The organism is Acinetobacter sp. ANC 5414, from assembly GCF_013004295.1.
GTDB lineage: Bacteria > Pseudomonadota > Gammaproteobacteria > Pseudomonadales > Moraxellaceae > Acinetobacter.
In genome coordinates this window covers 1-55844 of record NZ_JABERM010000007.1, presented here as the reverse complement: position 1 = coordinate 55844, position 55844 = coordinate 1, and the positions used below count along the sequence as shown (strand labels likewise).

The 55844-nt window shown below is 40.9% G+C and carries 52 protein-coding genes, 1 tRNA gene and 2 pseudogenes; 26 read left to right on the top strand and 29 right to left on the bottom strand.

Going from position 1 to position 55844, the window contains the following annotated elements; all coding sequences use genetic code 11:
• Positions 1-191 precede the first annotated feature (191 nt).
• On the bottom strand, positions 192-1565 hold the full coding sequence (locus HLH18_RS04645) for a dihydrolipoyl dehydrogenase (RefSeq protein WP_171545940.1): 1374 nt from the start codon (positions 1563-1565) through the stop codon (positions 192-194).
• 150 nt (positions 1566-1715) lie between these two features.
• On the opposite strand from HLH18_RS04645, the gene HLH18_RS04640 reads away from it, so the two are divergent.
• Complete coding sequence (locus tag HLH18_RS04640; RefSeq protein WP_171545939.1) at positions 1716-3701, top strand: Ig-like domain-containing protein; 1986 nt, start codon at positions 1716-1718, stop codon at positions 3699-3701.
• A 156-nt stretch (positions 3702-3857) separates the two neighbouring features.
• Here HLH18_RS04640 and HLH18_RS16245 read toward each other — a convergent pair whose 3' ends face one another.
• Both HLH18_RS16245 and HLH18_RS04630 read right to left on the bottom strand, forming a co-directional pair.
• Complete coding sequence (locus HLH18_RS16245; protein ID WP_350642398.1) at positions 3858-4037, bottom strand: hypothetical protein; 180 nt, start codon at positions 4035-4037, stop codon at positions 3858-3860.
• A gap of 242 nt (positions 4038-4279) precedes the next feature.
• Positions 4280-4615 (bottom strand): protein tyrosine phosphatase family protein, encoded by a 336-nt coding sequence (locus HLH18_RS04630; protein ID WP_171545938.1) that lies wholly within the window; start codon positions 4613-4615, stop codon positions 4280-4282.
• A gap of 124 nt (positions 4616-4739) precedes the next feature.
• Between HLH18_RS04630 and HLH18_RS04625 the strand changes: the two genes are divergently transcribed.
• The 3 genes from HLH18_RS04625 to HLH18_RS04615 are packed head-to-tail and all read left to right on the top strand — an operon-like array spanning position 4740 to position 6498.
• Positions 4740-5636 carry an alpha/beta hydrolase gene (locus HLH18_RS04625; protein ID WP_171545937.1) on the top strand — a complete coding sequence of 299 codons (897 nt, stop codon included), beginning with the start codon at positions 4740-4742 and terminating at the stop codon, positions 5634-5636.
• Entirely contained in the window at positions 5637-6074 is a 438-nt protein-coding gene (gene trxC / locus HLH18_RS04620; RefSeq protein ID WP_171545936.1) for a thioredoxin TrxC, read from the top strand.
• Between the two features lies 1 nt (position 6075).
• On the top strand, positions 6076-6498 hold the full coding sequence (locus tag HLH18_RS04615; RefSeq protein ID WP_067723055.1) for an acyl-CoA thioesterase: 423 nt from the start codon (positions 6076-6078) through the stop codon (positions 6496-6498).
• A gap of 154 nt (positions 6499-6652) precedes the next feature.
• Here HLH18_RS04615 and HLH18_RS04610 read toward each other — a convergent pair whose 3' ends face one another.
• Together HLH18_RS04610 and HLH18_RS04605 are read right to left on the bottom strand one after the other, a co-directional pair.
• The gene (locus HLH18_RS04610) at positions 6653-7153 is read right to left on the bottom strand and encodes a DUF4442 domain-containing protein (protein WP_171545935.1); all 501 of its coding nucleotides are present in this window, start codon (positions 7151-7153) and stop codon (positions 6653-6655) included.
• Positions 7154-7182: 29 nt separating this feature from the next.
• Complete coding sequence (locus HLH18_RS04605; RefSeq protein WP_067723050.1) at positions 7183-7671, bottom strand: YajQ family cyclic di-GMP-binding protein; 489 nt, start codon at positions 7669-7671, stop codon at positions 7183-7185.
• Positions 7672-7762: 91 nt separating this feature from the next.
• On the opposite strand from HLH18_RS04605, the gene HLH18_RS04600 reads away from it, so the two are divergent.
• Positions 7763-8077: a rhodanese-like domain-containing protein gene (locus tag HLH18_RS04600; protein ID WP_131288707.1), complete on the top strand. Its 315-nt coding sequence runs from the start codon at positions 7763-7765 to the stop codon at positions 8075-8077.
• A 94-nt stretch (positions 8078-8171) separates the two neighbouring features.
• Here HLH18_RS04600 and mnmC read toward each other — a convergent pair whose 3' ends face one another.
• Genes mnmC through HLH18_RS04580 form a run of 4 tightly spaced genes read right to left on the bottom strand, consistent with a single transcriptional unit; the run spans position 8172 to position 11607 of the window.
• On the bottom strand, positions 8172-10091 hold the full coding sequence (gene mnmC / locus HLH18_RS04595) for a bifunctional tRNA (5-methylaminomethyl-2-thiouridine)(34)-methyltransferase MnmC2/FAD-dependent 5-carboxymethylaminomethyl-2-thiouridine(34) oxidoreductase MnmC1 (RefSeq protein ID WP_171545934.1): 1920 nt from the start codon (positions 10089-10091) through the stop codon (positions 8172-8174).
• 40 nt (positions 10092-10131) lie between these two features.
• Positions 10132-10659, bottom strand: coding sequence for an SH3 domain-containing protein (locus HLH18_RS04590; protein ID WP_171545933.1), 528 nt, complete (start codon positions 10657-10659; stop codon positions 10132-10134).
• A 4-nt stretch (positions 10660-10663) separates the two neighbouring features.
• Complete coding sequence (locus tag HLH18_RS04585; RefSeq protein ID WP_171540761.1) at positions 10664-10966, bottom strand: YciI family protein; 303 nt, start codon at positions 10964-10966, stop codon at positions 10664-10666.
• A 26-nt stretch (positions 10967-10992) separates the two neighbouring features.
• Positions 10993-11607 carry an inner membrane-spanning protein YciB gene (locus HLH18_RS04580; RefSeq protein ID WP_171545932.1) on the bottom strand — a complete coding sequence of 205 codons (615 nt, stop codon included), beginning with the start codon at positions 11605-11607 and terminating at the stop codon, positions 10993-10995.
• 45 nt (positions 11608-11652) lie between these two features.
• Here HLH18_RS04580 and HLH18_RS04575 point away from each other — a divergent pair, with 45 nt between their 5' ends.
• Entirely contained in the window at positions 11653-12504 is an 852-nt protein-coding gene (locus tag HLH18_RS04575) for a PHP domain-containing protein (RefSeq protein WP_171545931.1), read from the top strand.
• A 111-nt stretch (positions 12505-12615) separates the two neighbouring features.
• Here HLH18_RS04575 and HLH18_RS04570 read toward each other — a convergent pair whose 3' ends face one another.
• Positions 12616-13527 carry a bestrophin family protein gene (locus tag HLH18_RS04570; RefSeq protein WP_131288697.1) on the bottom strand — a complete coding sequence of 304 codons (912 nt, stop codon included), beginning with the start codon at positions 13525-13527 and terminating at the stop codon, positions 12616-12618.
• Positions 13528-13598: 71 nt separating this feature from the next.
• The gene (gene radC, locus HLH18_RS04565) at positions 13599-14291 is read right to left on the bottom strand and encodes a RadC family protein (protein ID WP_171545930.1); all 693 of its coding nucleotides are present in this window, start codon (positions 14289-14291) and stop codon (positions 13599-13601) included.
• Positions 14292-14404: 113 nt separating this feature from the next.
• Here radC and coaBC point away from each other — a divergent pair, with 113 nt between their 5' ends.
• On the top strand, positions 14405-15670 hold the full coding sequence (coaBC, locus tag HLH18_RS04560) for a bifunctional phosphopantothenoylcysteine decarboxylase/phosphopantothenate--cysteine ligase CoaBC (RefSeq protein ID WP_171545929.1): 1266 nt from the start codon (positions 14405-14407) through the stop codon (positions 15668-15670).
• Positions 15671-15827: 157 nt separating this feature from the next.
• Entirely contained in the window at positions 15828-16205 is a 378-nt protein-coding gene (locus HLH18_RS04555; RefSeq protein ID WP_171545928.1) for a cytochrome b562, read from the top strand.
• Positions 16206-16413: 208 nt separating this feature from the next.
• On the opposite strand, the gene dusA is transcribed toward HLH18_RS04555, so the two are convergent.
• On the bottom strand, positions 16414-17433 hold the full coding sequence (dusA, locus tag HLH18_RS04550) for a tRNA dihydrouridine(20/20a) synthase DusA (RefSeq protein WP_171545927.1): 1020 nt from the start codon (positions 17431-17433) through the stop codon (positions 16414-16416).
• A 208-nt stretch (positions 17434-17641) separates the two neighbouring features.
• Here dusA and HLH18_RS04545 point away from each other — a divergent pair, with 208 nt between their 5' ends.
• Positions 17642-18286: a hypothetical protein gene (locus tag HLH18_RS04545; protein WP_171545926.1), complete on the top strand. Its 645-nt coding sequence runs from the start codon at positions 17642-17644 to the stop codon at positions 18284-18286.
• Between the two features lie 53 nt (positions 18287-18339).
• Here the strand turns inward: HLH18_RS04545 and HLH18_RS04540 are convergent, their stop codons facing one another.
• Complete coding sequence (locus HLH18_RS04540) at positions 18340-19533, bottom strand: MFS transporter (protein ID WP_171545925.1); 1194 nt, start codon at positions 19531-19533, stop codon at positions 18340-18342.
• A 228-nt stretch (positions 19534-19761) separates the two neighbouring features.
• The gene (locus tag HLH18_RS04535; RefSeq protein ID WP_171545924.1) at positions 19762-20688 is read right to left on the bottom strand and encodes a DMT family transporter; all 927 of its coding nucleotides are present in this window, start codon (positions 20686-20688) and stop codon (positions 19762-19764) included.
• Positions 20689-21672: 984 nt separating this feature from the next.
• Between HLH18_RS04535 and HLH18_RS04530 the strand changes: the two genes are divergently transcribed.
• From HLH18_RS04530 to HLH18_RS04515, 4 genes and pseudogenes are all read left to right on the top strand, one after another.
• Positions 21673-22800 carry a Re/Si-specific NAD(P)(+) transhydrogenase subunit alpha gene (locus HLH18_RS04530; RefSeq protein ID WP_171545923.1) on the top strand — a complete coding sequence of 376 codons (1128 nt, stop codon included), beginning with the start codon at positions 21673-21675 and terminating at the stop codon, positions 22798-22800.
• Positions 22801-22811: 11 nt separating this feature from the next.
• Positions 22812-23138: a proton-translocating transhydrogenase family protein gene (locus HLH18_RS04525; protein ID WP_171545922.1), complete on the top strand. Its 327-nt coding sequence runs from the start codon at positions 22812-22814 to the stop codon at positions 23136-23138.
• Positions 23139-24593, top strand: a complete 1455-nt coding sequence (locus HLH18_RS04520) for an NAD(P)(+) transhydrogenase (Re/Si-specific) subunit beta (RefSeq protein WP_171545921.1) — start codon at positions 23139-23141, stop codon at positions 24591-24593. It begins immediately after the preceding gene.
• Between the two features lie 239 nt (positions 24594-24832).
• Positions 24833-25063: pseudogene (locus HLH18_RS04515) on the top strand (ammonium transporter); the annotation flags it as partial.
• 79 nt (positions 25064-25142) lie between these two features.
• Here the strand turns inward: HLH18_RS04515 and rsfS are convergent.
• The 5 genes from rsfS to HLH18_RS04490 all read right to left on the bottom strand — a co-directional run bounded on the left by rsfS (position 25143) and on the right by HLH18_RS04490 (position 31080).
• On the bottom strand, positions 25143-25541 hold the full coding sequence (rsfS, locus tag HLH18_RS04510; protein ID WP_131288669.1) for a ribosome silencing factor: 399 nt from the start codon (positions 25539-25541) through the stop codon (positions 25143-25145).
• Between the two features lie 77 nt (positions 25542-25618).
• Positions 25619-26413, bottom strand: a complete 795-nt coding sequence (locus HLH18_RS04505) for a hydroxypyruvate isomerase family protein (RefSeq protein ID WP_171545920.1) — start codon at positions 26411-26413, stop codon at positions 25619-25621.
• A gap of 34 nt (positions 26414-26447) precedes the next feature.
• Complete coding sequence (locus tag HLH18_RS04500; RefSeq protein ID WP_171545919.1) at positions 26448-27314, bottom strand: NAD(P)-dependent oxidoreductase; 867 nt, start codon at positions 27312-27314, stop codon at positions 26448-26450.
• Positions 27315-27350: 36 nt separating this feature from the next.
• Entirely contained in the window at positions 27351-28139 is a 789-nt protein-coding gene (locus HLH18_RS04495; protein WP_171545918.1) for a crotonase/enoyl-CoA hydratase family protein, read from the bottom strand.
• 130 nt (positions 28140-28269) lie between these two features.
• A complete protein-coding gene (locus HLH18_RS04490) occupies positions 28270-31080 on the bottom strand; it encodes a GacS-like sensor histidine kinase (RefSeq protein ID WP_171545917.1) in 2811 nt (936 codons plus the stop codon).
• A 153-nt stretch (positions 31081-31233) separates the two neighbouring features.
• Between HLH18_RS04490 and cysM the strand changes: the two genes are divergently transcribed.
• The 4 genes from cysM to HLH18_RS04470 are packed head-to-tail and all read left to right on the top strand — an operon-like array spanning position 31234 to position 36733.
• Positions 31234-32154 (top strand): cysteine synthase CysM, encoded by a 921-nt coding sequence (gene cysM / locus HLH18_RS04485; RefSeq protein WP_171545916.1) that lies wholly within the window; start codon positions 31234-31236, stop codon positions 32152-32154.
• Between the two features lie 23 nt (positions 32155-32177).
• Complete coding sequence (locus HLH18_RS04480) at positions 32178-32999, top strand: 3'-5' exonuclease (protein ID WP_171545915.1); 822 nt, start codon at positions 32178-32180, stop codon at positions 32997-32999.
• Positions 33000-33005: 6 nt separating this feature from the next.
• Positions 33006-34397: a 23S rRNA (uracil(1939)-C(5))-methyltransferase RlmD gene (gene rlmD / locus HLH18_RS04475; protein WP_171545914.1), complete on the top strand. Its 1392-nt coding sequence runs from the start codon at positions 33006-33008 to the stop codon at positions 34395-34397.
• Between the two features lie 29 nt (positions 34398-34426).
• Positions 34427-36733, top strand: a complete 2307-nt coding sequence (locus HLH18_RS04470) for a RelA/SpoT family protein (protein WP_171545913.1) — start codon at positions 34427-34429, stop codon at positions 36731-36733.
• A gap of 100 nt (positions 36734-36833) precedes the next feature.
• Here HLH18_RS04470 and secF read toward each other — a convergent pair whose 3' ends face one another.
• From secF to queA, 9 genes are all read right to left on the bottom strand, one after another.
• Positions 36834-37805 (bottom strand): protein translocase subunit SecF, encoded by a 972-nt coding sequence (gene secF / locus HLH18_RS04465; RefSeq protein WP_171545912.1) that lies wholly within the window; start codon positions 37803-37805, stop codon positions 36834-36836.
• A gap of 8 nt (positions 37806-37813) precedes the next feature.
• A complete protein-coding gene (gene secD / locus HLH18_RS04460; protein ID WP_171545911.1) occupies positions 37814-39715 on the bottom strand; it encodes a protein translocase subunit SecD in 1902 nt (633 codons plus the stop codon).
• A 50-nt stretch (positions 39716-39765) separates the two neighbouring features.
• Positions 39766-40095, bottom strand: coding sequence for a preprotein translocase subunit YajC (yajC, locus tag HLH18_RS04455; protein ID WP_131288646.1), 330 nt, complete (start codon positions 40093-40095; stop codon positions 39766-39768).
• A gap of 102 nt (positions 40096-40197) precedes the next feature.
• Positions 40198-41328 carry a tRNA guanosine(34) transglycosylase Tgt gene (gene tgt, locus HLH18_RS04450; RefSeq protein WP_131288644.1) on the bottom strand — a complete coding sequence of 377 codons (1131 nt, stop codon included), beginning with the start codon at positions 41326-41328 and terminating at the stop codon, positions 40198-40200.
• Between the two features lie 142 nt (positions 41329-41470).
• Positions 41471-41671: a hypothetical protein gene (locus HLH18_RS16240; RefSeq protein ID WP_350642382.1), complete on the bottom strand. Its 201-nt coding sequence runs from the start codon at positions 41669-41671 to the stop codon at positions 41471-41473.
• 30 nt (positions 41672-41701) lie between these two features.
• Complete coding sequence (locus HLH18_RS04445; RefSeq protein ID WP_350642380.1) at positions 41702-42340, bottom strand: DUF4303 domain-containing protein; 639 nt, start codon at positions 42338-42340, stop codon at positions 41702-41704.
• A 104-nt stretch (positions 42341-42444) separates the two neighbouring features.
• Positions 42445-43011, bottom strand: coding sequence for a LemA family protein (locus tag HLH18_RS04440; RefSeq protein WP_171545910.1), 567 nt, complete (start codon positions 43009-43011; stop codon positions 42445-42447).
• A gap of 28 nt (positions 43012-43039) precedes the next feature.
• Positions 43040-44068, bottom strand: a complete 1029-nt coding sequence (locus HLH18_RS04435; protein WP_171545909.1) for a hypothetical protein — start codon at positions 44066-44068, stop codon at positions 43040-43042.
• 26 nt (positions 44069-44094) lie between these two features.
• Positions 44095-45132 (bottom strand): tRNA preQ1(34) S-adenosylmethionine ribosyltransferase-isomerase QueA, encoded by a 1038-nt coding sequence (gene queA, locus HLH18_RS04430; RefSeq protein ID WP_171545908.1) that lies wholly within the window; start codon positions 45130-45132, stop codon positions 44095-44097.
• A 194-nt stretch (positions 45133-45326) separates the two neighbouring features.
• On the opposite strand from queA, the gene HLH18_RS04425 reads away from it, so the two are divergent.
• The 9 genes from HLH18_RS04425 to HLH18_RS04385 all read left to right on the top strand — a co-directional run bounded on the left by HLH18_RS04425 (position 45327) and on the right by HLH18_RS04385 (position 55369).
• Positions 45327-45413 (top strand) — tRNA-Leu (locus tag HLH18_RS04425).
• 235 nt (positions 45414-45648) lie between these two features.
• On the top strand, positions 45649-46920 hold the full coding sequence (locus HLH18_RS04420) for a sensor histidine kinase (RefSeq protein ID WP_171545907.1): 1272 nt from the start codon (positions 45649-45651) through the stop codon (positions 46918-46920).
• An 82-nt stretch (positions 46921-47002) separates the two neighbouring features.
• Complete coding sequence (gene glnE / locus HLH18_RS04415) at positions 47003-49747, top strand: bifunctional [glutamate--ammonia ligase]-adenylyl-L-tyrosine phosphorylase/[glutamate--ammonia-ligase] adenylyltransferase (RefSeq protein ID WP_171545906.1); 2745 nt, start codon at positions 47003-47005, stop codon at positions 49745-49747.
• A gap of 34 nt (positions 49748-49781) precedes the next feature.
• Positions 49782-50708 carry a branched-chain amino acid transaminase gene (locus HLH18_RS04410; protein ID WP_131271176.1) on the top strand — a complete coding sequence of 309 codons (927 nt, stop codon included), beginning with the start codon at positions 49782-49784 and terminating at the stop codon, positions 50706-50708.
• Between the two features lie 90 nt (positions 50709-50798).
• Positions 50799-51686: an ELM1/GtrOC1 family putative glycosyltransferase gene (locus HLH18_RS04405; protein ID WP_171545905.1), complete on the top strand. Its 888-nt coding sequence runs from the start codon at positions 50799-50801 to the stop codon at positions 51684-51686.
• A 16-nt stretch (positions 51687-51702) separates the two neighbouring features.
• Complete coding sequence (locus HLH18_RS04400; protein WP_171545904.1) at positions 51703-52509, top strand: polysaccharide deacetylase family protein; 807 nt, start codon at positions 51703-51705, stop codon at positions 52507-52509.
• Positions 52510-52533: 24 nt separating this feature from the next.
• Positions 52534-53508 (top strand): glycosyltransferase family 4 protein, encoded by a 975-nt coding sequence (locus tag HLH18_RS04395; RefSeq protein ID WP_171545903.1) that lies wholly within the window; start codon positions 52534-52536, stop codon positions 53506-53508.
• Positions 53509-53681: 173 nt separating this feature from the next.
• A complete protein-coding gene (locus HLH18_RS04390; protein ID WP_171545902.1) occupies positions 53682-54350 on the top strand; it encodes an SGNH/GDSL hydrolase family protein in 669 nt (222 codons plus the stop codon).
• Positions 54347-55369: an ELM1/GtrOC1 family putative glycosyltransferase gene (locus tag HLH18_RS04385; RefSeq protein ID WP_171545901.1), complete on the top strand. Its 1023-nt coding sequence runs from the start codon at positions 54347-54349 to the stop codon at positions 55367-55369. Before HLH18_RS04390 ends, HLH18_RS04385 begins: the two co-directional genes overlap by 4 nt.
• A gap of 44 nt (positions 55370-55413) precedes the next feature.
• On the opposite strand, the pseudogene HLH18_RS04380 reads toward HLH18_RS04385, so the two are convergent.
• A pseudogene (locus tag HLH18_RS04380) lies at positions 55414-55790 on the bottom strand (transposase); the annotation flags it as partial.
• Between the last annotated feature and the right edge of the window lie 54 nt (positions 55791-55844).

Sequence of the window (55844 nt, the reverse complement as noted above, 5' to 3'; positions counted from 1 at the left end):
AGAAGTGAAACCTCTTTGCGCTGATGGTAGTGTGGGGTTACCCATGTGAGAGTAAGTCATCGCCAGCTCATTCATTCTAAAATCCCCCTGACTCGTAGAGCAGGGGGATTTTTTTATGTGCGGAAGAAGTGAAAGCAAAAATAAAGTTCCCGCAAGCAGCTAAAAAATGAAAGAAGCGTGAATCCTAATTTTTATTTCAGCTGTCGTCGTGCATGTTTAAACGCAGTTCTTAACCCTTCTTCCAAAGTGGGATGATAAAAAGGTTTATCTAAGATTTCATCAATTGTTAAATCTTCTGCGATGATCCAAGATAATAAATGCGCCATATGTTCAGCAGACTCAACAAAAAGTTCACTTCCTAAAAATTTTCGTGTTGCTTTATCAATATAAACTTCAATAGCCCCTTTATTTTTACCCAAAACTATTGCTCGGCCTTGTTTTTCGTATGAAACGAGTCCAGTGATAAATTTAACCTTAGATTGAGTAAGCTGTCTGAAACTCTGTCCCACAATCGCCATTTCAGGTTGACTAAAAACAATCCCCAGTGGAGAGAGAGTTTTGATATTGTTAAGTTTAGGAAAGTTTAAACAATTATGAACTATGGTTCGCCCTTCGTGAGCAGCTTCATGCTGAATTGGCGAGTTGGTATGGGCATCGCCAATAATGAAGATTGGATAATCATCTAATTGTTTAGTTTTTTCATCTACAGGAAGTTTTTTTAGATCACTAAATTCAGAATTGATATTCTCTAGATTTAAACTACTTAAATAACTGTTACGTCCTGTCGCCATCAATAAATAATCTGCAGTGATACTGTTTAGAGTTCCATTTTCTGTGTAATTGATTTTAACTTTATTGCGAAATTTTCTAACTTGTTCTGGGAGTACTTCAAACTTGATATTTAATTCTTCACTTAAAATATTTTGAGCAATCTTTTGTAGTTCTGGACTAGTAAGAGAGCCAACTTTACGACTACGTGCAAAAACAGTCGTTTTAACCCCTAAACGTTGCATGGCTTGCGCGAGTTCAATGGCTATAACCCCACTGCCTATCACTGCTAATGATTTAGGCAGGGTTTCTAGTTCAAAGATTTGATCAGATGTGATGAGCTTATCACCAAGTTCCTCTTTCCAATCACTATTAATAGTGGGGGTAGATCCAACAGCGATAATAAAACTTTTAGCTTGGTAGTGTTGTTGATTAACTTGAACCGTTTTTGAATCGATGAAATGGGCTTTTCCAGAGATTTTATGGGTATTATCCCAGCTATTAACTTCTTTGAGTGTTGCATTGGTAAAATGATCACGTAGCTCTCTTACATGTCGCATTACTTGAGAAGTGCCTATTTTAGCTGAAACCCTTAATGCAACTTCTTGAGCATGTTGAATTTCATACATTCTGTTGGCGGTTGAGATGAGTACTTTACTTGGCATACATCCAACACGAGCACATGTGGTATCCCAAGGGCCATTATTAATAATAAGAATGTTTTGGGTGTGCTTTATTGCTTCTTTATATGCAGATATTCCTGCAGTACCCGCACCGATGATAATGATGTCGTACATTGTGAAATAACTCTCATTTTTATATTTTTAAGGCTAACACACTTAAACATTTATCATGCTTTTGTTTACATAAACTACTATCTATGATTACATATCGAGCAATATTAATTAATAACAAGCTCTAAAATTTTGAGGGTTCCGGGGATATTCATGAGTAAAAATATTAGTTTAAAATTATCTACAGTTGCTTTGGCTGTTTTACTTGCAAGTTGTGGTGGCGGTGGTAGTGAAGGTTATTTTAATAAGCAAGGTTCTAGTTCAGGTAATGCTTTGAACCCTAGCACGGGCGAAGAAGTAAAATCTGTTAATATTAGTACTATTCAATTGATTGATCAAAATGGTAACTTAACTCAGGCAATCGCAGCAGAAGGTGTGATCGCTAAAGTAAAAGTAACAGATCAGTCAGGTAAAGGAATTAGTGGTGCATTGGTTACATTTACAGTGACTGGTGGTGTTGTTTTAGGTAGTACCAATGGTGCTGTTTTAACCAATACCAACGGTGAAGCGAGTATCTCTGTTAAACCTGAAAATATAAATACCAATGGTGCTTATCAAATTTCTGCAATTGCAGATTTTGATGGTGCTAAAGCATCAACAAAAGCACTTAATTTCTCACTTCAAGCAACCAATATTATTTTAGTCGATATGACTGCAGCTAGTACTCAATTAGAGTCTGGCGGCTCAACAAATATCACGTTAAAAACGCAAGATGCAAATACAAAAGTTAATCAGAATAATGTCAATGTAGAATTCACTGCAACATGTGGTAAATTTGAACCAGCTACTGTTATATCGTCTAACCAAGGTGATATTACTACAGCCTATAGAGCTATAGATGCAGCTGGTAAATTGTGTGAAGGTAAGCAAACGATTACTGCTATTGGTTCCAATATCCCAGCGAAAATAATCGAGGTGGATATAGCTGCAATTGAAGCAAACTCTTTAGTTTATACCTCTGATGCAGTAAATTTGGGGATTAAAAGCAGTGGTTCTGCATCATCAGGTCAAATTGAATTTACACTTTATGCAAATGGTATTCCAGCTGCAAATAAAGATGTGAATATTGAGCTATTACGAGGCCCTAAGGACCTAAGTTTTTATGAGTTGGGTAATCGTACTGTACAAAAGATTGCAAGTGATCCAGATGGCAAAGTACGTGTAAACTTATATCCAGGAAATATACCAGGTCCAGTTGAGATTAAAGCTACTTTGGTAGCCAATAGTAATGTATCAGCTTTATCTAAAAATGTAGCAATTTCCACAGGACGTGTAACTCAGAATGGTTTAAGTTTATCGGTATCTAAGAACTCACTACAAAATGTAATTGATGGTGATAGTGCTACTGTTATAGCATTAATGGCAGATCGTAATGGTAATAAAGTTCCAGATGGAACTGTCATTAGCTTTGTTGCAGAAGGCGGAAGTATTACGCCTAATTGTTCCTCTAAAGATGGCCAGTGTTCAGTTACTTTGATTACTCAGAATCCTCGTCCTTTAGATAACCGTGTGACTGTATTAGCTTATGTAGAGGGCGATAAATCCTTCCTTGATAAAGATGGTGATAATATTTATACGATTGGGATAGATACATTAATTAGCAATATTGGTGATTTTTTCCGTGATGATAATGAAGATAATCTTTATAGTGCTAACTTAGGTGAATATTTGTATAAGCGTGGTGCAAGTGGAGCAACATGTGCGGCTTCCGGAATTAAACAGCCGAATATTGTAGCAACATGTGATAATAATTTAGATGGAGTGATCCGGCAGCAGCTTTTATTTGCATTTGCTGAAAATACACCAACTTTTACCAATGTGAATGCAAGTGGAAGTTTATTATCTTTTAATATGTATGGTAATAGTGCTCAAGGTGTACCAATGCCAACAGGTACAACAGTGAGTGTCACTCCTGAGGATAATACAAAAAATAACGATTTATCTTGTACCGCAGAGTTATCAGTAGGAAGTTCGCCTGTCGCAAATGTATTTAATCTTTTGACGCCAAGCACATTTAAAAATAGTAATCAAACTTATTATGGCTATCGTCTAAAAGAATGTGCGGTAGGAGATACGTTGAAAGTTTCTGTTTCTTCGCCAGATAGTAAAGTATCAACGATATATGTATCTTATCAATAGAAATTGTATTTATAGAAAAAACAGCGCTTCGGCGCTGTTTTTTTATTGGATTAAATATTTTAAATCGAAGCCCCCACACTTACCCCAACCGTAGGTCGAACATTCATCGAGCTACATCCAATAACGACACATGAAATAAGGAGTAGAAAAATTATTTTATTCATTGAGCAATCCCAGTTTTTTTGCTTCATCAAATAATAAAGAAGAGCGTGGTGTGCCACTTCGACATATCATTAAAATTGGTTTTGGAAGCTCATTATAATATTTTGAAAATTCAATCATGTCTATTTTAGAAACTTTACCGATTGATACTCTGTTGATAAATAAAACTAACATGAGCGTGTTCGTTAATATTGCGCAATTGATTGACGGAAACCAAATTGTCTTGTTCCTAATCCGAACGATTCACAATGACCGATCTAAAACCTTAACGTATCAAAGTTTCAAATTTGTTTGCCATCATTTGACCTGTAACACTTACAGAAGAATTTAAACTACTGATTTAATCCGTAGTTTCAGCAAATATCTGTGTATTGCAGGTCAAACTTAAACTAAATAAAGCACTATAAACAACGTGCTTAATCATCCAGTAAATCCATTTGTTTTGCGATTTGATATAAATTATTTGAGCGATTACCTGTACGACAAAACATCAATACTGGTTTCGGAAGTTCATTGAAGTGATTGGCAAATGTACGTACATCGACTTCAGTAATTTGACCCGCAACGACAGGCTGGAAAACGTAATCTAAACCCGCATTACGCGCAGCTTCTTCAATTTGTGCACTTGTAGGTTGTTCTGAACCACCTTCCATATCCGGACGGTTGTTGATAATCGATTTAAAACCTTTCTCGGCAACTTGTGCTACCTGTTCCGGGGTGATTTGACCTGCAAAGCCGACATTTTCACTCATTTCGTCACTCCATAATTCGTTAAATAGATTTATGCTTTATGATAGCATTAAGCTGAAACTGGAGCTTAATCTGTTGAAATTTTTATAAGCGATTACAACCATAAAATAACGCAATGGAGCGCGTATGCATTCCTATACAGTTGAACCACTTTATGTAAATAGTGGGAAAGAGGTCATTGCTGCAGATTTTTACCGTCCCAAAACTGAACATAAGCCTGCTGTCATTATTATGGCGCATGGTTTGGCAGCCTTACGTCAATTTAAACTGGTTCAGTATGCCAAGCGTTTTGCTCAAGCGGGCTATGCAGTGGTATTGTTTGATTATCGTTATTGGGGTGGGAGCACAGGCCGCCCACGTGAATTGGTATCGATTCAATCTCAATTAGAAGATTGGCGAACCATGATTGCGCATATTCTAGAGCGAAAATCAGTAGACACGCGACGGATCGTACTTTGGGGAACCTCTTTAAGTGGAGGGTATGTCTTAAATTTGGCTGCAGAATTAAAAAATATTCAAGCCATAATCGCACAAATTCCCTTTGTTGATGGGACAGAAAGTGCCAAGCTTTACCCTTTACAACAACTACCGAAAGCATTAAAAATATCAAGTCAGGACTATATGGGTGCAAAAGTGGGCATGTCCCCAAAAACCTTACCTGTCGTAGACCGAAAGGGTTTATGTTTTATGCCGACAGCCGATAGTTATGACGGATATTTATCCATTGTCAATCCAGATTATTTCTGGAGTGGAGAGATTCCAGCGCGGGTCTTTTTTAATTTAATTCGTTATCGTCCTATTCAGGATGTGCGTAAAATTAGTGTTCCAGTTTTATTTATTGCTTCCAAACAAGATAGCCTGATTCCCCTTGAGTCGAGTCGTGAAACAGCAACCAATATTGCACCTTATGTACAATACCATGAGTGGGATATGCAACATTTTGATATTTATCATGGTCAATGGTTTGAAAAAGCCATAACTACCCAATTAGAATTTTTACATCAACATATTGGAGTGAGCTAAATGATTATTGTATGTTCTGCGTGTGGCGCTAGAAACCGAGTACCTGAAGATAAACTAGAGGCAAATCCAAACTGTGGTCAGTGTCAACATGCGCTTATTCCTCTGGCTCCAATTGAATTGAATGAGCACAATTTTAGTAATTTTGTCACCCACAGTGATTTGCCTGTACTGATTGATTTATGGGCGGAATGGTGTGGTCCTTGCAAGATGATGGCTCCTCATTTTGAACAGGTGGCAAAACAAAATCCAAGAGTGATTTTTGCGAAAATTAATACTGAACAATCACCCCGACTCAGTGGTGCTTTTAATGTACGAAGTATTCCCACATTAGTTTTGATGAATAAAGCCAACGAAATTGCTAGAATAAGTGGTGCTTTACGATCTACAGAGCTGCAACAGTGGCTAGATCAACAATTGAATGCCAAAACTGGGAGCTAATGTGTCAGATACTTATGTAAAACCTGAAGGAACCCTTTCCCTTCAAACCATTGCGATGCCAGCAGATACCAACTGGAGTGGTGATGTCTTTGGTGGGTGGATTGTTTCACAAATGGATTTGGCAGGTGCAATTCACGCAGAGCGTTTCAGTAAAGGGCGCTGTGCAACCATTTCGATTAATCAGATGACTTTTCTTGTTCCGGTAAAAGTCGGTGATGTGATTAGTTGCTATACCAAGATTTTAAAAGTGGGTAATACCTCAATTCAAATGCAAATTGAAGTGTGGGACAGCCATGATGATTCACGTGAACCAATCCGTGTGACCGAAGGGGTATTTACTTTTGTTGCGGTAGACGTGAAAGGTGGAAAGCGTCAAATTCCCGATGATGTAAAACAAAAATATTTAGCATCGCAACCCGCGTAAGAATCATATAAAAAAGCCCAACAATGATTGGGCTTTTTTATATTTTGAATTTTTTAAAACAGCATCTGGTTTATTTTGAACTAAGCAATATTCTTTACATAAGTAAAAATTCGTCACTTGATTTAGCTTTAGGCAACGAAAATTAAAAATTAAATTATCTTTTTAATTGTGACTTGGATACCCAAGCCCAGAGCATTTCGCATTGAATTGGCTCTTCACCTGATTCATCTGTAACATGAACTGAAACTAAGGTTTCACCTTTTTCAGTACTTTGCATTAATTTTTGCTGATCATCGGTGAGTGCTGCAGTGGCAGTCATGGCACCTTTAGTTGGGCGTTTAAAATCGATTTTTAAACTTTTGATGAGCATAATACAGGAGTCAGGAACATTCATCCCGGTGACAAAACCAGTGGCTGTTTCAGCAATCAGTGCCATGGCACAGGCATGTACCTGACCAATATGGTTCTGCACTGCACGATGGTTTTCGATTTTCACCACCACTTTGGCGTGGCTTACTTCGAGATAGCGAATATTGGCACTACCCACCATCGGCACGACCCGACCAAACGCTTTGCTCCACAGGGTACTGCGAAGACCTTTCGGGAGTTTAGAGGTGGCTTTAACCAGTTTTGATAAGCGATTGGTCGGTATCATGAAGTTCCTCGACTTACTGCATTAGTAGATTAGTCTTTAAAGTTATTAAACTGCAAAGGCACACCAAATTGTTGTTCTTTTAAGAACGCCATAATTTGTTGCAAAGTATCGCGCTTCTTGTCAGTTACACGAATTTTGTCACCTTGAATAGAAGATTGCGCTTTAATGCCGCTTTCTTTAATGGCTTTATTAATTTTTTTTGCAGTATCAGAGTCAAGACCATCTTTAAGCTTAATCACTTGAATGACATTTTTACCTGAAGCGGTCATTTTTTGTGGATCAAGGGCTTGAATATCCACTTTACGTTTAAAGAAATGATTTTCCAGCATGCTATATACCTGTTCGCATTGGAAATCACTTTCAGTCGTAATCTTGATTTCTTTATTTTTTTCGCTCAATTCAATAGAAACGTCTTGGCCACGGAAGTCAAAACGGGTCGCAATTTCTTTTTGCGTGTTTTGAACAGCATGATTTACTTCAAAAATTTCTAATTCAGATACAATATCGAAAGAAGGCATGGTTTAGACCTTTACAAAGGGAAAGAATATCTGAGATGCTAGGGATGTTTTCTTCATTTGCCAAGTGTTGTTTACATCAAAGGAGTGCGCAATGATCCGTAAACAAGAAATTACAACATTTGAGTTCCCAGAAAATGCGGTTATCTGGGATGTTCGTGATACAAAAGCCTTTGCTGAAGGTCATGTAAAAGGTGCTGTAAATCAGCCCATCGATGACTTGAGTGCAGACAGCTTAACTCAAGTGGAGTCGGATCAGACCATTTACATTTTATGTGGTGGTGGTAGTAAAGCACCACGTGCTGCTGAAAAGTTAGATAGCTTCGATAGCTCACGTGAGTATGTTGTATTGATGGGTGGCACTCGTGCTGCACGCGATGCAGGATTCCCTTTAGAACAGGGCGCTTAAGAAAAAAGCACCGTAAGGTGCTTTTTTAATGGCTAAAAAATGAATTCCGCTCAATCCCTCTTGGTATAAAGGGGATTTTTTATTTTGCTGGTTTTTAGAGCGAGCTTGGGACTGGCTTTTGATAGTAAGGCTTTTTCGGTTTTACTTTTTTAATAAAACGTCGCGGATTAAGTTTATTCACCCAATATGAAGTCAGCGGGCAGGCTTCCCCTAAAACTTGAGCAGCCAAGACTTCACTACATAACGGTGCAAATAAAAAGCCTTTAGAGCCTAAAGCGGTAAAGGTGTAGATTTCCGCATCGGGTTGAATTTTCCCAAGCAAGGGGAAATAGTCCGGGCTTTGTGTCCGTACAGAAGCACGACCTTGCCAGGTTTCAACAGGTGGCAAAGATTGCGCATAATTTGGAAAGACACTGTGGATCAATGAATAGTTGTGCACATGATCTTCTAGCAGCACTTCATCATCATCCCGATGTGGATAAAAAGAAGCCCCTAAAATCAGATGCTGCTCATCCAACTGCATGCAATACCCCCCGTAGCTATAAGCCTGTTCAGGTTGCAACAGCTGATTTGCATTATTCACCCAACTGACTTGCCCGCGATTCGGTTTAAGTTTGGGGAATTGTTCCGCAAAGTTTTTGCTATTTAGTGCCGCGCAAACAATTACGTGATCGAACTCTCCTAAACATTGTTGCTTGCTGTCGATCACTTGAATGTTAGATTCAGTCTTTAATGCAACGATTTCCGCTTGCTGAAACTGAATAGCAGGATGTTCTAGAATTTGATCGCGTAATTGATGCGGTGAAACCGTACCCGCTTGTAATAATTTTAAGCTCGGAAATCCGGTTTCAAGATCACTTTGATTTACTTTTTCCGCAAATACCCCGTGTGGATATTGTCCTGCGAGTTCAAGTAAATCATCGTCCTCTTTAAGCGCCAATTGGTTCACCTGAACCGGACGAAAAGCTTTAAATTTTTGATAATGTGGAATGGCATATTGCCATGCCAACGTGACCAGATGCTCAGCACTTTGCTCAATACGCCCTAATCTGGGATTGAGTAATGCCAGTGGATTGCCAGAAGCTCCCGCAAGAGGCGCTGATTGGTCGTAAATCATGACTTGATGACCACGCCCGGCAAAGGCATAAGCACAACTTAAGCCAGCTATTCCTGCACCTATAATCGCAATTTTACGTTGTTTAAATGCAGAAGCTGAATTGATTAATTCGGATTGTTCTATTTCTGCAGTTTTTGATTTAAGAACCTGTTGATCTTTAGTTTCAGGAGGGTTCAAGATTGCTGTGAGCATCTGACGTTTATGCTTAAAACCGGGTGGAAGAGAAATGGTAATTCCATGCTCACTTAAACCACGTTTTAAAATACCCGCAACACTAAAAGAGGCAAAGGTCGTTCCATAGTCAGACAGTCGGACAATATGGCTTAAAACATGGTCTTGCCAGAGATCGGGATTGCAAGCAGGTGAGAAGCCATCTAAAAACCATGCATCTACGGCTTTGGTTTTGGCAATGACCGGCAAGACCTCATTGGCATCACCGAGCCATAAATCGATGGAAAAACGATCTTCAGGGAAGTTCAGTCGGTGACAACCGGCAATTGGTAGTGGATATTGCTCAATCAGCTGTTGGGCTAAAGGTTGCAGTTCTGGCCAGACCTTGAGTGCGCGAATAAAATCAGCTTTGCTGAGTGGAAATTTTTCCACGCTGATCAAGTGTAGATGACTTCGGTTATTCGGGCGCAGTTGTTGCCACATTTGCCATAACGCTAAAGCATTTAAAGCTGTACCAAAACCGGTTTCGCCGACACAAAAATATTCAAAATCTTGCAGCTTTGACAAACGTGTTGCGAGGTCATTACCATTCAAAAAGACATGTCGGGTTTCGAGTAAACCATTGTCTCTAGAAAAATAGATGTCTCCAAATTGTTTGGAGACTGGAATATCAATCCCATCCACACATTGCCAATCCAGATCAGCAGTTTGAATTGCACTAGACAAAACCTAAGCAACCTTTAAAACAAAAATAGATACAGATGTTTTACCACTGACGACGACGTTTGGTATAGACATAACTTGCAACCAAGAACCCAAGCAAGACACCGACTGCAATGGTTGCAGCGCCGTATAAAAACATTTGTGCACTACGTTCACTTTGTAAAACCTGTACTTGAACGCCTAGGCTGTCATTTTTCAATTGCAGCTCTTGGTTTTGTGATAACGCATCCAGATTGGCTTTTTCCAATTGCTGTAAACGGGTGGCTTGATCTTTCACTAAAGCTTTAACTTTGGCATCTTGCAAGGCTTTATTTTTCGCAATTTGTTCTGCTGTTAAAGGTTTTGCATCTTGTGGTAGACCATTGGCATCAACGTTACCAGCAGCAGGAACAGTGCCGGGTTTATTTGCAGGCAAAGTCTGTGGCTTTTGGGGTTGTGGCGGTGGTGTTGCAGTCGTTGCTTGAGCAGCAGTCGCTACAGTAGGAGCGGGAGCAACAGGAGCGGTTTCTACCGCCCATGCAGTTGAACAGATAAGAGATAAACCCAATAAGCTTGAAACAACAACGCGCATGATTTTATCCTTGAGGGAAAGCTTTATTAAAAGGTTTCACATCAATATGACCGTATACGCCTTCTTTTAAGAAAGGCTCTTCTTGTAACCATGCGTCAAGCGCTTCACGCGATTCAAAGTCAACAATAATGGTACTGCCATAGAAACCCGCTTGTGGATTGCCAGGATCTTTAGGCATGGCACCAGCAACAATTAAGCGACCTTGATCATTTAATTTTTGTAGACGTTCAAGATGTTGTGGGCGTGTAGCAAGACGTTTTTCTACTGTACCTTCGTTATCTGTACAGCTTACGACGAATAAAGGCATATTCTTTCTCGATCTGTTGACCTAAATTATTCTTCAGGCGACTTAAAATATTTGCGCAAGACAATAAACTGAATAATGATAAAGGAAAACATCACAATCATGTCACCAAATGCAGTGAATTCACCCCAATATTTTCCACCTAAAAATAAAAAAGCGAAGAAAATATGCAGGCAAGACATGAATATGAACATTGCAGCCCATGCGAAGTTTAAATTTTTCCAGCCTTTTGCCGTTAAATTGAAAATTGGACCAAATAAACGCTGAATCAGCGGTTTCTTATCTTTCATAAAATAAGGTGAAAGTAAGAATGCACCTGCGAAGATAAGATTTAAAAGAACCGCTTTCAAACGAATATAAAAATCATCGCTGAGCATTAAGGTGACGCCACCAAAAATCACCGTCATAAACAACACAATCCATTGTTGTTTGTCTAAACGGAATTTTTGTATAACAAACAAAGCCCCATATACCACAAGCATGGAAATAATCAGGCCTGAGGTTGCAACCAAAATATTATTGTTATCTATACCGCCTGCAGAACCAATCAATTGAAGCAGAGGATGCTCAGTATTTTTGGGATCAACGGTTTTATATAAATAAAAGAAAATAATGAGTGGCACAAAGTCTAAAAGTGCTTTCATGTTAGAGTATCTAAATCTGATCAAATAAATGACGTAGTATAAGTGATGCAAGGCGTAGATTTACATACACACAGTAATATTTCTGATGGATCTTTATCTCCGGAACAACTTGTGCATGCAGCCATTGAAAAAGGTATTCATACCCTTGCGCTGACTGATCACGATACTATGGATGGCTTAAAAATAGCTGAAAAAGCTGCCTTGGATTTCCCATTGAAGATTATTTCAGGTGTAGAAATTTCCAGTCAATGGTCACGTCCCACCACTAAAAAAAGTTATGGGGTGCATATCGTTGCCTTAAATATGCAAAATCCAGAGCCCTTGCAGATTTTACTGGAACAACAAAAACAAATTCGCGCCATTCGTGCCAAACAGATTTGTGATTTGCTGATTCCGCTGATTGGTCAGGATATTTATGCAGAGGTGATTGCTAAAGTGGATGGCATTGCAGACCGTATTACCCGCACCCATATTGCCAAAACTTTAGTCGAAAAAAAGATTGTGAACCGCCCGCAACAGGCTTTTGATAAATATATAAAAGAAGGTAAAAAAGCCTATGTGAAATTTGATGGGCTAGGTTTAGAAGAAACCATTCAGGTGATTCATGCAAGCCAAGGCTATGCTGTGTTGGCACATCCGACCAAATATGATTTGTCCGCCACCAATATTCGTTATTTGATTGAGATCTTTGCCAAATTCGGTGGAGATGCTGTTGAACTTCCTCCCGCGATTGAACCTGCGTCGACACGGCAGATGGTGGACCGGATGATTGAGGAATTTGATTTAAAAGTTTCTGTGGGCAGTGATTTTCATGGCGATCATATGCCATGGATTCGATTGGGGAATATTCCGCGCCTTAAAGAAGGGCAAGTCGGGATTTGGGAGAGTTTTGTTTAGTAATTCCCTCATCCCAATCTTCTCCCTGAGCCATATATATGGCGCAAGAGAAGGAGTTCCCTCTCCTTATAGGAGATGAGAAGCACAGCTTCGTAAAGGAGAGGTAATAAATTAAAGCAAATTATGATCCTGTGCCTGAATCGGCGGCGGTGTCGGTTTACCTAAAGTTCCCAACAGTTCAATTTCAATGGTGCGCACCATTGAATCTAAAGGCAAGTCATTACTTTGTGTACCAAAAGGTTCTTCAATTTCCGAACTTAAGGCATCTAAGCCTAAAAAAGTATACGCTAAAATACCGACCATTAAGGGCGTAGCCAAACCTAGGGTCGAACCCAAGCTAAACGGCAACATAAAACAGAAGAAATATACGGTGCGATTCAGCAAAACCGAATAAGCAAAGGGCAAAGGCGTGGTCGCAATACGGTCGCAACCGGTTTGAACCAGACTCAGTTCAGCGACATGCTGATTCATCTGCATATAAATAATATCGGAAATTTCACCATCTTTAAGGGCTTGCATCAATTCCCATTGAATTAAGCTTAAAGTGTATTGTGGTGCATTGGCCTGCTGATAAAGCTGGGTTAAAGCCTGCTGGCTCATGCCACTGGTTTCAACCAATGTCATTTGATTTGCAGTTTGATGACGTAAACGATCACGCAAAACATTGGCAAACACAATCACGTGCTGAATCACACGTTCACGGCGGCCTTGGCTGAGCATACGACAGTCGCGGTCAAAGTGCCGGGCATTAGCAATCAGCATGCCCCAAAGTTTACGTGCTTCCCACCAGCGATCATAACAGGCCGTATTTTTAAAACCCAGAAAAATGGACAGCACTACACCAATGAGGGTAAAGCCCACTAAAGGAAGTTCCGGGAAATGAAAATAACCAATATAAGATAATCCACCAATCACGGCGGAAATGAGCATGACCACACCTAAAGGAGGCAAAACCTTGGGCAGAATGGTTCCGCGCCAGGAAAATAGCAGCTTGAATACACTAGGTTGATCACGAACAATCATGTTATTAGTATCGTCAACATTTTTATGAATCTTCAATGTTGGCAGGGCTTTTGTCAATATTTGTTACATTTTTATTGGGGCTGAATAAGCCCATGTTCAGCAAAAGAATAACTCCCTTCCGGGGAAATAATACAATGGTCAATCAGGCAGATTTCTAATAAATCACAGGCCGTTGAAATATGTTGGGTTAATTCGATATCGGTTTGCGAAGGAAGGGCTAGACCAAAGGGATGATTATGCGCAATTACGATGCTACTCGCATGTTGATTAATTGCATGGCGCAGCAATTGATTAATCGAAATTTCACACGAATTGAGTGAGCCGTAGAACATTTTTTTAAAGCTTATTTTTCTTAAATGGACATCTAGGCAAAGCACGGCAAAAACTTCTTGAGTTTCACCCAGTAATTCAAACTTTAAAAAATCTAAAAGTGTTTTTGAGTTACTTAATTCAATTTTTTCCTGTTTTAAATGTTGCGAGATATAACGCCGTCCCAATTCTTTTACTGCCATCAGCTGTGCATATTTGGTTTCGCCAATGCCATGAAACTGGCTTAAATCCTGAAGGGTGGTATCAAAAATAGGATTGAGTCCGCCGAAATGCTGTAACAGTATTCGTGACAGTTCAACAGCGGAATGTTGTCTGGAACCGGAACGTAAAAAGATCGCAAGCAGTTCTGCATCTGACAAACTGCTTGCACCTTGTTGAATCAGTCTTTCGCGTGGACGTTCTTGTTCTGGCCAATTTTTAATCGATGAATTCATTGTTTTTAGACTTTTTTATTATTAGTGAGAGTAATTAGACCTAAGTGCTGACTTGGGCATGACTTTATTTAATGATATTGTGAGCGCCACTGCAACACAAAGGTAGCCTGTTTGTGAGCTTCGATTTGAGTGTGATTCCAAATAAAAACATTGTTTTAGCTGTAACTGGCGGTATCGCGGCCTATAAAAGTGCCATTTTAGTTCGTCGCTTAAAAGATGCGGGCTTTAATGTCCGTGTGGTGATGACGCAAGGTGCACAAGCATTTATTACACCGCTAACCTTTCAGGCCTTGTCGGGAAATCCGGTACATACTGAATTACTCAATCCTGAAGCCGAAGCGGGCATGGGGCATATTGAACTGGCACGCTGGGCAGATTTATTGCTGGTTGCGCCGGCAAGTTGCGATACTTTAGCGAAATTTGCTGCCGGTTTGGCCGATGACCTATTAAGTACTTTATATTTGGCAACCAAGTCACCGGTTTGGGTGGCTCCGGCGATGAATCAGCAAATGTGGGCTGCCAAAGCTACGCAGCGTAATTTAAATACCCTGGTTGAAGATGGTGTACATGTGATTATGCCGGATGCCGGTTCACAAGCCTGTGGCGATGTCGGTTTGGGACGTATGCCTGAGCCAGAAGATTTAACACGACAAGTGACTCAGTATTTCCACAAAGCACAACGTGCCATTGCCGAAAAATTTGGCATGCTGGCCGGTAAGCATGTGGTGGTTACTGCCGGACCTACTCGTGAAGCGATTGATCCAGTCCGTTATATTTCCAACCATAGTACCGGGAAGATGGGCTTTTCCTTGGCTGCTGCTTGTTATGCAGCAGGTGCGAAAGTGACATTGATTGCCGGACCTGTCAGTTTGGATACACCGAATGGTGTACGCCGTATTAATGTTTCCTCTGCTGTACAAATGTTGGATATCAGCATGCAAATGCTGGATGAAGGTTGCGATATTTTTATTGCGACAGCAGCGGTCGCAGATTACCGAGTGGCTGAAGTTGCCGAGCACAAAATTAAAAAATCCGGTGATGAGCTGAACGTTTCTTTAATTAAAAATCCGGATATTGTCGCGACCATTGCCCAACAACAAAAACGCCCATTTATGGTGGGATTTGCTGCTGAAACCCGCAATGTCGAAGAATATGCAGCCGGTAAATTGGTGGCGAAAAAACTGGATATGATTGCCTGTAATGATGTATCACGGCCTGATATTGGTTTTGCCTCTGATGAAAATGCCATGATTGTGTTCTTTGCCGAACAGTATCAAATGCAAAAGCGTGATCTGGAAAAAGCTTCAAAACAGGAAATTGCACAGCAGCTGGTGGAAGCAATTCATGATGCCTTGCACAATGAAATAGAACCGGTTTAAAGAAGCTGAAGTTATTGATTAAAATGCAACGAATCCGTTGCATTTTTTATGGAATTTACACTAGGTTTAATGTTTAAAATGTAAATATTCAGAACAATTAAATCGCATCAACAATAATAACCACAGTTTTTAAATGCAACTTTCAAAGGACATCTACATGATCAAAAAAACTTTAGCCACAGTGATGCTTTCTGTCACTTTGTCGTTCAGTAGCCTGAGTTTTGCCGGCAAGCTTGAACAGAATATGGATACGCTTGCTGAAAATTTTAAAGTGTTTAACAAGGCAGATAATCAGACTGATGCCCTAAAAGCGCTGGATCATATGAAAGCTGCAGCTTTAGATGCAAAACAAGTGAAATTAAAAAACCATGATGCAAATGCACTGAGCTCAGATGCTTTATATGACCAATTGCTGGCAGAGATTGATAAAACCAGAATATTGGTTCAGGCGGGTCAATTAGATCAAGCTAAAGTGGAAGGCAAAAAAATTGCTGCGGTTAAAGATCAGGGGCATGCAGTTTATAATCATCACTGATTTTATGCATATTCATTATTCAGAGAAATGAGTGCTGAAAACGTAGCTTAAGCTGAAAGTTTTCCTGTTTTTTTAGTGGCTGTCATAGATGCTGTGCAAAGCTTTCTTCATGTAGCAATATATAACGACAGCAGAAAAATCAAGATTCAAAAAAATGCCAGCCCATTTATGAATGGTCTGGCATTGCTGATCATTAGAAAGCTTACAATTAATTTGCAGCCAGATCACTCTGATTTTCTTTCAAATAATCCTCAGTGCGTTGCATCGCTTCCTGAATATTGATTAACGCCGTTTCCACATCTTTTAAAGTTTTGGCATTGCCGCCACTTAAAGCCTGACGCCATTTACGCGCACCCGGCAGGTTTTGGAACAAACCTAAAATATGACGGGTAATAATCGAAAGCGGAGCACCTTCTTCCATACGTTTAGCAATATACGGCATCATTTGCGCCATAATATCAAAACGATCTGGAGCTTCCAGACTCCATAATTGCCCAAGTTCAGCCAATAAATATGGATTATGATAAGCCTCACGCCCAATCATCACACCATCGACATGTTTTAAATGCGCTTGGGTTTCAGCCAGAGTTTTAACGCCACCGTTAATTTCAATCAGCAGGTTGGGACGTTCCTGTTTTAAACGGTAAACATCTTCATAACGTAAAGGCGGAACATCGCGGTTTTCTTTAGGCGATAAGCCTTGAAGCAGGGCAATACGTGCATGCACAATAAAGTTGTCACAACCGGTTTTGGCAACAGTGTCGACAAAATGCAGCATTTCTTCATACGACTGCATGTCATCAATACCGATTCGGTGTTTCACCGTGACAGGAATGTCTACCGCATTACGCATTTCAGCAATACATTCCGCAACCAGATCAGGTTCTGCCATCAAACATGCGCCAATTTTATTGTTTTGTACGCGGTCGCTTGGGCAGCCAACATTCAGGTTAACTTCATCGTAACCCCAGTCTTGAGCCATCTTGGTACAGGTCGCTAAATCCTTTGGATTTGAACCGCCAAGCTGTAACACGATTGGGTGTTCTTCATTGTTATAGTCCAAATGACGTTCCGCACCACCAAACAGAATGGCACCAGTCGTCACCATTTCGGTGTACATAATGATATTTGGGTTAAACAGGCGGGCAAAAAAACGATAGTCACGCGTGGTCCAATCCATCATCGGCGCGACCGAAATACGAGGCTGTAAAGATTGGAGAGCAGTCATGGCGTAAACCTGAAATGATGAAAAACCGAAGCGCGGATTATACGGGGTTTGATAAAAAATCGACAGTAGCTTGCTGCGATGATTGCCTTTACATGGTGATGATTGTCTTTACATAAAGCCTGAAAATCAACTATGCAGTCAGCTTAGAATTTGTATGTAATGTAATTTTTTAGTATTTTGGAGATATGACCACAACAGGGAAAATAATATGTTGGTTCTAGAAGAAATATATAGAAGTAGAAAAAATGAATATTCCACGTCCTTTAATTTACGTATCCAGCGCAGTTTAAGCTGGTTTAAAAAAGCTCTAGTACTTCATGATGATCTTGATATGCAGTTTATTATGGAGTGGGTGGCATTTAATGCATTGTATGCGCGGGAGCAAGCTGCCAATCAGGAACAGCAAACCTTAAGACTGTTTCTCAGCTCGATGTACCATAAAGATGCTGATCAAAAAATATTTCGTATCCTTTGGGAAAAAAAACAGCCAACCATTCGATTACTCCTGAGTAACCCCTATCTGGATCAAAGTTTTTGGGATTGGCGTAATCAGAAAATCAGTGAGGAAACATGGCGCTCAGCCTTTGACACGGAACAACAACAGCTCCAGAAAATCCTGCAAAACCATGATTCAGTCAGTTTGTTAGTATCCTTGTTTAGCCGCTTAGCGACCTTGCATCAACAGTTAAGTCAAGGCGGAGCGACCTACAATAGCGCCATTAACCGGAAACAATTAGCGAATGCCTGTAGTGTTTTATCTGTATTGGTGCCGAGCTTTATCCAAATTTTATTGGAAAATGTCGAAAATATAGAGTTCAGTAAACCCTTTTATCCCGTAGCGCAAATGTCTTAAGGTCAATGATTTGATATAAGTCCCAAGGTAAGAATCTGTTTCAATTGCAGTTTTTATGAAAGAGATGTTGCGCGAGCATGATAATGCATATCGAGTAAAGCAAACAAAGCTGAACAGATCACCAGACTTAATCCTGTGATACAGGTCATGCTCCATCCACCATACTGCCATGAATAAACACCGAGCGCAGAACCACAGGCACCGCCAATAAAGTACAGGGTCATATAAAGTGAATTGACTCGTGATTTAGCATCGGGGCGTAAGCGAAAAATCACGTTCTGGTTACAGCTATGCGTAATCGCCAAGCCCAGATTAATCAGTCCGTAGCCCAGAATATAACTCAGTAAAGACACCGCACCAAAATAAAGAAATAGCCAGCTACTGATCAGGATAGAACAACCGATCCAGCTCAGGGTTTTTATATGGCCACGATCAGCCCATTTACCAATCAACTGAGTCGAAAGCGCGCCAAACACCCCCACGAGTGTGACCAGACCGACCATGACATCAGAAAGCTGAAAAGGTTTCTGGGTGAGCAGCAGGGCAATGGTAGAGAACAGCATACTCATGGCGGCAAAGGCGAACGCTCCTGTCAGCGAGCGCAACACCAGGCGTGGTTCCTGTTTTAATAATATCGCCATGGATTTAAAAATTGCCGCATAGCTTATTCTCAGACGTGGCAGACTCGGCAATTTACCTCTCAAATAGAAACTTAAGCCCAGCATGGCTATGCCACTGACCACATAGATCATTTTCCAGTGAAACAGGTCAGAAAGTAATCCTGCAATACTGGTCGAGAGCAGAATACCGACCAGCAAACCACTCATCAGGAAGCCGACCACTTCTCCAGTTTTTTCCGGTTTCACCGCCATGGTGGCCAAGGGAATCAAGATCTGTGCAGCGACAGAAAAAAGTCCCGCAATGATGGTTCCAATCCAGAGCATCGGCAGATTCACGGCACTGGCACAAATAAATAAGCCTACGGCTGCGCCTAGCATGAGAAAGGGAATGAGTTTGCTTTTATTCAGCATGTCGCCCAAAGGCACAATAAACAGCAAACCCAATGCATAGGAGATCTGGGCAAAGGTGACGGTGAGTGCCACTTGCGATTCAGGAACCTGATAATACTGCTGAATGGATGAAATCAAAGGCTGGCAGTAATAATTTGCCCCCGCACATAAACCACAAGCAATAGCCATTAGCCATAACAAAGATTTATCTTGGCTAATGTCGAGAGAAGTGTTCATAAAAGTCCCTTGCTTGATGTTTTACCGGCAATCAGCGGTTGCTTCATTTCAATGAGCAGACCGAGTATAGCAAGACACGGGACAGGAATGAGTCTATAAGCAGGCAAAGGTAAATCTTTCCCACATTATTATATTGTTTGAATTCAAAACTGTTATTTTGGGGCGGCTATGAATAACCCTCTAAAAAGTCTTGCAACTAACCTATCCACAGAAGTTGGATGAATAAGCTTAGTGAGCGAGTTTCTTTTTCGATAAGGTAATCATCATCACCCCCACAATATTCAAGGCACAGCCGAACCATTGAATCGCATTCATTTTTTCACCCAAGAAAAAGGTCGCCAAAATAATGGTCAGAATAGGGCCAATCGATGCAATCATGGCAGATTGCGAAGCACCTAAGCGCTCAATACTTTGCATCAATAATACGGTGGGTAAAACCGTGACCATAAAGCCCAGCCCAATCCCATACCAGATTATGGAACTGGGTAACTGAGCGAGTAAGCCAATCGGATTCGGGATTGCAATTAAATAATGGGTTAGTGTTCCGATACAGGCAATGCTTAGTGCAAGACCGGTGAAATTCCATGAACCGAATTTCTGAATCAGGCGCGGTGTCAATAACAGATAGCTTGCAAATGCCACAGCACTGGCAAAGACCAAACTCGCACCCAACCAGAAATTACTTTGATGCGGAACATTACTTTGTTCCTGTAACATCACGATGACTGTACCGCCATAACTGAGCAAAATCGCAAAAATACTTTTAAAGCTTAATCGTTGTTTATAGATCACACTTGAAGCCAGAACCGTCATCGTCGGATATAAAAATAAAATAATCCGTTCCAGTGAGGCACTGATATACATCAGTCCGGCGAAATCCAGCCAGCTTGCAAGGTAATAACCAATCAAGCCTGCAAAGATCAGTAAGCCCCAGTCTTGACTGGTAATTTTTTTACTCTGATGTCGACTCAACCAACAAATGAGAAGGAAAAAAGGCAATGCACTGGCCATTCTTAGCGCCATGAGAACGGTGCCATCGACCAGCGGGGAGAGCGCATAGCCTTGTTTAATAAAAATAGCTTTGGTGCTAAATAAAAAAGCGGCACAAACAGCGAACAATGAACCTAATTGTGTTCTTGTTAGACTCAGTTTCATTTTACCTACTTGGGGCGTACTTTGAGTATGAAAGAGAAATTATAGGAATTTGAATTATAAAGTTTTTAGTTGAGGAGGTGAAATGCAAAAATCTGATGCTTAAGATTCCAATTCGGAATGAATCCTTTTTATGAGTTTAATCTATTGCAAGAAAGGGACGCTAAAATAAAAATAAGTTTTAAGTGAATGAAGAATCTTTTCAAATATCGGATAAAGGAAGTGAATGAGCAGTAGAAAAAAAGATAAAATGCCAAAAATTAATGGTCTTAAGCAGTAAAAATAGCGAAATTGAGGGGAATGCCTGATATTTGCCCTAAATTGGTGCGAAAAATAGTCGATTAGGTAGAAGCACGATCAAATCATCATCAAGCGAAATGTTCAGCAAAAAAATTAACTATTTTTTTGACTTAATTAGACTTATGGCGAGTAAGACTGGGTGGATAAAAATAACAATTGAAATTGAGAACAATAGAGATCCAATACTATTTACTTTGCAACTTATTTTTAGAAATGAGCTTTTAAAAAACAGACTAATTTTCTGCTGAATCAGTCTGCTTATAATGTCACTTTAGTCAATCTCATTAAAAGTAGCGATTAAATAGGTTGTTTTAGCCCTAAATCGGGGCATCTTTAAGTTAGTGTTTTATTTATGCTAAAAGCTAGAATTGTCAGAATGATCAATTCCAATTTTTTTAAATCCTGCTAAAAAATCACCCTCAGCGCTTAAATACAAAAAATTAAAAAGTGTTGCAATGACATTTAAGCGGATAAAAACAATTTTAATTAAAGCGAAACCAATAAATGCTATATCGTATGATTATTTTTATGAATCACCAGTTCAAAATATGGGTATTTATTAAATAAATATTGGGTGGTAATTTACAAAAGTTCAATTAGAATCCAAAAATTCAACAAAAATGCATCTAGGGGGAAACATTGCTAAGCGCAATGTTTACTTAAGAAAAATTAGCTTGAGGAAGGCTCATGCAGATCGGAATCCCAACCGAAACTGTTGTCGGTGAAAATCGTGTGGCAGCAACGCCAGAAACAGTAAAGAAGTTGATCAGTGCTGGTCATACAGTGGTCATTGAACGTAGAGCAGGTGTGAAAGCTGCTTATATTGACAGTGCATATGAACAAGTCGGTGCCAAAATTACGGATGATGCCTATACCGGCAGTCAGATTATTTTGAAAGTTCGTGCGCCTAAAGGTGACGAAATTCAAAAACTTGCTCCAAACACCGCAGTTATTGCGATGTTCGATCCGTACCGCAATACTGAACTTGACCAATTTGCATCCGCGCAGGTGTCTGCATTTGCTTTAGAGCTTTTACCCCGTACGCTTTCTCGCGCACAAAACATGGATGTATTGTCTTCGCAAGCCAACTTGGCCGGTTATAAATCGGTGCTTTTGGCTGCAGCAGAATATCAACGCATGTTCCCAATGCTGATGACTGCTGCAGGTACGGTTAAACCTGCCCGTGTAGTGATTATGGGCGTTGGTGTTGCAGGCTTGCAAGCGATTGCAACTGCGAAGCGCTTGGGTGCTGTGGTTGAGGCAACGGATTTACGTCCAACAGCTCGCGATCAGGTTGAGTCTTTAGGCGGTAAATGGTTAGACGTGCCAATGTCTGACGAAGAAAAGCAGAAAGCTGCCGATGCTGCTAAAAACGGTTATGGATGGATGCCAGGTGAGCAATACATCAAAGACCAAGCCGCGATTGTTGATAAAGCGGTTTCCAATGCTGACATCGTGATTACCACTGCACTGTTACCGGGCCGTGATGCCCCACGTTTAATTCGTGCTGAAACGGTTGCCAAAATGAAACCAGGTTCAATCATCCTCGATATGGCGGTTGAATCAGGCGGTAACGTTGAAGGTTCTAAGTGCGGCGAAAATGTCGTGACCGATAATGGCGTGACCATTTTAGGTATTCCGAATATCCCGGCAACCGTTGCGACGGAAGCTTCGGCACTTTATGCACGTAATGTCTTTAATTTCCTGGAAACTCTTTTTGATCAAGACAAGAACTTTGTCATTAATCCAGAAGAAGAAATTCAAAAAGCGCTACTCGTCGCTCATGGCGGCCAAGTGCTGTTAAAGCGTGGTTAAGGAGATAGATCATGGTTGAAACGATTACAATTTTCGTCCTTGCCATCTTCGTAGGTTACTACGTGGTTTGGGGCGTAACACCCGCTTTACACACGCCACTTATGGCTGTCACCAATGCACTGTCTTCCATTATTGTTGTCGGTGCAATGATTCAAACTGTAGGCTTGCCGGTAATTGGGATAGAGGCCAACGTGGCTTTCCAAAGCGTGAACATTGTGAGCATTTTGGGTGCTATCGCTGTGTTCTTGGCAAGTATTAACATTTTCGGTGGTTTTGCCGTGACTGCACGTATGCTTGAAATGTTTAAGCCGAAGCAAAAGAAAAAAGAGGGTTCATAAATGGAATTTATTCGAGACTATGCGGATTGGTTCTACTTGGTAGGCGCCGTTCTTTTTATCTTAACGCTTCGTGGTTTGTCTGGTCCTAAGACCGCGATTCAAGGTAACCGTTACGGCATGATCGCGATGGCGATTGCTGTGATCACGACATTCTTTGTTGCTGAACATCCTGTGGTTTGGATGATTGTCGGTGCAATGGTACTCGGTGGTGTAGTTGGTATTGCACGTGCACGTACTGTTCCGATGACGCAGATGCCTGAAACTGTTGCACTGATGCACTCATTGGTCGGTTTGGCGGCTGTTTTAATTGCAATTGCTGCCATTCTGCATAACAACCAGTTAACTGCATTATTTACACAAAATGAAGCAGCTTTGACTGCTGCAGGTGTTCAACATGCACACATGAGCAAAGTTCATTTATTTGAATTGTTTGTGGGCTGTTTTGTGGGGGCGATTACCTTCACTGCCTCTGTATTTGCTTATGGTAAATTGGCTGCAAAAAAATGGGCAAAAACCATTTCGGGTGCATGGGTTAAACCGGTACAAGCGATCATTTTCCTTGCAATGTTAGCGTCTGGTTTTGTGTTCTTCTCAACAGGCAACATGCAGGCGTTCTGGGCAATGACAGCTCTAGCGCTGGTATTCGGTTGGGTATGGATTGCACCAGTCGGTGGTGGTGATATGCCAGTTGTGGTATCGCTATTGAACTCATTCTCGGGTTGGGCGGCAGCAGGTATTGGTTTCACGCTTGAAAACAACATGCTAATTGTTGCAGGTTCGCTGGTGGGTTCATCAGGTGCGATTCTGTCTTACATCATGTGTAAAGCGATGAACCGTTCGATCATCAATGTCTTGTTTGGTGGTGCAATGGGCGGTACAGCAGTTGCAGCAACAGATAATGGTGAAAAAGTTCAGCGTAACCACCGTTCAGGTTCAGCGGATGATGCCGGCTTCTTGATGTCAAATGCAGACAGCGTTGTGATTGTACCGGGTTATGGTATGGCGCAAGGTCGTGCACAAAATGCAGTAAAAGAACTGTGTGAAATCTTGAAAGAACAAGGCGTAAAAGTCCGTTTTGCGATTCACCCAGTGGCAGGTCGTATGCCGGGTCATATGAACGTACTGCTTGCAGAAGCGGATGTGGCATATGATGACATTCTGGAGATGGACGAAATCAACACAGATTTCCCTGCAACTGACGTGGTTTTAGTGATTGGTGCGAATGACGTAGTTAACCCTGCGGCAAAAGACGATCCAACTTCACCAATTTACGGTATGCCGATTTTGGAAGCGCATAAAGCGCGTACCATCATGGTGATCAAGCGTTCTATGGCAACAGGTTATGCAGGTCTGGACAATGACTTGTTCTATAACGAGAAGACCATGATGATCTTCGGTGATGCCAAGAAAGTAGTAGAAGATATGACCAAAGCGATTAATGGCGGCGGTCACTAAATACACTCTCGCTAAGTCCCTCTTTCATAAAGAGGGACTTAGCGAGATTAAAACCACCTTCGGGTGGTTTTTTATTTTTAGAAAGCATGATTTTTAAAAGTATAAAATAGGGAGGAGATAATGAGACACCGCATTAGAAATCGGTCAATTTCTCATCTTATTTGGTGCGGTATTACAGAAGCATAGATCTAAAATGCTTTATAAAATGGCTGTTAAATCTCTATTTTTATTTTTGTGTCAATTCTTCCGGTTGGATTGGAACCAGTCACTTTGCATCCAATGCCATGGATGATTGGCATTGGAATTTATTGTTCTTCCAAATGATGTTTGCTGCCACAGCGACTACTATTGTAAGTGGTGCGATGTCAGAACGCATTCATTTTGTCGCTTATGTTGTTAGTGCTGCCGTGGTGAGTGGCATGATTTATCCGGTCTTCGGTAGTTGGGAATGGGGTAGTATTTTTGAGGGTTCAGTCATTTGAAATGGCTGAATTTAAAAATAGAATGCCCAATATGAAAAAAGCGACCTTATGGTCGCTTTTTCTTGCTTTAAGCAGATTCTGGAGTAGCACGCCATAAGCTTTCAAGATCGTAAAATTTACGCGCTGTTGGAAGCATAACGTGGACAACCACAAAACCAAGATCGATTAAGATCCATTCCGCATCACGTTCACCTTCAACGCCGATCGGGCGGAAACCCGCTTTACGTGCTTCTTCAGCAACATTATCTGCGAGGGCTTTAATGTGACGGGTTGATGTACCGCTAGCAATGACCATATAGTCTGCTACATTGCTAATCGCGCTAACATCAAGTTCAAGAATATCTTTTGCTTTTACATCTGATAGGGCTTCATGTACAACTTTTAAGCAAGCTTGTACATCTTTAGCTTGAGAATTCATTGCTAGATCGAGAGAATTAGAAGCGCTGGGCGATGGTTCTAAATTCATAAAGGGTTTTATTTCCGGACAATAACTCATCGTGTAATATAGCGGTTTTAGTGCCAAATTTCAATTCTGTTCATAATTTAACTTTGCGGATTTTTTACAAAATATTTATCTTTCCATGCAAAAGAATGCTTGGAGTGCGCCTGTGGGCTATATTCTGCAGCTGTATAACCTGTATATACACTTTGATTAAGCCATTGAAATATTTCTGCAAAATTAATTTGTGCGGTATCGGGTTCATGGCGTCCCGGGCAGTCGGCAAATTGAATATGACCAATATCGTGAATATTTTCTTTTAAGGCTTCAAATACATCTTCACCCATCATCGCCATGTGATAACAGTCATATTGCATTTTCAGGACAGGGTTTTGTACAGCTTCAAGCATTTCTTGCGCTTGAGCAATGTTCTGAACCAGAAAGCGCGGCATATCTGTGCCATTAATCATTTCAAATACCGGCTGAATCTGATGTTCGCCCAGCATAGAGCAGGCAAGTTTCAAATTTTTTGCCAAAGTATTTAAGCAAGGCAGTAGATCTGCATCGACTGGTTGCTTGCCCGCTAAAATGTTCACACTCGGCACATTTAATGCTGTGGCATATTGAATGGCTTGTTCTAAACCGCGATGAAATTCAAGTTCCATCCCCGGGACACCGGCAAGACCATTGCCACCTTGCATTAAATCACCCGCAGGTACATTGATCAGGCAAAGGGTTAAGTCATGAAGGGTCAGCTGGGTTTGAATTTGTTCAATGCTGAGTTCATAGGGAAACTGAATTTCCACATGCTGAAAACCCTGTGCACGCGCTAGAGCAAAGCGCTCAATCAAAGGCACTTCTGTAAAAATCATCGATAAATTTACAGCCAGTTTAATCATGCCCTTACTCCTTGCTTGTTAGAAAATGAGATGCTTAAGATTCAACCTGTTGAATCACAGTGGCAAGATCAGCTTCAGCATAGCCTTTATTTTGGTGGGTTTTCAATTGTGATAGTGCTTGTTTTGCAACAGGAATATTTAAATTGAATTGTTCAGCAAGCTGAATTGCATTATTTAAGTCTTTGGACAAAGTTTGAACTTTCCATTGTACCGGTTCAAAAGTATGCGTCGCCATACGCGGAGTTAAAATCTGGAAAGGTTTCGAGTCGGCAAAACCACCCGCAAGCGCAGGGGCGAGTAAAGTGGTATCAACGCCTGCTTGAGCGGCCAATGCAACTGCTTCAGCAATTAAAGTGCTGTTGGCAGCCACAATCAGTTGATTGCAAATTTTGGTTGCTTGTCCGGTGCCAGTTTCACCCATGTGGGTGACACGTTGGGAAAGTACATTATAAATCAGCGATAAATCTTGAATGGTTTGCAGGTCACCACCGGCAAAAATCACCAAGGCTCCCTGTTCAGCACCCGCTGTTCCACCCGAAACCGGGGAATCAATCCACTGTACTTGGCGAGTATGGGCTTGTTGTGCCAAGGTCTTGGTTTTATCCACAGATAAACTTGAGAAATCCACAATCACTTGTCCGGCTTGTAACTGGTTCTGAATCTGGTCATAAACGGCTTGTACCGCAGTATCATCCGCCAGACAAGTCAAAATAACAGGATACTGTCCAATCTCTTCCACGTCTAAAGCAGTCGCACCCATATCAATCAGTTCATCATAGGCCGATTTAGTTCTATTCCACACTGCGACTTCAAAACCGGCTTGAATCAGTCGGGTGGCCATGCGGCTACCCATTAGTCCCATGCCTAAAAATGCAATTTTTGTATTACGATCAAAACTCATGTGTTTTTCTCTGCACAATCCTGTTATCTGGATATTTTACTTATATTGGCGCGGTAAAAACTGAACTTCCGGGTTCTTGTCTTTTTTACGCGCCAATTTACTATTTTTACCTAACAGTAATTTTAATTGCCAGATTTTCTCTAGGCGTAAAGATTTTGTCGGTGCATGTTCCATGGCATCAAGTAAGCGTTTGGCTGCCGTAAGTGCATCAGGAGAACGTTGCAACATTTCTTCTGCAAGGGCTTGAGCTTTGCTGATTGGGGATTCATCCAGATGCGTCACTAGACCAATTTCTTTGGCATAAGTGGCGTCGAAAATACGTCCAGTCAAGGTCAACTCTTTGGCAAGATCGACATTAATAATGCCTTTAATCGAGCGGGTCAGTCCCATGTCCGGAACCAGTCCCCAGCGGCTTTCCATAATTGACATTTTGGTATCCGGATGCGCAATCCGAATATCTGCAGCCAGTGCCAATTGCATCCCGGCACCCAAGCAATAACCTTCAATCGCAGCAATCACAGGAACAGGCAGTTCCTGCCAAATCAGGAAAGCTTTCTGGAATAGGCTTTGTCCCGGTTTAATCAGCTCCCAAGCTGCGTAGGCGGTATTTTTTGGTGCGTTTAAATCGGCAAGATCAATCCCTGCGCTAAACACATGCGCTTCACCGGTTAAAATGACACAGCGAATCGAGCGGTCTTTTTTTATTTGATTGGCTGCATTAACCAGTTCGCGTAACAAAGCAAAGCTCATGGCATTACGTTTTTCGGGACGGTTTAAAGAAACGGTTGCGATGCCATTATTTTTTTCTATGCGAAGTAACGCCATTGTTTAGACCTGTATTATTTTCCATTGTTTTGAGCATAACACGAGCATTTCTCTGAGACATGCCACGATACATGACAGTAGAGTCACATCTAAAGATGTATGCTACTATCAAAATTAGAATAAGACCAAGTTAAGTATTTTGCTTGTTCAAAATTTGCTGAGATGCTTGTTCAACTTGCTGAATCACGGACTGTAATTCATCAAAACGTTTCAGGGTTTCCTGAATAAAAGTGTCGTCGGCTTTACGACGTTCTTTACGTAAAGAGGAAACAAACTGCTCAAATCCACCGGTGGCTTCTTGCAGGGTCGGGGCACCAACATAGCGGGTTGCACCATATAAACGATGCAGTACATGTTCCAGTTGTGGGAAATCTTCCATTTCAATAAGCTGCTGCATTTCAGCGAGTTCTGTGGCGAAACTGTCGACCAGCATTTTAAGCAGATCGATCGCCAGATCTTCTTTATTGGCCGCCAGTTGTAAGCTTTGTTGCCAATCTAAAATATTTGGATCTAGCGCTTCAATCAGAATGGCTTTTTCTACACTTTTAGCCTTTTTAAAGCTTTCCGAAGTCCAGTGGGTCAGAATCTGAATAATCTGTTCCATCTGAATCGGTTTGGTGACGTAATCATCCATACCCACCTGTAACAGCTTCTGTTTCTCGTCCGCCAGTGCATGCGCGGTTAAGGCAATAATCGGCAGGCGTTTATGGTTTTCTAAAGTCGACTCTAGGGAACGAATGGCGCGAGTCGTATCTACTCCGGACATCACCGGCATCTGAATATCCATAAACACCACATCAAATGCAGGTAGATTTTTTTCAATCCGATCCTGAATGATTTCCAGTGCTTCTTGACCGCTTAACGCCTTGGTGGTCTTGACATTGAGTTCGGCCAAAAGGGCTTCTAAAACAATCAGATTCGGTAAATGGTCATCGACAGCGAGGACATGCAGACCTTGTCCATTAAATTCTTCATGCACATCTTGATCGAAAATAGGCTGATTGCTTAACAGCTGAATCAACGCGCTACGACTCAACGGTTGATACAGTGGACGAGCGCGATATTCGTTCAGCATGTTTGGATCGAGCGACATTTGATAACCGTATACCGCAATATTGCCATGATAACGGTTACGGATTTCTTTCAACAAGGCTTTGCCATCGCCACTATGATCCACAATCAGCCAGGTGTTTTCATCGTTATTCGAGAATTTATTCAGCTGACTGAATAAATCCAGAATCGAGCTGGTTTCGACATGATGTACATTATAATTTTCAAGATAATGGCGCAAAATATTGGCAGTCGCAGGATGGGCTAAGTATGACACCACTTGCATGTTATTGAAGTGTGGATGAACAATTTCAATTTCGTCATTTACAGCAAACATGGCGGTAAACCAGAAGGTGGAGCCTTTTTCCGTCGGTGCACGTTCCTGGTTATCTTCAAAGCCAATTTGACCTTGCATTAAATGCACCAGCTGTTTGGAAATCGCCAAGCCGAGTCCTGTACCGCCAAATTGACGGGTCACCGAAGCATCGCCTTGCGAGAAGGATTCAAACAGTTTTTTACGGTCTGTGCCACTGAGACCAATCCCACTGTCTTGCACGCTAAAGTGCAATAAACATTGTCCAATATCGTCGTGTTCCATACGGGCACGAACAATAATTTCACCATCCGGGGTGAATTTAATCGCGTTAGAAATCAGGTTGGTCAGAATCTGCTTGAAGCGCAGCGCATCACCAATGACTTGCGTTGGCACATTGTCGGCATAATAAAACGCCATATCGATATGCTTTTGTGCTGCCAAAGGCGAGAGCATATCCATGACATCGAAAATGGCTTCTTCCAGATCAAACGGTGCGGTTTCCAGTTCCAGTTTGCCGGCATCAATTTTCGAGAAATCCAGTACATCGTTAATCAGAGCCAAAAGATGGGCAGAAGATTTACGAATGGTTTGTAAATACAGGTTTTGCTCATTGCTTAAATTACCCTGACGCAGCAATAAATGAATAAAGCCATCAATACTATTCAGTGGAGTACGCAATTCATGACTGATATTGGCCAGGAATACCGATTTGGACTGGTTGGCTGAAATCGCCTGATCGCGGGCTTGGCGATAAGTAATGTTTTGAACTTCTAAGGTATCTAAGGTGCGACGTAAATCGTCTTCGGTTTGTTCGGTATGTTCTTTTAGTTCTAAAAAGCTAAAGTGCAGGCGTTTGACTACATTGGCAATGTCACGCTGTAGCAAACGTAATTCACCGGTACTGTTAATCAACATGTGCTGATCAAGGGTATCGGCATTGAGGCGTTGTAACTGCATGCGAATTTCGTACATCGGGGCAATCCAGCGCCGCGAATAGAAATTCAAGCATAATAAAAGTAGCAATAAAGTCAGTAAGCCGGTTGCAATCAGCACCACCATGACACGATAACGCGCAATTTCAAGCGGTTGGTTATCCAGCTCAATCACCAGTCTGGCCGGGTTATCCGTATGTTCATTAATTTTTAAGGCATAAATATTATTATCATGATGCAGAATAGGACCGACAAAAGCGGCGTTTGAGTCAATCTTTGGCCAAGGTTCCTGATCCTGATAACCAATACTTAAACGGTTTCTACCATTTTCATCAATAATGGCGGCACGAATTAAATATTTTTCATTCAGCATAACCTGCATGGCATTACGTGCCTGATCATACTGCCATGGATAACTACTTAATAAGTCGATTGCTGCTTCGGAGGTGAGCTGATAACGGGTCACAATGGCAATTGCCATTTGACGTTGTTGTGCACGCGATGCATTGGAGGTTTCGGATAAAACCAGCAATGCCCCGACACATGCCAAAATCATAATCGGCACAAAAATCAGTGCAATGAGTTGTCCATAAGCATGATTTAAGTGTAGACGTTTAAATAACTTTTTATTGATATTTGACATGGTTAAAGCAGTTTATTTTCTATGCTCGGAATATTAGCATGCTTTATTTAAAACTGACTGCGCTTTAATCACTTTCAATAAAAAGCCTGCTAAATGGGTGCAGGAAGGAGCATTTTTTCATACAATAGGCACACCTCGATATAGGTACAAATAATGAGTAATACCACCCCTGATTTTCAAGCAGACGAATTTTTGTTAGACCACTACGTAGGAAAAACTCCTCTGGTGCGTTTGCAACGTCTAGCAAGTCACACTCAAGCAACAGTATTGGCTAAACTTGAAGGAAATAATCCTGCAGGTTCGGTAAAAGACCGTCCAGCGTATAACATGATTATGCAGGCTGAAAAACGTGGTCAAATTAAACCCGGCGATACGTTAATTGAAGCGACAAGCGGAAATACAGGGATTGCCTTGGCCATGGTTGCAGCAATGCGTGGCTATAAAATGAAACTGATTATGCCAGCAGGTTCAAGTCAGGAACGTAAAGATGCGATGCGTGCTTATGGGGCTGAGCTGATCGAGTCGGAAAATATGGAACAAGCGCGTGATATGGCGCTGCAAATGGAAAAAGACGGCAGTGGTTTGGTATTAAACCAGTTTGGTAATCCGGATAATGTTGAAGCCCATTACCTCACCACGGGTCCGGAAATCTGGCAACAAACAGGCGGTAAAATTACCCATTTCGTCAGTTCCATGGGAACGACAGGCACGATTATGGGCATTTCAAAATATCTAAAAGAACAAAATCCTGATATTCAGATTGTTGGCTTGCAACCTTCTGAAGGTTCAAATATTGCAGGTATCCGTCGTTGGCCACAAGAATATCTGCCTACTATTTTTGACCCTAAACGCGTTGACCGGATTATGGATATTCCGCAAATTGAAGCGGAAAAAACTGCACGTCAACTGGCGCGCAAAGAAGGCATTAGTGCCGGTACGTCTTCCGGTGGTGCAGTTTGGGCATCAATCAAACTGGCTGAAGAAAATCCGGGTGCAGTGATTGTATGTATCATCTGTGACCGTGGTGACCGTTATCTTTCTACAGGTTTGTTTTCTGTACAAGACCCAGAATAAATCTGCAATTTTTGTGAGTTAAAATGCGCTTACCTGTTTTAGTTTTCGATATAGAAACCCTGACCGATTTAAAATCGGGAGCGCATTTGTATGGTCTGGATTTGCCAGAAGCAGATCTGGAACAGGCGTTGATTAAATTGCGCCGTCAAGAGTCGGGTATGGACTTTCAACGCATGGCCTTGCATGAAATTGTCTGTATTTCTGGCTTATGGCTCGATGAGCAAGGCGGCATGAAAATGTTCTCGTTTAGTCGGGAGCAGAATACTGAAGCGGAAATTTTAAAGAAATTTCTCTCGATTTTTGACAAGCGTAATCCGACTTTAGTTAGCTGGAATGGCTCGCAATTTGATTTGCCAGTGATTCTATTTCGCGCCATGTATCATGGTTTATCTGCACCAAGTTTATTCGATCAGGGCGAAATTGATCAACAAAAGCGCTATAATAATTACCAGAACCGTTACCATCAGCGTCATGTCGATTTGATGGATGTGATTGCAATTTTTAATGGTCGTCAATTTCAAAAGTTAGATGATGTTGCACATTTACTCGGTTATCCGGGTAAGCGTGGTGATGGCGCCTACCATGTCCCTGAATATGTACGTCAGCAAGAATGGCAAAAACTTACCAGTTATTGTGAAGGTGATGTGCTCAATACTTGGTTGATTTACCTGCGTTGGTCATTGTTAAAAGGTCAGCTTTTACTCAATGATTATCGTGATGCAGTTCAGCGCACCATCCAGTTTTTATCGACTCAACCTCAACATGCAGATTTTTTAGCAGTATGGCGTGAAACCTCACAACGTACTGAATTTACCGCTACAGACTTTTTATCTCCCACACTCTAGGTATTCATGAAACATAGAACTAAGCCACGTCCAGCTCAACAGCCGATTTACACTTTTCAGGTTGAGTCACTTTCACACGAAGGACGGGGGATAGCGCACTATGGAACACATCCTGATCATCCAAGTGAGAAGCAGGGTAAAAAAGTATTTATTAGTTATGCCTTGCCTGGTGAGACCGTAAAAGCGCAAATTACCAATGTAGTCAAACGTTTAGAAGAAGCGGACAGTATTGAGCTGTTAAGCGCACCTGCTGCAACCCGCGTTGAACCGAAATGTCCACATTTTACCGTGTGTGGCGGTTGTAATATGCAGCACATTCAGCAAGATGAACAAATTCGCTTAAAACAAGAGGTTCTAAAATCGCATTTAGAACATTTTGCCGGAATCCAGCCGGAACAATGGTTAGAACCATTACGTTCGCAACGTGAAGACTACCGTCGTAAAGCCCGTATTGGAGTACGCTATATTCCAGGTAAAGACAAATTGGTGGTGGGTTTCCGTGAACGTCAAAGTAATAAATTGATTTCCATTGATCGCTGTATGGTGCTGGATCGTGAATTTGGATCGATCACAGCGCTAAAACAGTTACTCGAAAGTCTAAAAGCCAAAGCCGCCATTGGTCATATAGAATTGGCCATGGGTGATGAAGATGTTGCACTGGTGGTTCGTCATACTGAAAAATTATCAGCAGATGATGTCAACCAATTAAAACAGTTTACGTTAAACAAGCAATGGCAATTGTATTTACAGCCAGCCGGTGCAGACAGTTTGCACCGTGTGGATGATCCAACTGCTGCAATGCGTTTGTATTATGCTGTGGATGAATTTGACGTGAAATTTGGCTTTAATCCGCTCGATTTTACTCAAGTGAATTCAACGATTAATCCGCAAATGCTGAAGCTGGCATGTGATTTGCTTCAGTTGCAGCAAGGTGAACGCGTTCTGGACTTGTTTTGTGGTCTAGGAAACTTTTCTTTACCTCTTGCTCGCTGTGTCGGTGAAACAGGGCAAGTGGTGGCTGTTGAAGGAAGTGAAGAAATGGTTCAGCGTGGTGCAGAAAATGCTAAAAAGAATGCGATGACTCACGTACATTTTTATTCACAAGACTTAACAAAAGATTTTTCGCATCATTCTTGGGCAAAACAGGGATTTGATGCATTATTGATTGATCCTCCACGCTCAGGAGCGGAGGAAATAATGTATTATGTGCCCAAATTTGGTGCAAAAAGAATCGTTTATGTATCATGTAATCCTGCCACATTGGCGCGAGATGCGGGTGTGCTGGCGAAACATGGTTATCGATTAAAAAAAGCTGGGGTGATGGATATGTTTACCCATACGGGACATGTTGAATCTATTGCCTTATTCGAAAAATACAACGAAATAAACGATTTATAAGATGAAGTGTAAAAAAGTAGGAGTAGGGTATGGTCACAGTACGTGAGCAACTTCCTGGACGTCTCAATGAGTTGTCGGAGGAAGCGACTGTAGAACATGCCGAACAAGCTCGACATGATTTGGCTGAATGGCTAAATCGGGTTCGTGGCATATTAGATGATACGGCGCTAAAACAACTCGAAGATGTAGCGCATTTAACTTTGCAAAAAGAACTGCAAAGTACGGTTAACCATCGTTCCAATACCTTCTATACCGGTATTGAAATGGCGGATATTTTGGCGCATTTACATGTGGATGAAGATACTTTGTCCGCAGCGATGCTGTATCGAAGTGTGCGTGAAGGCGTCATGACGCTTGAAGAAGTTCGTGAACATTTTGGTGAGCAAGTGCATAGTCTGGTCCAAGGGACCTTGGCGATGGGTAAACTTTCCGAACTGATTGAAAAGAACAAACGTCTGGAAGATCATTTTAATAATAATCAAAGAGAGCATTTAAGCGGCATTTATAAAATGCTGATTTCTGTGACCGAAGATGTTCGAGTGGTCTTGATTAAGCTCGCAGAGCGTACCTATGCCTTGCGAGAATTGACTCAAGCCTCACGTGAGCGTCAAGAGCGTGTTGCTCGAGAAATTCTGACCATTTACTCACCTTTGGCGCACCGTTTAGGGATTGCACAGTTAAAGTGGGAACTGGAAGATTTAGCTTTCCGTTATTTAGCCCCAGAACGCTATAAAGAAATTGCAACTTTACTGAATGAAAAACGTTTGGAACGTGAGCAATATATTCAGTTTGTGATTGATAAACTGAAGAATGAACTGGCGAGCTACGGTATCGAAGCCGAGATTAGCGGACGGGTGAAGCACATTTATTCGATTTATCGAAAAATGAAAAGCAAGAACCTCAGTTTCGATCAGCTTTATGACATTCGAGCGGTTCGGGTATTGGTAAAAAGCATACCTGAGTGTTATCACTCATTGGGAATCGTGCATCAAATTTGGCGTCATATTCCGCATCAATTTGATGATTACATTACCAACCCTAAAGCCAATGGTTATCGCTCCTTGCATACTGCGGTCATTGCAGAGAACAAGTCACTTGAAGTGCAAATCCGGACCAAGGATATGCATAACGAGGCAGAGCTTGGGGTATGTTCGCACTTCAATTATAAAGAAGGCGCAAAAAATACCGATCACTCCTTTAATCATCGTTTACATTCATTGCGTGCGGTACTTGAGCATTATCAAGAACGTAATGATGCCAACGCGCATAAATCAGATGATGATTCCGAGAATTTTGAACACGTTCAAGATTTCGAAGGATTTGAAAAAATCTATGTGTTTAGCCGTGATGGAGACATTAAAGAATTACCCCGTGGTTCAACCGTTTTAGACTTTGCCTATCATGTACATACTGAAGTAGGGAATAAGTGTTATGCAGCGCGGGTCAACCAGCGCTATGTGCCTTTAACCTATACTTTAAAAACCGGCGAACAGGTTGAAATTCTGACTAAAAAAGATCGAGAACCAAATCGTGACTGGTTAGTGAACTCGCTGGGTTATATCAAAACCTCTCGTGCACGCGATAAATTGCGTCACTGGTTTAGACAGCAAGACCGCAGTAAAAATCTGGAAGTTGGCCGTGAAATTCTGAATAAAGAACTTTTACGTTTGGCGATTCATCCAAAAAGCATTGATTTAAATGATTATTGCAATCACTTCAATGTCAAATTGGGTGAAGATATTCTGATTGGTTTGGTAAATGGCGATATCAGCCTGCATTCCTTGATCAATCAGGTCAATCGTCATATGCATATCGGTCAAGATGAACCTGAATTGGTACTCAAGCCGACCTTAAATCCACGTGCAAGTCATACCTTGTCTGCGCATGGCATTTTAATTGATGGTTTGGACAATGTGGAATTGCATATTGCGCAATGTTGTCAACCGGTTCATGGTGAGCCAATTGGTGGATATATCACACTGAATCGTGGAGTCAGTATTCATAAGGTTGCCTGTCCGGATTATGTGCGCATGATTTCTCACGAACCTGAGCGTGCTGTTGAAGCCGATTGGGAAATGCAACCGACCCGTGGTCAAAGTGTACAGATTGTGGTGGAAGCCTACGACCGCCGTGGTCTGCTTAAAGATTTAACTCAGGTGATTTTTTCCGATCAAATCAATATTCGTCAGGTAAATACCATTTCAGAAACGGACGGTATTGCCAATATGAAACTGTTAATTGAAGTGAAAGGCTTGGCACAGTTATCACGTTTGCTGGCACGTTTAGAGCAACAACCGGGGATTATTAGCGCACGCCGTTTGGTGCAAGGGAATTAATCCAAAGCTTTAAATAAGCCCTAATTTTCGATACCATTTTTGCTGCACCATAAAAAAGCCCATCCGAAGATGGGCTTTTTTATGTCAAGTCAAAGAGAAATTATTTAGGAATTTCTTCTTCTTCAAATTCAGGTTTAACCTGAACAATGAAGTCTTGACGGTTCAGGCCACGCCATAGGGCAAAGGCAGTACCAATGTAAATCGAAGAATAAGTACCGACAAATACACCAATAAACATCGCGATAGAGAACCAGTGTAAACCTTCGCCACCAAGGAACATCATTGCCACGACAACAAGCAATAAGGTCATTGAGGTATGAATGGTACGGCGTAAAGTTTCTGTCAAAGAAATATCGATAACTTCACGCGGGCTTGCGCCGCGGATCTTGCGGAAATTTTCACGGATACGATCCGATACCACGATGTTATCGTTTAACGAAAAGCCTAAAAGTGCCAGAATTGCAGCCAATACGGTTAAGTCAAACGGCCATTGCATCATGGCAAAAACACCCACTGTTACAAGGACGTCATGGAATAAAGAAAGAACCGCACCTATAGCTAACTTGAATTCGAAACGAATCGTAACGTATACCAGCATTAAAAGTAATGCCAATCCAACAGCACCTGCAGAGCGCAGATACAGCTCATTGCCGACTTGACCACCGACCGAGTCCACTTTATGGACTTCAGCCGCATTGTTCGGCAATTGGGCAGCTTTGGTAATCGCGTTACTCAAGTCTTCCACTTCAAGGTCTTGAGCTGGCATACGCACCAAAAGGTCTTTATTGCTACCAAGCGTTTGCACTACCGCATCTTTGAAACCGGCTTGATCTAAAGCTTTAACTACTTCAGCCTGATTGGCAGGTTGAGCATAGTTGAGTTCTGCAGAAACACCCCCGGTAAAGTCCAAACCGAGGTTTAGACCTTTGGTCACAATAAAGAAGATGCTTGCAATCGTTAAAATGATGGAGAAAATTGCCGCCGGTTTGGCAATTTTCATAAATGGAATTATTCGTTCATCATCAGGGCGACCATATTTTTTTGAATCAGGTTGAGTCATATCAGTCATCATCGATCTCCTTAAATGCTCAACTTCTTCAGGTTACGCTTTTTACCATAAATGAGCTGTACGATTGCACGGGTCACTGTAATTGCAGTAAACATCGAACAAATAATACCAATCATCAAGGTTACGGCGAAGCCTTTGATAGGACCTGTACCGATGGCAAAAAGAATAAACGCAACCAGGAACGTGGTTAAGTTCGAGTCAAAAATGGTGTTATAAGCTCGATCATAACCCGCGACAATCGCTTGTTTGGGCGAGGCTCCCCATTTCATCTCTTCCCTTATTCGCTCACAGATCAGTACGTTGGCATCCACCGCCATACCAATGGTGATCACGATACCGGCAATACCAGGAAGGGTGAGGGATGCGCCAATCCAAGACATGACTGTCAGGATCATTGCCAAGTTGGCGAGAAGGGCAAAGTTAGCGATCACACCGAATAGACGGAAGAATACCACCATCCAGATTGCAACCAGAATGAAACCGATTTGAGTCGATAACACACCTTTGTCAATATTTTCCTGACCCAGGCTTGGACCGACGACACGTTCTTCAACGAAGTACATAGGCGCAGCCAAAGCACCTGCACGAAGCATCAGCGCAAGTTCAGCTGCTTCCTGAGGTGAATCCAGACCGGTAATACGGAACTGAGAACCTAATACCGCTTGAATGGTTGCCGCATTAATCACGACAGATTCTGCATAAGGCGTACGCACTTCAGTTTGTGCACCGGTTACAGGATCGGGTACATAGCTGATTTTTTGCTTGTTCTCGATGAACAGTACCGCCATGCGCTTACCAACCGCATTACGTGTTGCATCCGACATCAGTTTACCGCCAGCGCTGTCTAAAGTAATATTTACTTCAGCACCACCAGTGTCTTGGCTAAAGCCACTTGAGGCATTTTGGACACGTTCACCGGTGAGAATACGGTTACGGTTGAGCAGTAATTCGCGACCACTATCCAGTGATTCATAAGCAAAAATTTCTGTACCTGGAGGTAATGCCTGACCAGTCGATTTACCGGTATACGGATCGATATATTGGTCATTCAAATCAGAAACCAGGCGGAATTCCAGGTTTGCTGTACGACCCAAGACACGTTTTGCTTCAGCAGTGTCCTGAACACCAGGAAGTTCAACCACAATGCGGTTGCTACCTTGCGTTTGAACCAATGCTTCCGCTACACCCAACTCGTTAATACGGTTACGTAGCGTGGTTAAGTTTTGGTTTACTGCGTAAGACTGAATTTCTTGCTTACGGACATCGGTATAGTTCAGGCGTAAAGTTGAACCTGACTCTGATGCAATCGCTTGCTGAGTGAATTCATTGCCATTACGACGCAAGAAGTCCATGACAGCATCACGGTCATTGTTATTGGCAAACTGTACCGTAATAGTGTTGTTATTCAACGCAAGGCTATTGAATTTCATCTTGTTGTCACGCAGTTGACGACGCAAATCAGTCGCCGATGTTTCCATACGCTGACTGATGGCTTTATCCATATCCACTTCAAGCAAGAAGTGAACACCACCACGTAAATCCAGACCCAATTTCATTGGTTTTGCACCAATTTTTTGTAGCCATTCAGGAGTGGTTGGCGCGAGGTTCAATGCAACAACATAATTATCGCCAAGTCCACGACGTAATACTTCTTTTGCTTTTAACTGTGCTTCAGAAGTATCAAGACGCAAAAGGGCAGCATTATTGCTAAAGCTGTTGTCATGGCTTGGAATTTTTTCACTTTCTAATAATTGCTCTGCTTTTTGTACGATGCTTTGATCAATTTGGGTACCGGCTTTGGCACCCGAAATTTGAACAGCAGGTTCATCGGGATACAAACTAGGCAGGGCATATAATGTGCTAATCACCAAAACCACGATGATCAGCAGATATTTCCATGCTGGGTAACGCATTTGTTTTCTTCTTAAAATGAAAAAGTCGTGCTAGGGCACGACTTTTTTGATTAGAGATTATTTAATGTGCCTTCAGGAAGAACTGAAATCACACTTGCACGCTGAATTTTTACTTCTACGCCACGGCTTAATTCAACCACTGCAAAATCACCTTCAATTTTAGTGATTTTACCCATTAAACCGCCGGCAAAAACCACTTCACTACCTACACCTAGGCTTTCAACTAGCGTGCGGTGCTCTTTAGCGCGTTTTGCTTGAGGGCGCCAAATGAGGAAATAGAAAATTGCGACAAATACTGCAATCATCAAAAGGTTAGTTACCAAACTTGGCTGGGCTGCAGCTTCACCCGCTGCGTGAGCAGTAGAAATAAAAAGGCTCATTTCATTTTCCTAAAATAAAAAACTGTATATCAACAATATGATAATAAACTAACTTGTTCTGCAATTTACCTTGTCTTTTTCTTCAGCGCAAATGCTGAAAGATTAATCTTCAGGACAAGGCGGTACTTCTAGACCACGACACGCATAAAATTCTTGGACATATTGATCAAAAGTACCATTATCTAACGCATCACGGATGTCTTGTGTAAATCTTTGGTAATAACGCAGGTTATGAATTGTACCGAGCATAGAACCGAGCATTTCACCGCATTTTTCCAAATGGAATAAGTATGAGCGAGTGAAATTCTGGCAGGTGTAACAGTCGCATTGCGGATCAAGCGGGTTTTGGTCATGACGATATTTGGCATTACGAATACGCACCAAACCGTCTGTCACAAAATAATGACCGTTACGTGCATTACGGGTTGGCATCACGCAGTCAAACATGTCGACACCGCGACGGATCGCTTCAACGATATCTTCCGGTTTGCCGACACCCATCAGGTAACGCGGTTTATCTTCAGGCATTTTCACAGGAAGATAATCCAGTACCTTGATCATTTCTTCTTTCGGTTCACCCACAGAAAGACCGCCAATGGCAAAACCATCAAAATCAATTTCTTTTAAACCATTGAGTGATTCATCACGAAGATCTTCGTACATGCCACCCTGGATAATACCGAACAAGGCATTTTTATTTTTGAGTACATCATGATGATGGGTTTTACAACGTTTAGCCCAACGAAGTGACAGCTGCAATGATTTTTGTGCTTCTTCACGGGTTGCCGGGTAAGGCGTACATTCATCAAAAATCATCACGATGTCTGAATTCAAGGTATGTTGAATATCCATTGAAATTTCAGGTGATAAAAAGACTTTAGAGCCATCAATCGGCGAGCGGAAAGTCACACCATCTTCTTTGATCTTGCGCATTGCACCCAGACTGAACACCTGGAAACCGCCTGAATCGGTTAAAATCGGTTTATTCCATTTCATGAACTCGTGTAAGCCACCATGTTCACGAATCACGTCTAAACCTGGACGCAAGTAAAGATGGAATGTATTACCCAAAATAATTTGAGCTTTAATATCTTCAATATCACGTGGGAGCATGCCTTTCACTGTACCGTAGGTACCAACAGGCATAAACACCGGCGTTTCAATAACACCATGTTCAAGGGTTAAACGACCACGACGGGCACGACCCGACTGGCCTAATTTTTCAAACTTCATACAATATCCTGAACAAAAGCGAAGCACTGCTGTGCTTGCAGTGCAAGAGCGAATAAACAGTTCGCCGCTAAAAGTTGGCTATTTTCCTAGATTACGCACATAAACGCCAGCGTTGTCGGATTTTAACTCGATACTTTCCTTTTCATGGTATATGGGGAAAATAATCATGGTTGATTAAAGTCAGGCTGTGGCTTGTATGATAGAACTGCTCAATCCGTTCTAATATTTCATTTTTTTCTAAGGCACAGCCATTTTTTATCCCAGAATCCATCGCTGCAATGGTCTGAATCAGTTTCTGGATATAGGGATTGCTATCAATGAAAGCTGATTCTAAAGTGAGCAAATATGCTTGCTGTGCAATGTGTAAATAGTCCTAAGGTTCAACTTCCGTCATTTGTGCTAAATCGACCAGCAGATCTTTATCGGCTTGAGAGAGTTTTTGTTTGCTGCGTAGGTTTTTAGGCAGGGTTTCGGGAGCATGATGTTGAATGAATTCATCCAATAATGGGCTGCCGATATTGAGGCATTGTGCCGAATGGACTGCGACTTGGGGCTGATGGGGAAGGTGAATAAAAAAAACAATATGATGGGTATCCAAACCATAAGAATGGGCAAAGGCTTCCTTGGCCTGTTTAAAGGCGGCAATCAGTAGATCTAAATTGTTTTGACCATTATCGTATTTTTGTTCCAGTAACGGATTGCCAAAAATATGGGTTTTTTTAAAATAATCCGCCAAGATTAATTTAAATTGCGCAAAGTGGTTTTCGGCGGATGAGTGAGAGCGATAGCGCCATTTTTTGACCTGCCATTTGTCCTGTTCCGATAAATATTGAGCCGAGTCTTCATGCTCAGCGAATAAACTGCGTGTGGTCGATATGGCTAAATAATCTAGCCCTAAATATTCATTGAAGACCAAGGCACATGCATAAATCTGATCTTCGTTATGTTGATCGTATAAGGGGTAAAACTCTTCAATCAATGCATCTTTGAGTAGGGGGATATGTTCTAACATGGGCTTTATTCTTTTTTTTTATGAAGTTAATATTTTTTAAAAATTATAATTTTTGGACTTCTTGCCGTTATTTATGAAGAATGAATACAAGAAGTCCCAAGCTATTAAAAATTAGGTCGATAGTCAAAATTTTGAGTGACGGCTTGATCTCGAAAGGGACGAATGGCTTTTTTACCTAGGGTCATGGTGTTCACAATATTATTAGGGAAAACCTGAATATGGTTATTAAATAACTCTACATTACGGTTGAAAATGGTAATGGCTGCGCCGACATTTTCATTCTGTTCTTCAATTTCATTCATCATTTTCAGATAAATTTCATTGGCTTTCAGTTCAGGATAGTTCTCCACCACGACATTGAGACTACGCATCAATTCTTTATTCAGGCTTTCAATGCGTTGTAATTGAGATACATCGGTATTATTTAAATTGAGATTTAAAATATTCTGACGCAGTTCAGTCACTTTTTCTAAAGTGCCTTTTTCAAAACCTGAATATTGTTCCACTAAAGGCTGTAAGCCATCCAGAATTTTGATTTTCTGACGTTCATAGCTGGCCACATCTGACCAGGCACGTACAGAAGCATTGTGATGACGCACAATATTATTGCGAATCATGATACATGCCACGACCACAGCAATGATCAATAGCAAAAAAATTAACAGCCCCATTTATATGTCCCCAAAACATCCAACCTTGTTATTTTAAAAAATGCGTTAAATCACGCTTTAAGCTTTCTAAATAAGGTAATTTAAAAGTACGTAAGTGTCCACGTAATGCGGAAATATCTTGAATATTTTTAGCTTGGCTCGATATTTTAAATAAATCGGCAGGCCCTAAAAAGCATAAGGTATGACTGGTCGGATGGAAGATTAAATCGCCCTGACGTTGGGCAAAAAAATCAGCCAATTTCAGTACGAATGCCGGTGATAGGATTTTTGCAGTTTGCATTTCATCACTGCCAAAAATGTTGAGTTTCTGATTGATCTGAATATCACTGGTATGCCAAGGAAAGCTGTAAGGATAATAAAAATCTTTGTTGGCGGTGGTCACTGCAAGACCTTGTGTTTCGACATCAAAAACGAACACCCCCCATAAATCTTTGTGGACTTCTTTGACTTTGACCTCATTGCCGTCTTTATCGCGGACGCGGACTTCATTGACATAGTGATATTGAAAGACCATGACCTGATGTTGTTTGCCTTCTTCATCTGCCCAGACCGTGCTGGCGTAATAGGGAATATCGTTAGAAAGGGTACCTTGATTAAATACTGGAAACAGCCGTTTTAAGTGTGCAATGAATAAAACCGGTTGTAGCGGAACAGAAATATGCTGCGGCTGTTGCTGGAAGGCGAGCTGGTATTTTTTGGCGATGGTCTGTTGTTCTAAAAATTCAATCACCTCATCAATCGGCTTTTTATCTTCATAGCTAATATACGCCCAGAAAATCATAAATAGTCCGGTCACCAGACCAACCTGTAGCCAGATATTGGTCGGGAGAATAAAAATCAGCAGCATAAAAAAAAGTCCTAGCACAGCCAAAAGTAGCGGTAGGACATTTTCAAATTTGAGCACGATCGGTGCATTCCACGGATGCAAATTATCTAGGATATCTTGCTGGCTTTGAGCCTGACGACCAATCTCCCAGAGCCGCGCAATATTCTGAAAAACCCGTTCATTTTTTTTACGTCGAATATGAATCGAATGTTTAACAGTATCGAGCGGCATGGTGTGCTTCTTTTTATCGGCAAATATTAAGGCGTAATTTTATCAATCAGCATGGCATCGCCATAACTAAAGAAGCGGTATTTTTCTTCTACAGCATGATGATAGGCATTCAAAATATTATCACGATTCGATAATGCTGAAACCAGCATCAATAAGGTGGATTCAGGCAAATGGAAGTTGGTAATTAAACGATCGACCACTTTAAAGTCATAACCTGGATAGATGAAAATTTGTGTATCACCTGTCCACGCCTTTAATGTACCGCCATGCGCTTGAGCTGCACTTTCAACGGCACGTGTTGCTGTTGTTCCAACAGAAATGACTTTATTACCACGGGCTTTGGTTTGACGAATCAGTTCAACGGTATGTTCTGGAACATCACACCATTCGCTATGCATAATGTGGTTTTGAATATCATCTGTACGTACCGGCAAGAAGGTGCCTGCACCTACATGCAACGTCACAAAAGTTTTTTGAATCCCTTTGGCTTCAAGTTTTTCCAATAAGTTTTGGTCGAAGTGCAGGCTAGCCGTTGGTGCTGCGACACTTGCCAGTTTAGTCGGGTCATTAAATACGGTTTGATAGCGTTCGGTATCAATGGCTTCTGCTTCACGATTAAAATAAGGCGGAATCGGTAAAGCACCGTATTGATCCAAGACCTCTAAAATCGGTTGTGAAAACTCGACAATAAACAAGTTTTCATGGCGACCTTGCACCGTTACTTTTACCGCATCTTCACCAATAAAAAGTTCAGCCCCTGCTTTAGGTGAGTTGCTGGCTTTAATGTGGCAGTGTGCAATAAATTTGTCCTGCATCCGTTCCACTAAAACTTCTACCGCACCACCAGAGGCACGTTTACCTTTCAGGCGTGCTTTCATCACTTTAGTGTCATTTAAAATCAGTAAGTCACCAGAGTCGAGTAAATCAAGAATGTCGGTAAAATGACAATCGTGATATTGCCCTTGAGCATCTAAATGCAAAAGACGTGAAGCACTACGCGTATCTAGAGGGTAGCGAGCAATGAGTTCATCAGGGAGATCAAAGTTAAAGTCAGAAAGTTGCATCTTCAATGTATAAAAATAAGAAAAACGTCCGCATTATAGTCCTGAAAAGGACAAACAAGAGGATATCTGATGCTTTTTAAGACAAAGTTTTTGTTTTTGCTATAAAAGTGATCAATTGATCAAATTAGATAATTGACAATTCAGCGTTTGGTAGTAATATAGCCACCACAAGCTAATGCGCTTGTAGCCCCTTTCCCGAGGTGGTGAAATTGGTAGACGCGGCGGACTCAAAATCCGCTGTCAGAGATGACGTGTCGGTTCGAGTCCGACCCTCGGGACCAGATATTAAAAAGCCCTCAAGCACTATAAGACTTGAGGGCTTTTTTCATTGTCTAAAGAAAATTTCTGACTAAATTTTGAATAAAGAATAACTAAAAAGCAAACCTGCCTTAAATTGTCACATTTGATCTGTTTGTGTCTTTTTTCATTGTGTTCTATGTGAAAGTTTGTTAATAAAGTTAAGGGGAATAGTTAGTTTTTTTATCAATAGGGGTAAAACAAATTTACGAGGCAGATATGAAAATGCAGTTACTCGAAATAGGCTCGGAAACTGAGCAACTCAGTGCATGTAGAATATCATTATTGCTTGGTGTTTTTACTTCGGAAAATCGTGTCGAAGGTTTTTTAAAGTTTGCGCGTGGCATTCTGCAAGCAGAGCGAGGCATTCTTACTTTTCATCATGAACCGTATATTTGGTATTCTGCACCCGAATCGTTTAAAGCATTTCATGCGCAAAAAGAAGCCAGTTTGGTCTCCTTTTTTGAAGGCGATACTATTCTCTCAACAAAACATAAGAACTATGCTGCTTTTTCTCAACATGTGCATGATTTGGGTGTTGGACACAATCGCATTGTCGGTTTCGATTTAAAAATCAATAAAACAGAGTCTATTGGACAAGTCCTTTTATTTGATGAGCAGACTGAATCCTTTAATGAAGAAAATTTACAGCTGGTGCATGAATTTGCCATGAGCTTGATTAATATCATTGAATTACGTTCAAACTATGCCGAGCTCAAAGAATTATATGAACAGCAATCTGCTTTAAATTTTAGTAAAACCAAATTTTTTCAAATTATTGCGCATGATCTGCGTGCGCCATTTCATGGCTTAATCGGTTTCTCGGAAGTGTTGGCTCAAGAGCGAGAAACACTGGATGATTCTAGTATTCAGAGTATTGCTGATTATTTATTGGACACTTCGCAGTCGACCTATAATCTTTTAGAAAGTTTATTGAATTGGGCCATGGCAGAAGGTGGGCGCTTTGTTTACCACCCGATTAATTTTAATTTAAAACAATCCTCAAAAATTGTTTTTGATGTCTTGAATAGCTTGGCGATTAAGAAAAATATCCAGCTGATTGATCAAGTGCCTGACGATATAAAAGTCTATGCCGATATTAATATGGTGACTTCCGTTTTACAGAACCTGGTTTCAAATGCACTGAAATTCACCCATGTGGATGGTACGGGAAAAGTCACCATTCATGCAGAACAATCCGCACAGTATGTTGATATATACATTCAAGATACCGGTTTGGGGATGACTCAACAGCAGATTGACGAGCTTTTCCAACCCCGCTTAACAGTAAGTTTTAAAGGAACTGCCGGTGAGAAAGGCACGGGGTTGGGCTTGGTGTTATGTAAACGTTTCGTTGATTTGAATCAAGGTGAAATTTCTGTGCAATCCAAAGAAGGTGCGGGGACAACGTTTAAAGTCTCTTTACCGACAGCCCTGAATGCGCATCAAACTTTATCTTTCAATGGCGTGAAGCAAGCCATTACTGAATAAATCAGAACAGAACACTAAATTTATTTTCCACTATTTCTTTTCAACTGATATAACTAGAAAAAACTCGGCTGAAGGTTTGAAAATGAATGCGGAACAATTGCACAAAACATTACGTGCTAGCCAATACGCAGAACAAGTATTGGGAAATCATGCAGTACTCCTCGAACAAGATTATGCAATTGACCAATTTCTCGTTCCTTTAAGCACCACGCAAATCCAGAACTTTGTGGATCGCGCTTTAGATAATATCACCGATGAAACCACATGGATGCTTGCAATTCGTGTGCTTCGTGCACGTTTGATGTTTCGCTGGATCTGGCAGGATGCCAATCAACTTACCGATGTGGTCACCTTGACCCGTGAACTTTCAGACTTTGCTGATGCATCCATTTGCGCAGCAAAAAAATTCGCAAGAGTTCCTCTGGTTGCAAAGCACGGCGAACCGATGGGTTATAACGGTACGGTACAAGATTTAATTGTGGTCGCCATGGGTAAACTGGGTGCTCAAGAACTTAATCTTTCAAGTGATATAGATCTTATTTTTGCCTTTGATGAGCAGGGTGAAACCAATGGTCGTAAATGTATTGATGTACAGCAATTCTGTATTTTGTGGGGACAGAAACTTATTTATCTGCTGGATCATATGACCGCGGATGGTTTCGTGTTTCGTGTCGATATGCGTTTGCGTCCATGGGGTGATGGTTCGGCACTGGCGATTAGTCATGTTGCTTTGGAAAAATATTTGAGTCAGCACGGGCGTGAATGGGAACGTTATGCCTGGATTAAAGCGCGTATTGTGACCGGTGGAAAAGAAGGCGATGAACTTCTGGAGATGACCCGACCATTCGTGTTCCGGAAGTATGTCGACTACACTGCCTTTGAAGCCATGCGTGAAATGAAGGCCATGATTGAACGCGAAGTACTGCGCCGTAATATTGAAGATGATATCAAGCTTGGTGCAGGTGGTATCCGTGAAGTCGAATTTATTGTGCAAGTTTTTCAGCTGATTTACGGTGGCTCCAAGCTTGAATTGCAAGATCGTCAATGCTTAGTCAGTCTGCACCATTTGGGTGAAGTTGGTCTACTTGACATGCAAGCCGTAGCTGAACTGGAAGATGCTTATTTATTCCTGCGCCGTGTTGAACACGCTATCCAAGCCTTGCATGATCAACAAACCCAGTCTTTGCCGAGTGAGCCTGATTTACATCAGCGTATGATTGAAACTTTAGGCTTTGCTGATTGGGATACTTTCATCGCATTTCTGAATCAGAAACGCGCTAAAGTCATTTTTCAGTTTGAACACCTGATTAAAGAAAAAGAACCCGATCCGTTAATAGAAAGTTTTAGCCAACTGGAAAAACAGTTAGATGCCGTGCTGGATGATAATGCCAAAAACCTGATCCATGAATTTTGGTATGGGCATGCACTCAAGAAATTGCCTGCAAAAGCAGTGCAGCGTTTAAAAACCTTTTGGCCGCATTTGATTGAAGCTATTTTGCAGTCGGATAAACCGCAAGTGGCATTATTACGCTTAATGCCCTTGGTTGAATCAGTGATGCGTCGAACCGTATATCTGGTGATGCTGATTGAAAGTAAAGGGGCGCTGCAACGTCTGGTTAAAATGTCTACCGTAAGTCCGTGGATTTGTGAGGAACTGACCCATTATCCAGTGTTGTTGGATGAATTCTTGTCGATGGATTTTGAATTGCCGAAACGTCAGGATTTGGAAGATTCACTGCGCCAGCAACTGTTACGCATCGAGATTGATCAGGTTGAAGACCAGATGCGGGTTCTGCGGTTATTCAAAAAATCCAATGTCTTGGCGGTTGCAGCCAGTGATGTTTTAGCTGAAAGTCCACTCATGAAAGTATCTGATGCACTGACGGATATTGCAGAAGTCTCGGTCAATGCCACCTTACAGTTGGCGTATCAAATAACGGCGAAAAAACATGGCTATCCGCTTGATGCAGAGGGTCAACGTTGTTCACTCGATCACATGGCATTTGTCGTGGCAGGTTATGGAAAGCTGGGTGGAATCGAGATGGGCTACGGCTCGGATCTGGATCTGGTGTTTATCCATTATATGAGTGAACAGGGCGATACTGATGGTCAGAAGCCGATTAGTGGGTTCGAGTTTGCCATGCGGGTTGCTCAAAAGTTGATGTCGTTGATGACCACACAAACATTGGATGGTCGGGTCTATGAAATTGATACCCGTTTGCGTCCATCGGGTGAGGCGGGTTTATTGGTAACCAGTCTAAAAGCCTTTGAGCAGTATCAGCTGAAAAGTGCCTGGGTGTGGGAACATCAGGCTTTGGTTCGTGCACGATCTATTGCTGGTGAGAAAAGTTTACGTGAAAAATTTGAAGCATTACGCTGCCTTATTTTGACCCAACCACGAGATGAAGCCAGAGTTCGGGAAGAAGTTTTGAAGATGCGCCAAAAAATGAAAGACCATTTAGGCTCATCGAAAGAACAGCAAAAAGATGGAATTTTTCATTTAAAACAGGACGCAGGTGGTATCGTTGATATCGAATTTATGGCACAGTATGCGGTGTTAGCCTGGAGTGGGTCGAATCCCGATCTCGCCCATTACTCCGACAATGTACGAATCCTTGAAGATGCCGCAAAAGCAGGTTGCTTATCCAGCGACGACGCGACAGCATTGATTCAAGCTTATCTCAGTGAACGAGCCGAGAGCCACCGTTTAGCCCTTGCGAATCAATCCATGCAAGTGAATGCTGCGGACTGGCACGATACCCGCGTGATCGTTTGCAAGTTATGGCAAAGATTAATTGATCCAACTGCAAATATTTGCATTGGATAAAGATGACTGTGTATAAAAATTTGGAGAGTGCGCCATGAACTTGGCTGATCGTGATGGTTTTATTTGGCAAGATGGACAAATGGTTGATTGGCGTGAGGCAAAAATCCACGTCTTAACACATACCTTACATTACAGTATGGGTGTGTTTGAAGGTGTCCGTGCTTATGAGACTCCTAACGGAACTGCGATTTTCCGTCTTCAGGATCATACAAAACGTTTGCTCAACTCTGCAAAAATTTATCAAATGAAAGTTCCATTTGATCAAAAAACTCTAGAGCAAGCTCAAATTGATGTCGTACGTGAAAATAAATTAGCGTCTTGCTATTTGCGTCCAATTATCTTTATCGGTTCTGAAAAACTGGGTATCGCTGCAACTGACAATACCATTCATGCCACTGTTGCTGCATGGAGCTGGGGTGCTTACCTTGGTGATGAAGCGATGGCGAAAGGTATTCGTGTTAAAACTTCATCATTTACCCATCATCATCCTAACGTGACGATGTGTAAGGCAAAAGCATCGGGTAACTATACTTTGTCGATTCTTGCACACCAAGAAGTGGCACATTCTGGTTACGACGAAGCAATGTTGATGGATCCACAAGGCTATGTATGTCAGGGTTCAGGTGAAAACGTATTTTTGGTTAAAGATGGCGCATTGCATACACCTGATATCGCTGGCGGTGCTTTAGACGGTATTACGCGTCAAACCATTATTACCATTGCCAAAGACTTGGGTATTGAAGTATTTGAACGCCGTATCACCCGTGATGAATTCTACATTGGTGATGAAGCCTTCTTTACTGGTACTGCTGCTGAAGTAACCCCAATTCGTGAATATGATGATCGTGAAATTGGTTCAGGTTCACGTGGTCCAATTACCACACAAATTCAAAAAGCATTCTTTGATGCAGTTCAGGGTAAAGACCCTAAATATGCACATTGGTTGACTTACGTAAAATAAGTTGATCGCGTAAGATGAAGAGGCGGAACGAAAGTTTCGCCTTTTTTATTGATTAAGATTTGAGTTTATTTTCTTTTAGGGACATTTTTTATGCATATTGTCTATGTCAGTGATGGCAAAGCAGGGCATCGCTCACAAGCAGTCGGCTTATATAAAGCGATGCAAAGGCAAAGTGCAGAGGAAGTTACCTTTGAGGAAGTATCAATAGATCAATTGCCAGTTTTTAGCTTATTTTCAGCAATTTTTAACAAGAACTTTGCAGCGTTAAAGCAACGACCAGATTATATTTTTGGCGTAGGCAGTCATACTCAGTTGCGCGTTTTACTTCTAGGTCAGGTCTATCCTCAAGCAAAAACGATTATCTTAATGAAACCTAATTTTCCGGTGACCTGGTTTGATTATGCGATTATTCCTGAACATGACGGTATGGCAGCATCGGAGCATGTGATCCTCACACAAGGTGCTCTAAATCCAATTGTGAATGAACAGAGACATCAGCAAAATAGACTTTTAATTGCGTTAGGTGGATCATCTAAACGACATCAGTGGAATGAAGAAAAAGTTTTAGATTCAATTCAACAAATAGTCAATCTTCACCCTCAAGCTGAGATTATTTTGACCACTTCACGACGTACACCGGAAGAATTTTTAGATCATTTGAATGAAAAATCATTTGCATCAAGGCTAAAAATATTTCCGGTTGAGCAGACACCGCAAGGCTGGATTTTTGAAGAAATGCAGCAGGCAGAAGCCGTTTGGGTGACTGAAGATAGTGTTTCGATGATTTTTGAGGCATTAACAGCAGGATGTCGGGTGGGTATCATTGAAATAGACCGTTTGAAATCTGATAGAATCACGCAGTCGATAGATCTAATTTTGAAACATGGCCTAGTTTCTCAATCAGCATCAATCCTGAAATTGGCTGAACCCTCTGCTTTTAAAGAAGCGGAGCGTGTGGCAATATATCTTTTAGCCTAATAATCAGGTTGTTCTTGTGATTTATATTTTTATTCTTCTATTGGTTTCATTCATGGCATTTAGTTATAAATATGCGTGGTGGAAACCAGCGGTAGACTGGAAGCATCCTCGGGTTTTAATGTATCACATGGTTAGGGATCATATTGACGGTGCAAATTTTAATAAATTGCGCGTGAAGCCTGTTGAATTTGAAAAGCAAGTGGCTTGGATGAAAGCTGAAGGTTTTCATTTTGTCACCATGCAGGAATTGCAACAAAACTGGGGCAAACATCCTGAAAAAACAGTGGCCATTACTTTTGATGATGGTTATCTGGATAATCTAGAACATGCGTATCCTATCTTGGAAAAATACCAAGCTAAAGCCACTATTTATGTGGTGGTGGATCGTCATGATCGAGATTGGTCAACCTATAAAAAAGCCCATCATAACAGTGGTGAACTGGCTCGTGAACCTAAGTTGAATAATGAGCAAGTGAAGTTTTTGGCACAAAGTGGTTCGGTAGAGATAGGTTCCCATACTTTGACCCATGCGAATCTTGATAAATTAGATGATGCTGAGTGCTTAAAGGAACTATCTGAATCCAAGATTCAATTGGAACAATTAACAAATATGCCTGTCAGAAGTTTTGCCTATCCCTTTGGGATTTATTCTGAACGTGATGTGGACATGGCAAAACAGGCTGGCTACAGCAATGCTGTAACCACAAATGAAGGCATAGATTCAGAGCATCCAGATTTTATGCAGTTACAGCGCATTAAAATTAGTGGTAAAGATTCATTGTTTGCGGTGAAATTGCGTCTTAAATTGGGTCAGCGTAACTAAGAGAGAAGAATAATGCATATTTGTATGGTTATGGCCGGTGACGAAGAAGGCGGTTTAGAAAAGCATGTTATTGAATTGACCAATGGTTTAAAACAACGTGGTCATAAGTTGACTGTGATTGCCCATGAAAAATATCTGAACCGAGTGGATACTGATTTTATTGCAGTAGATTTAACAAAAAGCCGTCGTAATGTTTTTGTATTGTATCAAATGTATAAAGTACTCAAACAATTGCAACCTGATATTGTCCACGTGCACGGCAATAAAGCAGCCGCAATTGTCGGTAGGCTCTTATCTTTTATAAATATACCAAGTGTTGCTACACTGCATAGTCGAAAGAAAAATACAAAAATGTTTAGACCTTATGATGCTGTCATTGCTGTTAGTCCAAATGCTGCTGAAACTCTAAATCATAAGAATACACATGTAATTCTTAATGGGATTATTCCACCAAAATTACAATCATCATTAATCAAGCCAAAAAAGAAAATCGTATTGGCAGTAGGACGTTTGGTGCCTGTCAAAGGTTTTGATGTATTGTTGAATGCGTGGAAAAATGTTCAAGATGCGGAGTTATGGATCGTTGGTGATGGATTTGAAGAACATAAACTCAGAGATTTAATAGGTCTGTTAAACTTGAATGATTCTGTGCAAATGTTGGGTTATAGAAGTGATGTTGTGGAACTGATGCAGCAAGCAACGATATATGTAATGTCTTCTCACTATGAAGGTTGTCCATATACTATGATAGAAGCATTATTATGTGAAGTTCCAATGGTCTCTACATCAGTTGGTGCAATGACAATGGTTTTACCAAAAAAATATTTAATACCACCTAATGATGCTGAAAGTTTGGGTCATTGTCTTAATGAATGTCTAAAGAATTTAGAGCAAATGCAGTCTGATTATCAAAGGGTTTTTGCTTATGCGAAGCAAAACTTAGTCCTTGATGGAATGATTGATAAAATTGAGAAGACCTATCGGAGTGTTAAATCTTAATTACATTAACTAAATTTTAAAACACTATTTTAAACTAGAGCCTATAACTTATATTATTATTTAAATTAGTGATGGAGTTTTATCAACTATAAAATGCGTTCTAAAGAATTTTTATTTCGTATGCATTTAAGTAGTGAGCTATTGCTGAATGTTGAGTGAAATTGGAGAGAAAGATGAAATATGTCGCATTGGGTGACTGTAATACTCAAGGTGATCCCAATAATTTTGGTAATGCCTATCCAGAACGCTTTGCAAAAGAAATGAGATGGATGGTTACAAATTTTGGTCACACTATGTCTACAACCAGAGAAGGCTTAGAATATTTTAAACGTCCAGAAACTCAAAATGCAGATATTATAAGTATTCAATTTGGAATTGTTGATTCTTGGGTGACATTCAAAGGAGCACCTTTTGTTCTCTATTATCCAGATAACAAATGGCGTAAGTTTTTGAGAAAAATCGTAAAAAAAATTAAAAAATATGGTCGAAAGTTGAAATTTCATAGTTTATTTGGGACGCGTAATGTAGTTGAAGTGGGTGAATATTTACGTAATATCCAATATATCATCGAAAATTCAAAAGCGCGTGTGATTTATCTTGTGGAAATTTACCCTAATCTCGATCTGAGCCGTGAACCAAATATTTTAAGATATAATCAAGCTTTAAAGAGTATGTGTGATAATAAGCGTGTGTTTTTTGTCCCTGTATTTGACTTGCTTAAGCCGAACCCCCATGGTGAAAATTTTGATGATACAACTCATCTATCGTCGATTGGGCATGATATTGTGAAAGATCAATTGTTAGCTGTTACAAATAATTCGGACATCCGATCAATATTATGAAAAAAGCTTTATTCTTCGTGCTGACAGATGGGAAACCAGGTCATCAAACACAGTCTGAAGGTGTGATGAAACTACTTACACCACATTTCCCTAAACATCAAATTAGATACTTAAACCTAAAAAAAGTTTCAAAGAATACAAATTTAGCTTTACGTTTTCTTTTGAATTATTTTGATTTATCTTCTTTTCTTGAGCATTATATCTCTCTTCCAGATTTTGACTATGTAGATGATGTATATATTATTTCAGCAGGTGGGGATACACTGGTTCCGAATGTATTATTAAAAAGATACTGCTTGCGAAACCATATAAAAGCTAAAAATATTATTTTAAGTTCATTGCGTGGAGTGCAGCCTGTTAACTTTGATGTGATTTTTACGGTAAACTCTGAGCTAAAGGATAATTTTCGCTACGTTTATTACCCCATCTCTCCGAATAAAATGGTGTTTTCTAATTTAAAATCAAATGATCAAGAAGATTGTAAAAATACGAAAATTTTGATACTCATTGGTGCAGATACCAAAGATGTCAAAATTGGTGATGCAAAAAGCTGGTTTAAATTAGTTAAAAATATTAAAACACAATACCCATATTCAGAGGTTATTTTAACTACATCACGTAGAACGAGTGTCCAGTTTGAAAAGGAGTTGATGGATCTATTAATATCTTGCCCTTTGACTATGAATGACAAGTATTATATGTATAACTTGGGAAACCAGATTCAGATTGTCAATTTAATACTATCTTCAAACTTTGTTTTGGTTAGCCAAGATTCTGGTTCTATGGTCAGTGAAGTTATCATGGCGGAAAAAAAAGTTTTAATAGTGGGTAATATTACCGATATCAAAAACAAAGTGATGAAAGATTATTTTAATAGTTTATTTAACCACCACTTGCTTACATTTATAGGTTTTGATGAAATAAATTTTCAGATTAAGTTAGATCAATTAACTATTGAAAATCATTCTTTGGTTTTATCGGATAAATTGAAAGAAGCCTTGTCTAATCATAAGGACTAGGGAGTTATCATCTTTAAAAATCCTAGTAATAACCCGAATCCTGCTTAAGCCGATAATCCCATTACTCGAATAGCTGGCTTGTTTTGATGGCATAACTGGTAAGCACATAAAGATGCATAAATTCTAGCTAAGTATCCTTCAATGCTTCTCGCTTTACTCGTCACCAAATGATATTTCCCTTTTAGCAAGCTGAATAAAGTCTCTATTTTATTACGCTGCTTTAAGTGATATTCATCTGCTGTTGAGAGTTGCACAGATTTCATGTTCTTTCGGTGATATATAATTAAATCAGTACCTTGTACTTTGAATCTACTCTTTAATTCCTGATTGATATAGCCACGATCAGCATAGAGCTTTGTAAGCGTCCGCTGAACCCCACTTTTCTTATCTGCTCAATATCCCGATAGTGTCCATTATTTATTATAAATGGACATTATGTTTATGGCCTTAGACACTTTTATAGACACTGAACAAA

Excerpts from the sequence above, each read along its gene's own strand:
- HLH18_RS04645 (WP_171545940.1), bottom strand. The coding sequence starts at position 1,565 with ATGTACGACATCATTATCATCGGTGCGGGTACTGCAGGAATATCTGCA.
- HLH18_RS04640 (WP_171545939.1), top strand. The coding sequence starts at position 1,716 with ATGAGTAAAAATATTAGTTTAAAATTATCTACAGTTGCTTTGGCTGTT.
- HLH18_RS16245 (WP_350642398.1), bottom strand. The coding sequence starts at position 4,037 with ATGTTAGTTTTATTTATCAACAGAGTATCAATCGGTAAAGTTTCTAAA.
- HLH18_RS04630 (WP_171545938.1), bottom strand. The coding sequence starts at position 4,615 with ATGAGTGAAAATGTCGGCTTTGCAGGTCAAATCACCCCGGAACAGGTA.
- HLH18_RS04625 (WP_171545937.1), top strand. The coding sequence starts at position 4,740 with ATGCATTCCTATACAGTTGAACCACTTTATGTAAATAGTGGGAAAGAG.
- trxC (WP_171545936.1), top strand. The coding sequence starts at position 5,637 with ATGATTATTGTATGTTCTGCGTGTGGCGCTAGAAACCGAGTACCTGAA.
- HLH18_RS04610 (WP_171545935.1), bottom strand. The coding sequence starts at position 7,153 with ATGATACCGACCAATCGCTTATCAAAACTGGTTAAAGCCACCTCTAAA.
- HLH18_RS04605 (WP_067723050.1), bottom strand. The coding sequence starts at position 7,671 with ATGCCTTCTTTCGATATTGTATCTGAATTAGAAATTTTTGAAGTAAAT.
- HLH18_RS04600 (WP_131288707.1), top strand. The coding sequence starts at position 7,763 with ATGATCCGTAAACAAGAAATTACAACATTTGAGTTCCCAGAAAATGCG.
- HLH18_RS04590 (WP_171545933.1), bottom strand. The coding sequence starts at position 10,659 with ATGCGCGTTGTTGTTTCAAGCTTATTGGGTTTATCTCTTATCTGTTCA.
- HLH18_RS04585 (WP_171540761.1), bottom strand. The coding sequence starts at position 10,966 with ATGCCTTTATTCGTCGTAAGCTGTACAGATAACGAAGGTACAGTAGAA.
- HLH18_RS04580 (WP_171545932.1), bottom strand. The coding sequence starts at position 11,607 with ATGAAAGCACTTTTAGACTTTGTGCCACTCATTATTTTCTTTTATTTA.
- HLH18_RS04575 (WP_171545931.1), top strand. The coding sequence starts at position 11,653 with ATGCAAGGCGTAGATTTACATACACACAGTAATATTTCTGATGGATCT.
- HLH18_RS04570 (WP_131288697.1), bottom strand. The coding sequence starts at position 13,527 with ATGATTGTTCGTGATCAACCTAGTGTATTCAAGCTGCTATTTTCCTGG.
- radC (WP_171545930.1), bottom strand. The coding sequence starts at position 14,291 with ATGAATTCATCGATTAAAAATTGGCCAGAACAAGAACGTCCACGCGAA.
- HLH18_RS04555 (WP_171545928.1), top strand. The coding sequence starts at position 15,828 with ATGATCAAAAAAACTTTAGCCACAGTGATGCTTTCTGTCACTTTGTCG.
- dusA (WP_171545927.1), bottom strand. The coding sequence starts at position 17,433 with ATGACTGCTCTCCAATCTTTACAGCCTCGTATTTCGGTCGCGCCGATG.
- HLH18_RS04545 (WP_171545926.1), top strand. The coding sequence starts at position 17,642 with ATGTTGGTTCTAGAAGAAATATATAGAAGTAGAAAAAATGAATATTCC.
- HLH18_RS04540 (WP_171545925.1), bottom strand. The coding sequence starts at position 19,533 with ATGAACACTTCTCTCGACATTAGCCAAGATAAATCTTTGTTATGGCTA.
- HLH18_RS04535 (WP_171545924.1), bottom strand. The coding sequence starts at position 20,688 with ATGAAACTGAGTCTAACAAGAACACAATTAGGTTCATTGTTCGCTGTT.
- HLH18_RS04530 (WP_171545923.1), top strand. The coding sequence starts at position 21,673 with ATGCAGATCGGAATCCCAACCGAAACTGTTGTCGGTGAAAATCGTGTG.
- HLH18_RS04525 (WP_171545922.1), top strand. The coding sequence starts at position 22,812 with ATGGTTGAAACGATTACAATTTTCGTCCTTGCCATCTTCGTAGGTTAC.
- HLH18_RS04520 (WP_171545921.1), top strand. The coding sequence starts at position 23,139 with ATGGAATTTATTCGAGACTATGCGGATTGGTTCTACTTGGTAGGCGCC.
- rsfS (WP_131288669.1), bottom strand. The coding sequence starts at position 25,541 with ATGAATTTAGAACCATCGCCCAGCGCTTCTAATTCTCTCGATCTAGCA.
- HLH18_RS04505 (WP_171545920.1), bottom strand. The coding sequence starts at position 26,413 with ATGATTAAACTGGCTGTAAATTTATCGATGATTTTTACAGAAGTGCCT.
- HLH18_RS04500 (WP_171545919.1), bottom strand. The coding sequence starts at position 27,314 with ATGAGTTTTGATCGTAATACAAAAATTGCATTTTTAGGCATGGGACTA.
- HLH18_RS04495 (WP_171545918.1), bottom strand. The coding sequence starts at position 28,139 with ATGGCGTTACTTCGCATAGAAAAAAATAATGGCATCGCAACCGTTTCT.
- HLH18_RS04490 (WP_171545917.1), bottom strand. The coding sequence starts at position 31,080 with ATGTCAAATATCAATAAAAAGTTATTTAAACGTCTACACTTAAATCAT.
- cysM (WP_171545916.1), top strand. The coding sequence starts at position 31,234 with ATGAGTAATACCACCCCTGATTTTCAAGCAGACGAATTTTTGTTAGAC.
- HLH18_RS04480 (WP_171545915.1), top strand. The coding sequence starts at position 32,178 with ATGCGCTTACCTGTTTTAGTTTTCGATATAGAAACCCTGACCGATTTA.
- rlmD (WP_171545914.1), top strand. The coding sequence starts at position 33,006 with ATGAAACATAGAACTAAGCCACGTCCAGCTCAACAGCCGATTTACACT.
- HLH18_RS04470 (WP_171545913.1), top strand. The coding sequence starts at position 34,427 with ATGGTCACAGTACGTGAGCAACTTCCTGGACGTCTCAATGAGTTGTCG.
- secF (WP_171545912.1), bottom strand. The coding sequence starts at position 37,805 with ATGATGACTGATATGACTCAACCTGATTCAAAAAAATATGGTCGCCCT.
- secD (WP_171545911.1), bottom strand. The coding sequence starts at position 39,715 with ATGCGTTACCCAGCATGGAAATATCTGCTGATCATCGTGGTTTTGGTG.
- yajC (WP_131288646.1), bottom strand. The coding sequence starts at position 40,095 with ATGAGCCTTTTTATTTCTACTGCTCACGCAGCGGGTGAAGCTGCAGCC.
- tgt (WP_131288644.1), bottom strand. The coding sequence starts at position 41,328 with ATGAAGTTTGAAAAATTAGGCCAGTCGGGTCGTGCCCGTCGTGGTCGT.
- HLH18_RS04445 (WP_350642380.1), bottom strand. The coding sequence starts at position 42,340 with ATGTTAGAACATATCCCCCTACTCAAAGATGCATTGATTGAAGAGTTT.
- HLH18_RS04440 (WP_171545910.1), bottom strand. The coding sequence starts at position 43,011 with ATGGGGCTGTTAATTTTTTTGCTATTGATCATTGCTGTGGTCGTGGCA.
- HLH18_RS04435 (WP_171545909.1), bottom strand. The coding sequence starts at position 44,068 with ATGCCGCTCGATACTGTTAAACATTCGATTCATATTCGACGTAAAAAA.
- queA (WP_171545908.1), bottom strand. The coding sequence starts at position 45,132 with ATGCAACTTTCTGACTTTAACTTTGATCTCCCTGATGAACTCATTGCT.
- HLH18_RS04420 (WP_171545907.1), top strand. The coding sequence starts at position 45,649 with ATGAAAATGCAGTTACTCGAAATAGGCTCGGAAACTGAGCAACTCAGT.
- glnE (WP_171545906.1), top strand. The coding sequence starts at position 47,003 with ATGAATGCGGAACAATTGCACAAAACATTACGTGCTAGCCAATACGCA.
- HLH18_RS04410 (WP_131271176.1), top strand. The coding sequence starts at position 49,782 with ATGAACTTGGCTGATCGTGATGGTTTTATTTGGCAAGATGGACAAATG.
- HLH18_RS04405 (WP_171545905.1), top strand. The coding sequence starts at position 50,799 with ATGCATATTGTCTATGTCAGTGATGGCAAAGCAGGGCATCGCTCACAA.
- HLH18_RS04395 (WP_171545903.1), top strand. The coding sequence starts at position 52,534 with ATGGTTATGGCCGGTGACGAAGAAGGCGGTTTAGAAAAGCATGTTATT.
- HLH18_RS04390 (WP_171545902.1), top strand. The coding sequence starts at position 53,682 with ATGAAATATGTCGCATTGGGTGACTGTAATACTCAAGGTGATCCCAAT.
- HLH18_RS04385 (WP_171545901.1), top strand. The coding sequence starts at position 54,347 with ATGAAAAAAGCTTTATTCTTCGTGCTGACAGATGGGAAACCAGGTCAT.